The organism is Rhizobium sp. BK377 (assembly GCF_014193935.1).
Lineage (GTDB): Bacteria > Pseudomonadota > Alphaproteobacteria > Rhizobiales > Rhizobiaceae > Rhizobium.
The window spans coordinates 1-57,671 of sequence record NZ_JACIAC010000006.1 but is presented as its reverse complement, the minus strand read 5'-3'; the positions used below and the strand labels follow the sequence as shown (position 1 = coordinate 57,671).

Genomic DNA, 57,671 nt, shown 5'->3' with positions numbered 1-57,671 from the left:
CGCGTGTCGAACACGTCGTGATGTTCCCCCGCATGATGACGCTGTTTCAGGATCATGTAGCCGAGCCACGGCGTGAAATAGACCGCCACGAACCACGAGGTCACCAGCGCGATGCCGACGACATAGAAGAGCGAGCGCACATATTCGCCGGCCGTCGACGCCGCAAAGCCGACAGGGATGAAGCCGGCGGTTGTGATGAGCGTGCCGGTCAGCATCGGAAAGGCTGTCGAGGAATAGGCGAAACTTGCCGCATCGATCTTGACGAGGCCTTCCTCGAGCTTTCGCTCCATCATTTCCACGACGATCATCGCATCGTCGACGAGCAGGCCAAGAGCGATGATCAGGGCGCCGAGTGAAATGCGCTGCAGGTCGATGCCGAGTTCGTACATGATGGCGAATGTCGCAGCCAAGACCAGCGGAATGGCGATGGCAATGACAAGACCGGAACGCCAGCCGATCGACACGAACGAGACGACGAGCACGATGGCGAGAGCTTCACCGAGCGCATGCATGAATTCGCTGACAGCATCCGTGACGACGTCAGGCTGGTTGGAAATCTGGTCAACGGCGACACCATAGGGCAGCGAATCCTCGAAACGCTTGTAAGTCGCTTCCACGTCCTTGCCGACATCGGTGACCTTGAAGCCCTTGGCCATGACGACGCCGACCTGCACGCTTTCGTGACCATTGTAGCGGTACTTGCGCTGGTAGGGATCTTCGAGGCCGGAGGTGACGGTGGCGATATCGCCAAGGCGCGTCACCTGATTGCCGGAACGCAGGCGCAGTTCTCTGATGTCCTCGACCTTGTGAACATTGCCTTCGACGGAGATGCGCACCGAGCGCAGGCCGGTATCGACATTGCCTGCCGGATCGACGGCATTCTGGCCCTTGATGGCGTTCTGAAGATCAGGGATCGTCAGGCCACGCTCGGCGAGCGCCTTGGACGAGACGTCGATATAGATCTTCTCTGGCTGATCACCGATGATGACGGCCTTTTCGACGCCCGGCGTCGTCAGCAGCATGTCGCGCGCCTGGATCGCGAATGTCTTCAGCTCCGGATAGGAATAACCATCACCGCTGATCGAATGCAGCGTGATGAACGTGTCGCCGAATTCATCGTTGAAATAGGGGCCGAGCAAGCCCTGCGGCAGATCGCTGTTGATGTCGCCGACCTTCTTGCGCACCTGATAGAAGGCGTCCGCCACCTGGGCGCTGTTCGTATCGCCTTTCACCTGCACGGTAATGATCGTGCTGCCGGCACGCGTATAGGACTTCACCCAGTCGAGATGCGGGGTCTCCTGCAGCTTGCGCTCGATCTTATTGGTGACCTGGTCTTCCATGTCCTGAAGGGAGGCGCCTGGCCAGAGCGCCTGCACCACCATGACGCGGAAGGTGAAGTCGGGATCTTCCTTCTGGCCCATACGGGTCAGGCCGAGCACGCCGGTGATGAGGATCAGCCCGAACAGGAAGCGGGCGATGCTCGGATGGCCGATTGCCCAACGTGAAAGATTGAAGGGCCGCTTTTCAGTGGTGGTGCTGTCCATGATTCTGTTCCCTTTTTCTGGCCGTTCAGCGGACGGCTGCGTCCGTTTCGGCCGAAGCCGACTGCTGGCCGGGAAGCTTGACCTTCAGGTTTTCGCTCATGAATTGCGTGCCGGCAGCCACGACGAGGTCGCCGCTGCCGAGACCCTTGGCGACACGCACGCCATCGCCGGTGAAATCCGCGATCTCGATGTCCCTGACATGAACGGTTTCACTGCCGCGATCGACAGTCCAGACAACTTTCTTGCCGTCTTTTTGCGCCAGTGCGCTGAGCGGAATGGAGACGTAGGTATCGCTGTTGCCGACATCGGCCTCGATCGTCGCCGTCATGCCGAGCAGCACACGCGGATCGTTCGGCAGGCTGACACGTACTGCGAAGGTGCGTGATTGCTGGTCGGCACTGCCCGCGACCTCGCGAACGGTTCCGTCAAGCACGAGCTTGTCGTCGGACCAAAAGCTCGCCCTCACGGTCTTGCCCGGCTTGAACTGGGCAATATCGTTTTCTGGCACCGCGATCTGCACTTCTTTCTCGCCATCGACGGCAACGGCAACGACCGGCGTGCCGGAACCAACGACCTGGCCGACATCGGCATTGATGGTCGTCACGATACCATTCTGATCGGCCTTAAGCTCCGTGTAGCTCACCTGGTTCTTCGCCTGATTGAGCGCGGAAGCAGCGGCATCACGGGTCGAGATCGCCTGATCGTAGCTGAGCGAAGCCTGCTCGGCCTGCGATTTCGGCGCGACATTCTTGTCGAAGAGCTGTGCGGCGCGACGGTTGACGATATCGGCCGTTTCGACGGCCTTTTCGGCAGCAGCAAGGTTGGCTTCGGCTGTCTTCACAGCGAGTTCATAGTCGGTCGAATCCATCCGCGCGAGAATATCGCCGGGCTTCACCCGCTCGCCGATATCGACGAGACGCTCGGTGATCTTGCCGGCGACGCGGAAGCCGAGGTTCATTTCCGTGCGCGCCCGCACCGAGCCGGAATAATCAAGCGTGCGGGTATCGCCGGCCTTGGCGATCTCCACCACCTTGACCGGACGGATGACCTCCTTGATCTCTGCTTTTTCTTCCGTGCAGCCGGCGACGCCGAGCCCGACTGCGCCTACGAGCGCGAAGCTCACGACGGACGGCATGCGGTTGCTGAAAGTCTTGAGCGAAAACATCTTTCGCACTCCTGATTGTTCGGGTTTTCTCGGGCGGCGTTTGCCGCGCTTATTTTTTCAGAGCCCTGATCGCAAATTCGATCAGTTCGTCCACGGCCGCCCGGTTTGTCTTGGCAAGACATTGGGCCACCATCTGCGGATGGCAGAGATTGATGGTCGCCGCCCCAAAGCAGCGGGAGGCGACCTCGGGATCCTGTTCGGCGAATTCGCCGGCGGCGATGCCCTCGCGGATGACATCGGCAAGCAATGCGTGAATGGAATCGATGTGCCTCTCGATGACATGCCAGTCGCGTTCGATCGCGACGATCACCATCTCATGCACCTTCTGCTGATCGAGCATGGTGTCGAGCGTCAGCTGGTATTGGCTGCGCACGTATTGGCGCAGCCGGTCGGAAGCGCTGATCTTCTGATGGCAGATATTGGCTGCAAGCTGATAGGCGGCTGCCAACATCCGGCCGCAGATAGCCTGGTGGATTTCGACCTTGGAGGCGAAGAAGCGGTAGATATTGGCGGGCGACATGCCGAGTTCGCGGGCAACATCCGCAACTGTGGTTTTGGCATATCCATAGTGGCGGAAGAGCCGCTCGGCCGCATCGAGGATGCGGGTTACATTTTCCTGCCGTGTGACGTCCAGCGTGGTTTCCGCGATGTCATTCATGGTTTCAGGCCTGATGTTTACGATTGACGAATTTTGATTTTCATCATTCGTAAAATATCAGTCTTCGATTGTCAATGATTTTGCGGTGCAAACCAAAAATGCCGCAGCCTGGGCAAGCTGCGGCATCAGAACGAAAACAGATTAAAGGATCATGCCAGCTTGACGTCGAGCGTGATCGGAACGGCAGAAAGTGCCTTGGAAACCGGGCAGCCAGCTTTCGCCATGCCGGCAAGTTCTTCGAACTTCGCCTGGTCGGCGCCGGGAATGCTGCCCGAGAGCGACAGGTGGATGGCGGTGATGGCAAAGCCGCCTTCAACGCTTTCGAGCGTCACCTTGGCCGACGTTTCCATGTGGTCGGCCTTGAGGCCGGCTTCGCCGAGGATCAGTGACAGCGCCATGGTGAAGCAGCCTGCATGGGCAGCGCCGATAAGCTCTTCCGGGTTGGTGCCGGCAACGCCTTCGAAGCGGCTTGCAAAGCCGTAGGGATAATTGCTGAGCGCGCCGCTCTGGGTCGAGATCTGCCCCTTACCGTCCTTGAGACCCCCCGACCAATGGGCCGAAGCTGTACGATTGATCTGCATGCCGTCCTCCTGTTTCGATGATTTTCGAAGCGTTGCGCCGCTCCACCGCGAAGGACACTGCGCCCTTACGACCGGCAATATAGTCCTCTATCCGCGGAAGACGACACCAGATTGAAGTCCAATCATCATACAAGAGAATTGTTTATGTACGATGATTGTTTTAGGATTGGTGATGAGGACTTTTTCTATGCAGCCTGCAGCAAGCCGCGACGAAAGGAGTTCGGCGCCCGAGCGCCGGCCGCGCGTCCGCCGTAACGTCACGGCGGCGATTGCCGGAGATATCTGCGCCAGCCGCTATGCCGCCGGCGCGCTGCTGCCGCGCGAAAACGACCTCTGCGACCTCTATGGCGTCAGCCGCACCGTGATCCGCGAATCTCTGAAGGTGCTGGAATCCAAGGGGCTCATACGTGGCAAGCCGCGCATCGGCACAACAGTCTGCGACAAGGACGAGTGGAATATCCTCGATCAGGACGTGCTCGAATGGATGGGGCCGCATCTCGGCAATTTCGACCTGTTGGCAAGCATCCTTGAAGCCCGCCGCACTATCGAGCCGGCTGCCGCCGAATATGCCGCAAGCCGCGCAACTGCCCAGGAGATCGCCGATCTGGAGGAAGCCTGGCGGCGCATGCAATCGGCAACCGATGACCCCGAAGCCTTCACCGAGGCGGATCTCCTCTTTCATACGGTGCTTCTCAAGGCGAGCCATAACCAAGTATTCCGCCGCCTTTCCAGCGCCATCCATGCCGCACTAAAGTTTGCGCTTCATGCTTCGAACCTCGCCGTGCTCGATCACCGCGAGGCGATCTCCTTGCATGGCAAGGTGGTGGAGGCACTGCGCCTGCGCGACGCGTCGGAAGCGCGCGATTGCGTCAACCGGATTCTCGATCTCGCCGGACGCGACCTCACCACCGCCGGTCGGACCAAATAACCGAACTCAGAACACCATCGGCGGCTTCGTTCGCCGATGAGAACACGAAGCTAAACGAAAGCAGACGTCCATGAAGATCACCAAACTGACCACCTATATCGTCCCGCCGCGCTGGCTGTTTTTGAAGGTCGAAACCGATGAAGGCATCGTGGGTTGGGGCGAACCGGTTGTCGAAGGCCGCGCGCTGACCGTCGAGGCGGCCGTCCACGAACTCGCCGATTACCTAATCGGCAAGGACCCGTTCCTGATCGAAGACCACTGGACAGTCATGTATCGCGGCGGCTTCTATCGCGGCGGCGCGATCCACATGTCGGCGATTTCGGGCATCGACCAGGCGCTCTGGGATATCAAGGGCAAGGCACTCGGCCAGCCGATCCATTCGCTGCTCGGCGGCCAGGTGCGCGACCGCATCAAGGTCTACAGCTGGATCGGCGGCGACCGCCCTTCCGACGTCGCCCGCAACGCCAAGGACGTCGTCGCCCGCGGCTTCAAGGCCATCAAGCTCAACGGTTGCGAGGAAATGCAGATTGTCGATACCAACGAGAAGATCGACAAGGCGGTCGAAACCATCGCCACCATCCGCGAGGCGATCGGCCCGCATATCGGCATCGGCGTCGATTTCCACGGCCGTGTTCACAAGCCGATGGCCAAGGTTCTCGCCAAGGAGCTCGAGCCCTACAAGCTGATGTTCATCGAGGAGCCGGTGCTGTCCGAACACCGGGAAACCCTGAAGGAAATCGCCAACCATTGCTCGACGCCGATCGCGCTCGGCGAACGCCTCTTTTCCCGCTGGGACTTCAAGTCGGTCCTGTCGGACGGCTATGTCGATATCATCCAGCCGGATCTGTCACACGCCGGCGGCATCACTGAATGCCGCAAGATCGCTGCCATGGCCGAAGCCTATGATGTGGCGCTCGCGCCGCATTGCCCGCTTGGGCCGATCGCGCTTGCCGCCTGCCTGCAGGTCGATGCCGTCTCCTACAATGCCTTCATCCAGGAGCAGAGCCTCGGCATCCACTACAACAAGGGCAACGACATCCTCGATTACATCTCCAACAAGGAAGTCTTCCAGTACGCCGACGGCTTCGTCTCCATTCCGCAAGGACCCGGCCTCGGCGTGGAAGTGGACGAAGCCTATGTCATCGAGCGTGCTAAGGAAGGTCACCGCTGGCGCAACCCGATCTGGCGTCACGGAGATGGAAGTTTTGCCGAATGGTAAGTCCAAGGGCTGCGAAAGCGGCCCTTTTTTCACTCGCCTGTAGGATAGCGGATATCTCGTCCGTCATAATGGAAGCTCAAAGAGGAGATTTCACATGGCCAGAGCAAGCGCAATCATCATTGCCCGCATCATCTTCAGCTTCGTCTTCTTCATGGCTGCCGGCTTCAAGTTTGCCGATATCGCCGCGACCGCCGGCTACATCACCTCGGCCGGATTTCCGGCGGCTACATTCCTTGCCTGGGTCGCCGCCTTCTTCGAGATCGCCCTGGCACTCGCCTTCATCACAGGCGCCTTCTTCAGTGAAGCGAGCCTGCTCGCCGGCATCTATGTGATCTTCCTTGCCTTCTCCTTCCACGGCCCATCGCTCTGGCAGCAGAATCAGGCCGAGTTTGGCTTCTTCGTCGATCACTTCACCTTCCTCGCCGGCCTTCTCTTTGCCGCCGTCCACGGACCGGAAAAGTGGGCGCTCCGCCATAGCCTCCCGAAATAACGTCTCGCCACGCCCGATCCGGAACCAAGAGCCGCCCCGATCATTGCCTTTACCGGCAACCGCAAAGAGGAGCGGCTCATGGAATTGCAGGGAAAGATCGCATTGGTGACCGGCGCAGGCTCCGGCATCGGCAAGGCGACTGCATTGAAGCTCGCAGCCGAAGGCGCCAAAGTCGCGGTGCTGAGCCGCACGGAAAGCGAGGTGGCGCAGACCTGCGGGGAGATTGTCGCCGCAGGCGGCCAGTCGATCGAACTGACTGCCGATACCAGCGACGAAACGCAGATGCGCGCCGCCATCGATAAGATGACCGAAAGCTTCGGCGGTATCGACATCGTCGTCGCCAATGCCGGCATCAACGGCGTCTGGGCACCGATCGACGACCTGAAACCCGACGAATGGGATCAGACCATGGCCGTGAACCTGCGCGGCACATACATGACGCTACATCTCACCGTACCCTATCTGAAGATGAACGGCGGATCGATCATCGTCGTCTCCTCCATCAACGGCACGCGCACCTTCACCACCCCCGGCGCCACAGCCTATACCGCGACCAAGGCCGGTCAGGTTGCGATGGTCCAGCAACTCGCACTCGAACTCGGCAGACACGGCATCCGCGTCAATGCCGTTTGCCCTGGCGCGATCGAAACCAGCATTTCCGCCAACACCACCACGCGCCATCGCGAGCAAACCGAAGTGCCCGTCATCTGGCCGGAGGGCGAAATCCCGATCACCGGCGGCAAGGCGGGATCGAGCGACGATGTCGCTGAAACGATCCTCTTCCTGGCCTCCGAACGCGCCCGCCATATTACCGGAACGCCGGTCTGGATCGACGGCGGACAGGGATTGCTGCGTTAGAGCGCTTCCAATCAGTCGGTACTCCCATGTGCATAGGCTGCAGGGGCGGCATAGGGAAGCCTGTGGGCGAAAACGCGAAGCGATCCTCAATGGATCCGGTTCATTGCTCAGACAGTGAATTCGAGTCGCTTTACATCCCTCCGGTCAACCGGATCATCAGCAGAGTGCATAGGATGCATAGCTTGCATAGGTTTTTCCTTACCTACGCGAAGAAATGTCAGATATTCGTATCACATATAACGAATCTGACATTTCCTGGAAGGCGCAGGAAACTGCCTATGCATCCTATGCATCCTATGCAGGTCCTGAACGTGGAGGATCTTGCTGGTCAGCCGTTCAGCCGCGCGCTTTCCAGCGTGTAAAGCAGTTGCGGGCGCTTGACGCCGCGCAGTGCATAACGACCGATGCAGGCGAGAACATCCCGCTGCTCCCTCGGGATCCCGGCGGCAAAATCCGACGACATCAGCACGTTGAGATCGACCGAACGGCAGATGGATGCGATGCGGCTCACCTCATTGACCGCCGGCCCGATAACCGTAAAGTCCAGCCGGTCCTGGCTGCCGATATTGCCGTAGAAGACATCGCCGATATGCAGGCCGATGTAGACATCCGTCGTCGGTCGCCGGTCCACTTCGCGTGCCGCGTTCAGCGCCGCAAGTTTCTGCCGCAACAGGCGCTCTGCCTCCAGCGCCGCAGAACAGCTTTGAGCCGGATCCTCGCCCTTGAAGATGGCGAGGACGCCATCGCCAATCAGCTTCAGCACATTGCCGCCGGCCTCATGGATCGCGGTGATCACCACCTCGCTATATTCATTGAGTAGCGGAATGATTTCTTCCGGCGCCGAATTGTCGGAAATCTTCGTGTAGTTCAGCAGATCGGAAAACCAGAGTGCTGCCGATATCCGCTCGGATTTGCCGCGGGAGATCTTGCCGTCCATCACCTGGCGCGCGGCATCCTCGCCGAGATAGACCTCGGCGATCGTGCGGGCAATACGGGCAAGCGCCACGCATTTGATCGCCAGCCCCAGCACCGGCACCAGTTTGCGCAGGATCGCAAGATCCTGGTCGGAAAACCCTTCCGGGTGCTTGGTCGAGAAATGCGAGAAGAAGCAGTCCATCTCGCCGATCGTGCCGGCCTGGGCAAAACGATGCGCCATGGCGATGTAATCGGTATGGCCGAGCGCATGGATCTGGTCCAGCATGATGAAATCGGTCGGATCGCCGAAGCCGATCCTGCGCCGTACCTCTCTGTCACCGCTTGTCCAGAGATGGTAGAAAGCCGAGCGGCGCCAGGTTTCCAGCCCCTGACCTTCGCCCGAAGGACCGTATTCGAATTCGCCTCCGAAGTTCGCTTCACTTTCGCTGTCCCAGCGGAAAGCTCGCCCCTCGTGAACCGGATGCAGCGTGTCCATCAGCGCCATGGCGCGATCGAGCCGCATGCCCGCATTCCGGCAGGCCTCGCAGAAGCCGGCCAGCAGTTCCGCTTCGGTCGCGCCCTTCAAGCCCTGTTCCGTCACCCATGCCGCGATTGTGCCGACGTCGCTATAGTCCATGCGCTCTCCTCACTACCGGTAAGCTGTAGCGTGAATCTGCCGCAGATGGAAAGACAATCAACACCGGATTGGTGCCTGAGAGATCATTGTATAGCCGGCATATTACAGGGCGCGATGATTTCCGCGGCTGAAAATATGGCGGCGATGGATTCCTGATTTATACCGTACGACCGCGACCTGACGCTCGGCGGTCTCGCGCCGAAAACCCAGGCGCAGCCGAGGCGTGAAGCGCTACGGGAAACTGGCCGGACAAAATCTTCAGGGCCTCTGCAGCGAGGCTCTGGCACGTTCACCCATTTGCGGCTACGAAGATGCAATATCGATCTGGGAGGAATCGGGCATGGCTGGAAGCGAATTTTATGACGTCAAAGACGAGCGTTTCCGAGCGCTGATCGCCGGCAGCGCAGTGCTGGAGGAGCTTTACACAGGCTGCCGCTGGGCCGAGGGGCCGGTCTGGTTTTCCGATCTGAACTGCCTGATCTGGAGCGACATTCCGAACGAACGCATGATGCGCTGGGTGCCGGATGGCTCGGTCTCCGTTTTCCGCTCGCCTTCCAACTATGTCAACGGCAATACTCGCGACCGGCAGGGCCGCCTCGTTTCCTGCGAGCATGGCGGCCGCCGCGTGACCCGCACCGAGCCAGACGGCCGCATCACCGTGCTGGCCGACAGTTACAACGGCAAACGGCTGAATTCTCCGAACGACGTCGTGGTCAAGTCCGACGGCTCGATCTGGTTCACCGACCCAAGCTACGGCATCATGTCCGACTATGAAGGCCACAAGTCTCCGGAAGAACAGGAGACGCGGAACGTCTATCGCATTGACGCAGCGACCGGTGATATCGAAGCCGTCGTGACGGACTTCATCCAGCCGAATGGACTGGCCTTCTCCCCAGATGAGCGCCAGCTTTTCATCGCCGATTCCGGCTCCTCCAATCATGACGTACCGCGCCATATCCGCGTATTCGATGTCGTGGATGGCCGCAAGCTGGCAAACAGCCGCTACTTCTGCTCGATCGACACCGGCACGCCCGATGGTTTCCGTTTCGACATCTCCGGCAATCTCTGGACGAGCGCGGCTGACGGCGTGCACTGCTTTGCCCCTGACGGAACGCTGCTCGGCAAGATTAAGGTGCCGCAAACCGTCTCCAACATCACCTTCGGAGGCCCGAAGAAGAACCGCCTCTTCATCACGGCGACGCAATCGCTCTATTCGATCTATACGACGACGAATGGTGCGCAGTACCCGTAAAGTCTGACTGACGATCGCTGCGCCGCAGCCCATAAGCCCTCAGAGGAACTATTTAAGCTTTCACCTTGTCCGGCCGGCCATGCAGCGGCTCCCTGCGGTGCCAGTTTTCGAGGATGCGTCCGTCCGTATGCTTCTGCTGCGCCCAGCAGATGCCGTTCGAGATGACCTTGTGCACCGTCTTGTCGTGATAGATCGGATAGGTCTCATGGCCGGGGCTGAAGAAGAAGATGCGCCCGCGCCCGCGCTGGAAGGTGCAGCCGCTGCGAAACACCTCGCCACCGGAATACCAGGAGATGAAGACCAGCTCATCCGGCTGCGGAATATCGAAGGGCTCTCCATACATTTCCGAGGCATTGACCTCGAAATAGGGCGGCAAACCCTCGGCGATCGGATGCGAGGGATTGACCACCCAGACGCGCTCCAGATCGCCCTCGGGCGTCTCACGCCAGGAGAGATTGGCATTGGTGCCCATCAGCCGGCGGAAAAGCTTGGAGTGATGGCCGGAATGCAGGACCAGCAGCCCCATGCCCTTCAGCACCCGCTGCTGCACGCGGTCGATCAGCCCGTCGCTGACCTCTTCATGCGCCATATGCCCCCACCAGAGCAGCACGTCGGTATCATTGAGCACGGAATCCGGCAGGCCTTCATCCGGATCGTCGAGCGTGCCGCGGCGGATCTCGAAATCGGGATGGGCGATACCGGCGGCAATCGCACCGTCGATACGGTCGGGATAGATATCCTGGACCTCCTTGTGGACCTGCTCGTGGCGTCCTTCGTTCCAGATCGTGACTTTGATTGTCATGTCATTCCTCGATGTTTCAAGCTTGGGCCGAACGGACGACCCGGCCGGCGGAATCGAACAGATGGCAGGCGGCGCGCTCGGCTGTAAGCGAAACGCGGTCGCCGGGACGGATGGTCATGTCGCCTTCCGTGCGCACGACGATCGGCTGCTGCTGCGAGCCGACCGTCAGATAGGTCTCGACGCCGAGCCGCTCGACGATCACGACCTCCGCCGAAAAATCACCCTGCCCTTGCGGCGCGAGCTTCAGATGTTCCGGGCGGATGCCGAGCTTCGCCTCTCCCTGCGGCACGGAACCGTTTGCATCCGAGAGATCGATCGCAAGACCGAGCGGGCTTTCCAGATGCACCTTGCCGGCATCCCGGCGCGTCGCCGTCATTGGCAGCACGTTCATTTTCGGCGAACCGATAAAAGTTGCGACAAACTCGTTTTCCGGCTGGTGATAGAGCTCCATCGGCGCGCCCTGCTGGGCGACGACGCCCTTGTTCAGAACGACGATGCGGTCGGCCATCGTCATCGCTTCGACCTGGTCATGCGTGACATAGACGACAGTCGCCTTCAGTTCCCGATGCAGGCGCTGCAACTCGGCGCGCATCTGCACGCGCAGCGCCGAATCGAGGTTCGACAAAGGCTCGTCGAACAGGATCAGCGACGGCTTCTTGATGATCGCACGGCCGATCGCCACACGCTGACGCTGGCCGCCGGATAGCGCGCCCGGCTTGCGGCTGAGATAGTCGGTCAGCTGCAGGATCTCGGCGACGCCTTCCACCTGCTTTTTGATTTGGGCTTCCGGCACCTTCTTGAGGCTCAGCGAAAAGCCGATATTCTCCGCGACCGTCATATGCGGATAAAGCGCATAGGACTGGAACACCATGGCGATGCCGCGCTTGTCCGGCGGCACGTCGTTGATGCGCTGGCCGTTCAGCACCAGATCGCCCTCGTCGATGCCTTCAAGGCCGGCGATCATGCGCAGAAGCGTGGATTTGCCGCAACCCGAAGGGCCGACGAACACGGCGAACTCGCCGTCCTCCACTGTGATATCGACGCCCTTGATGACTTCGAGCGCGCCATAGAATTTGCGAACGTTTCTGAGATTGATCATTCGTTTCTCTTTCTTGATCTCAGCCCTTCACACCGCCCGAAAAAGTCTGGACGAGGAAGCGCCGCGCAAAGCCGAAGGCGACGACGGCAGGCAGCAGGTAAATGAAGGCGAGCGCTGTCAGCAGGCCGTAATCGATCTCGTTGATGCGGAGGAAGGCGCGGAAGAGGCCGAGCGGCAGCGTCTGCAGCTCCGGCGACGACAGGAAGATCAGCGGCAGCAGGAAATCGCCCCAGGCCGACATGAAGGCGAAGAGACCGGCCGCCGCGAGCCCGGGCATCGCAAGCGGGATCAGCACCCGGCGGATGCGCTGCATCATCGTCGCCCCGTCCATGACGGCCGCTTCCTCATAGTCGCGCGGCAACCCGTCGAAGAAAGTCTTCATGATCCAGAGCGCCAGCGGCAGCTGCATGGTGGCGAGCACCAGCATGATGCCGAGATAGCCGTCGATGAACCCGGTCCACCGCATGATGTCGCGGGCATAACTGCCGAAGATTGGCCTGAGAAGCGCGCCTTCCGCATTGTTCAGCGTCAGCAGGAACTTGTAGAGCGGCACGACGAGCGCCGTCGGCGGCAGCACGCGGATCAGCAGGATCGCGTAGAGGAAGGGCAGCTTCCACCAGGCGCGTGTGCGAGACAGCGCATAGCCGCCGAGCCCCGCCAGCACCATGACGATAAGCGTCGCTCCGCCGACCACGAAGAGCGAGTTGAACAGCCACTTCGCCCCATCCTCCTTGGTGAAGACGCGCACATAGTTTGCAAGCGTCCATTGCTCCGGCCAGCGCAGGAAGAGCAGCGCATTGCCGTCGAAGGAGGCGAGCAGCACCCAGAAGAAGGGCACGGCGCAGAAGATCGAGATGATCGACAGCGTTGCATAGGCGATGAGGTCGGAGCGGGTCTTGTTGGCACCTTCGCTCGGGGAAATAGCGGTCATGTCAAACCTCCACTTTCATGGCTCGGACATAGCCGATGCCGAGGATCAGCGAGATGATGAGCGCGACGACCGCGACCGCAGCACCGTAGCCGAGCTGGAAGGCCGTGAAGGACTGGTTGTAGATATAGATGCTGACGACCTCTGTCGCCCCGCCGGGGCCGCCGCGCGTCAGCGCATAGACGAGGCCGAAGACGGCGATGGTGGAGACAGCCGAGATCAGCATGTACAGCAGGATCGTCGGCATCATCAGCGGCAGGGTGATGCGGCGGAACATCTGCGACGATGTCGCGCCATCCATGCGCGCCGCCTCGTAGATCTCGGAGGGAATGGTGCTGAGACCGGCCGTCAGCAGGATCATCGCGGTCGCGATACCGCGCCAGGTGTTGACGATGATAATCATCGACAGCGGGAAGGCGTTCAGCCAGTCAGCGGGATCAATGCCGAAGAAGGCAACGATGCGCGACAGCGTCGCATGTTCGCCGCCGGCCAGCATCGAGATCCACATGAAGCCGGCAACGACTTCCGGGGCGGCATTCGGCAGAAGAATAATCGAAGAGAAGAACTGGCGGAAACGGATCGGCCGGCGCAACGCCATCGCCGAAATAAGCCCGAGCACGAACTGCCCGATGACGGCAGAGCCCATGACGAAGACGAAGGTGACGAACAGCGAATTCCAGAACTTCGCATCGTTGAAAAGGCGCACATAGTTGCGGATGCCGACGAAGCGCGGCCGCAGGGCCGCAGCTCCCGTCAGCGCCTCATTGGTGAAGCTCAGATAGACGGAATAGAGGGCGGGATAGATCACAAAGGCCAGAAGCAGGACCAGCGACGGCAGCAGAACCAGCAGGAGTTGGCGCTCGGTTCGCTTTTCATGAGAGTTTCGGGCCATTGAAGCTCACAACCTTATCGAATGAAACCGGGAAGACGCGGCGAGAATGCCGCGTCCCCGTCTTGGCGGGAGGAAGATATCAGTGGCTTACTTGACCATGTCGTCGCCGAGCGTTTCCTTGACGTAGTCGACAAGGATCTTCTGGGCGCCGGCTGCATCGGTTTCCTTGCGCAGCAGCGCTTCGGTGGCGCGCGCCACACCTTCGGCAACCGTGCCGAAGCCGGAAGCCTGCTTCAGGAAGACGCCGTTTCCGGCAGCAGCATGGATCGGAACGAGTTCCGTCAGCTTCTGGAATTCCGGATCCTTGGCAGCATCCTTGCTGGCCGGAATGTTGCCGATGCGGGCAGCATAGGAAACCTGTGTTTCGACCGAGCCGATTTCCATCAACGCCTTCTTGGCCAGTTCCACATTGGCGGACTTGGAGTTGACGGCCCACGGAGCAGCGAGGTTGGCAAGCACGTACTGGCCGCCGCTCTGACCCGGAACGGTCCAAGTGCCGACGATCTTGGTCACGTCAGGGATCGGGTTCTTGCTCTCGCGACCCCAGTCGAAGATGTAGCACCAGGAGCCGCAGCTGGTGGCGGCAAGCTTGCCGGCCGGAAACATCTCATATTTCGGCACCACCCAGGGTTCCGGTCCGAGGAGCGGCTGCACCGGCATCAGGTCCTTGTCGATCAGCGTCTTGTAGACGTTGAAGACATCCTTCACGCCTTCGCCGTTCAGATCGAGCTTGCCGTCGGCATCGACGAGCTGCGGCGTCTTGGAACCGACGATCAGGTGCTGGAAGCCTTCGTCGAAGGCACCGCTGCCCCAGGACACACCTGCCGGGAAGAGGAGGCCGTAGGAGCCGGTCTTCTGTTTGACCTCGGCGGCGCGGTCGAGAAGCTCCTGCCACGTCTTCGGCTGTTCGGTGGAGATGCCAGCCTTTTCGAGAACGTCCTTGCGGTAGTAGATTTCCTGAATGCCGAGCATGAACGGCATCACATAGGTTTCTCCGTCAGGGCTGACGGCAAGCTGCTTGGCGACGTCATAGAGGTTGGCATAGCCGTCCCAGGCCTTGAACTCGGTGGAAACGGGCGCGAGGTAGCCGGCTTCCACCATGTCAGCAACGGCAGCCGTCGTCGGGATGGAGAAGAGGTCGGGTGCGTTGCCGGCGCCGAGTTCGGTCAGGAGCTTGGTGAGATAGTCCTTGTCCGGCGCCGGATATTCGACGACCTCGACGGTCACGCCGTATTTTTTCTCGATCCGCTCGACGGTCGACTTCATCGCGTCGATGCCGGCCTGGCCGTGATTGGCGATACGAATTGTTTCAGCATGAGCCAGCGTCGAAACCGCGCTAAGCAAGATGGCGCATAGGCCACCGATAACCGTCTTCTTCAACGGAAGTCCTCCCTTTTTTAGAGCCACGGCGCCCTCCAGCACCGGCGAGGAAAATGTACACGCATTCTTAATGCTGACAAGATGATTTTTAAAGCCGCAACCAACTCAAATACATAATATTGATTTTATTGAGTTATTTATAACTTGCACCAATGGTGACGTTTGTGTAATCGTTTGCACAACGATATCAGGGAGGATTTCGATGTCTCAGAAATTGCGCCTCGGCGTCATCGGCGCCGGCTTGAAGGCGGCTGAATACGCTCAGAGCTGGGCGAAGATGCCGGAAATCGAATTCGTGGCGCTCGCCGACACGACGGAAGCCTCCAGAAAGCGCCTCATCGACGTCTGCACCGCAGCCGGAGCACCGGAGCCGAAAAGCTTCGAGGACTACCGCGACATGCTCGCAAAATGCCGCGATGAACTCGACATCATCTACGTCTCCACCCCGCACGCTTTCCATGCCGAGCAGGCGACTGCCGTTGCCGAAGCCGGCCTCGATCTTTTCCTCGAAAAGCCGATGGTCACGACCGTAGCAGAGGCCGAAACGCTGATCGCGGCGCAGAGGAAAAGCGGCGTCACCGTCGTCACCGCCTTCCAGGGCGGGCTGTCTCCGCTCGTGCTCGATACCCGCAAACGGGCTCTCTCAGGCGAATTCGGCGAACTCATCGCCATTTCCGGCATGATCTGGGAAAGCTGGTCTTCCAACTATGATGGCCACTGGAAGCAGCAGCCGGAAATCTCCGGCGGCGGCTTCATGTTCGATACCGGCGCGCACATGATGAACACCGTCTGCCTGCTTGCCAATTCCGATTTCGATAGCGTTTCCGCCTACATGAACAATCACGGAAAGAAGGTGGATATCGCCACCGCCGTCTCCGCCCGCCTGAAGAATGGCGCGCTCGTGACGCTGACGGCCGCCGGCGAGGGCCCTCCCGGCTGCGCTTCCTACATCACCTTCTTCTATTCCAAGGCGATCGTACGCATCGATGCCTGGGGCGGCTGGCGGGAAATCAGCGTCGGACGCACCAGCGAGCCGCGCGAAGAGGCCGAGATTCTCGGCAATCCGATGAAGAATTTCCTCGCCATCCGCGCCGGAACGATGGAAAACTCCGGCTCCGTTGAAATGGGTCTCAGATTCGCTAGGCTCTGGGATGCAATCAAGGAATCGGCAGCAGCCGACGGCACCCCCGTCAGGATTGCCGGATAGGCGCAAAATAATGAGCGGAACGAACAGACGGCGGATCACCTCGAAGGAACTGGCGAAACTCGCCGGTGTGTCCTCCGCGACGATTTCGAGGGCTTTCTCGCCGGATTCGCGGATCGGAAGCGCCACGCGCGACCGCATCCTCGCCGTTGCTCGCGAATATGGCTACCAGCCGAATGCGATTGCCCGCTCGCTGAACAACCAGCGCTCGCGCCTCGTCGCACTCGTGGTCAACGCCATCGGCAACCCTTGCGAGGCCGAGGAGCAGCAGCTCCTCGTCCACCGCCTGCAGGCCCGCCAGCTCCTGCCGATCCTGCTCTGTTGCGCCGATCACTCCGATCGCCTGCAACTGATGCGGCTCGCCTCCACCTATCAGGTCGATCATGTCGTCATCTTCTCCGACATGGTCTCGATGCAGGATGCGGTCGATATTTTCCACACGACCAAGCCGATCATAGTTTCCTTTGAACCGCTGGAAAACGAGGATGTCTCCAACATCCGCATCGATGGCGCTGCCGGCGCAGGCGAGATCATCGACAAGATTGTCGGCGACGGAAAGAAGCGCTTCGCCTATCTCTCCGGCACCAAGTCGAGCTGGATCGACAAGCTGCGCCGCAGGTGGTTTGCCGACGCTCTGGCGCGTCATGGCCTTGCCTTCGAAGCGGAAGCCTTCGGCGACTATTCCTATGATTCCGGCTTCAAGGAAGCCGTCCTGCTGCTGCACCGCTCCAAGGTCGACGCTATCATCTGCGGCAATGACGTGATGGCGATCGGCGCGCGTGATGCCGCCCGCCGTGTGCTCGGGAAGAATACGCCTGAGGATATCGCCATCGTCGGTCAGGACGGCATCGCGATGGCCGCCTGGGACTGCAACGACCTGACGACGCTGAGCCTCGACCACGTGGCCTTCATGGACGCGGTCGTCGAGGTGATCGAACGCCATGAGGCCGGCGACGAAGGCCCGCACGGCATTACGCTTGCCTGCACACCCCGCTGGGGCTCGACCGCCTGAGGGCGGCTCCAGTCATTCGCATCAAGGAGGAATATCGATGATCACTGTTTCCCGCGCCGCTGTCAGGCGCCGCCCCTCCCCTGCCGCCTGCCGGGGAGCCTGAGATGCGTTCCGTCGTTTCCCTAAACGAATCCTGGAGCTTCCATGAAGGCTTTGGTCATCGCCTGACCGAGGCTTTCGACGGCACCCACATGGTCAGCCTGCCACATACGGCGGTCGAGCTGCCCTTCAACTATTTCGACGAGAAGCGCTACCAGCGCGCCTTCACTTATCAGAGGGTGCTGCGCTGGCTGCCGGAATTCGAAGGCCGCGAAGTCTCCATCCTCTTCGACGGCGCCATGGCCGACAGTGTCGTCTATGTGAACGGCGAAGAGATCATTGCCCATAAGGACGGCTATACACCTTTCGAAGCCCGCCTGACCGGCAAGCTCATCAAGGGCGACAACCTGATCACCGTCAAGATCGACGGCAGCGAGAACCCCGCCATCCCGCCCTTCGGCGGCCGCATCGACTATCTCACCTATGCCGGCATCTATCGCGACGTCTGGCTGAAGGTCACCGACAAGGTTTCGATCCGCAACATCAAGATCGAAACGCACGACATCCTCTCCGACAGAAAATCGGCGACAGTGCGTGTCGATATCGCCAACCCGCAGGGCCTCACCTATGCGGCAACGGTCACCGGATCACTGCGGGACGCGCATGGCAACATTCTGGCAAGTGCTGCCGGCGAGACGATCGGTACCAGCACCACGCTTTCCTTCGGCGGCCTGACCGATATTGAACTCTGGGATCTGTCGAACCCGGCGCTCTATGAAATCTCCGTCGAACTGAAGACGGAACATGGCGCCGACAGGACCACCGGCCATTTCGGCTTCCGTACGGCCAAATTCACGCCGGAAGGCTTCCTGCTGAACGGCCGCCCGGTAAAACTGCAGGGCCTCAACCGCCATCAGGCCTATCCCTATGTCGGTTATGCGGCCGGCCGTTCCGCGCAGGAGCGCGACGCCGACATAATGAAGAAGGTGCTGAAGTGCAATATCGTGCGCACCTCGCATTATCCGCAGTCGAAATGGTTCCTCGACCAGTGCGATCGCATCGGCCTGCTGGTCTTCGAAGAAATCCCCGGCTGGCAGCATATCGGCGATCTCGACTGGCAGCAGGAATCGATCGAGAACGTGCGCCGCATGATCGAGCGCGACTGGAATCATCCCTCGATCATCATCTGGGGCGTGCGCATCAACGAGTCGCTCGACAGCCACGACTTCTATACCGCCACCAACCGGCTGGCCCATGAGCTCGATTCCACCCGTCAGACCGGCGGCGTTCGCTATCTGACCGAAAGCGAGCTTCTGGAAGACGTCTACACGATGAACGACTTCATCCTCGGCAATGAGGAACTGCCGGGCGCCAATCGCCCGCGCACGGCCCTTCGCAGCCAGCAGGAAAATACCGGCCTCTCTTACAAGGTCCCCTACATCATCACCGAGTTCAACGGCCACATGCATCCGACCAAGATGTATGATGCCGAGCAGCGCCAAGCCGAGCATGTGCGCCGCCATCTGGAAGTGCTGAACGCGGCCTATGGCGATCCGGATATTTCTGGCGCGATCGGCTGGTGCATGTTCGACTATAACACCCACAAGGACTTCGGTTCCGGCGACCGTATCTGCTATCACGGCGTCATGGACATGTTCCGCGAACCGAAATTTGCGGCCTATGTCTATGCCAGCCAGTGCGACCCTTCGGATGAGATCATCATGAAACCGGTCACGTTCTGGGCGCGCGGCGAACGCAGCATCGGCGGCGTGCTGCCGCTGATCATCCTGACCAATTGCGACGAAGTGGAACTGACATACGGCTCGCTGACAAAACGTATCGGCCCGGACCGTGAAAACTATCCGCACCTGCCGCACCCGCCAGTCGTGCTCGACCACCGCCATTTTACCCAGGACGAACTCGGCCGCTGGGGCCTGGAATGGATCGACGGCGAATTCACCGGCTTCATCAATGGCGAGCCCGTGGCCAGACTGACACTCGCCGCCGATCCGCTGCCGACCGCACTCGAAGTCGCGCCCGACAGTACCATGCTGAAGGCGCGCGAGCGCGATACGACCCGTGTCATCATCCGCGCACTCGACCAGCGCGGTCAGCGCCTGCCCTTCCTGAACGATGCGGTAACGCTGACGGTCAAAGGCCCTGCCAAGATTGTCGGCCCGACGACCGTACCGCTGCAGGGCGGGACGACGGGCTTTTGGCTGGAAGCGACGGGCCTGACCGGCGAAATCGCCGTCGAAGCGACCTCAAGCCACTTCGCACCGGTCACGATCTCGGTGGCGGCGGTCTGACTGCGGCCAGAGAATATTTTGCTGGCTAAGCGATCCTCAACTGGCTGGCCGGATCGAAGAACACCGCCTTGTCGAGATTGAAGGCAAGGCGGGTATTCTGGCCGGGCAGGATGCCGGCATCGGCGCCAAGGCGCGCAACCACCGACTTGCCGCCGAGTTTGGTGACGGCGAACGTATCGGAACCGGCAGGCTCCACGACCTCGATGGCACAATCGCCGTGGACGACGGACTTCGCCTTCCGATCGGCTCCGTCGATATCGGTCAGCGCTTCCGGGCGAATGCCGAAGATCACCTGCTTGCCGGCATAGCCGGTCAAGTTGTTGGTCCCGCCATTGACCGGCAGCTTCAGCGGTTTGCCATTCGGCCGTTCCAGCGACACCTGCAGCCCGCCGGCACCGTTTTCAACGGTGGCGTTCAGCAGATTCATTGCCGGCGATCCCATGAAATCGGCCACGAAGACATTGGCGGGGCTGTTATATATCTCGGCGGGCGTGCCGAACTGCTGCAGCACACCGTCCTTCAGCACGGCGATCTTCGTTGCCAGCGTCATCGCCTCGATCTGGTCATGGGTGACGTAAACGATCGTCGTTCCCATGCGCTGGTGGAGGCGTTTGATTTCCGTGCGCATGTCGACGCGCAGCTTCGCATCGAGGTTGGAAAGCGGCTCGTCGAAGAGGAAGACCTGCGGGTTGCGCACCAGAGCGCGGCCCATCGCCACACGCTGGCGCTGGCCGCCTGAGAGCTGCGAGGGCTTGCGATCGAGCAGATGGCCGATCTGCAGCATGTCGGAGACCTGCTTGATCGCCTTCTCGCGCTCGTCCTTCGGCACGCCGCGGATTTCCATGCCGAAGGCGATATTGCCGGCAACGGTCATGTTCGGATAGAGCGCGTAGCTCTGGAAGACCATGGCGATATCACGCTTGGATGGGTGCAAACCGTTGATGGAGCGGCCGTCGATGCGGATTTCGCCCGAAGTGATCGCCTCCAGCCCGGCGATGGTGTTAAGCAGCGTGGACTTGCCACAACCTGACGGGCCGACCAGCACCAGGAAGCCACCCTTCTCGAGTTCCAGGTCGATCCCCTTGAGAATGTCGACGGCGCCGAAGCGCTTCTTGAGACCGGAAATTTCAAGGAAAGCCATGGATCACCCTTTGACGGCGCCCGCCATCAGACCGCGCACGAAATAGCGGCCGGCGAGGATGTAGACGATGAGCGTAGGAACGGCTGCGATCATCGCCGCAGCCATGTTGACATTATATTCGACCACGCCGGTCGAGGTATTGACGACGTTGTTCAGCGCCACCGTCATCGGCATGGAGTCGCCCGTACCGGCATAGGCCGAGGCGAAGAGGAAGTCGTTCCAGATATTGGTGAACTGATAGATGACCGTCACCACGATGATCGGCAGCGAATTCGGCAGCATGATGCGGCGGAAGATCTGAAAGAAGCTCGCCCCATCGACCTGCGCCGCCTTTACCAACTCCGTCGGAAAGGCCTCGTAGAAATTGCGGAAGAACAGCGTCGTGAAGCCGAGACCGTAGACGACATGCACGAAGACGAGGTTCACGGTCGAATTGCCGAAGCCGAAGCTCAGGCCCGTGAGATTCTGCAGCGTGGTACCAAAGCGGCCGAGCGCGCCGAGAATGGTCGCCATCGGCAGCAGCACCGATTGGAACGGGATGAAGCAGGCAAAGAGCATCAGACCGAAGACCAGCGTATGGCCGGGGAAGCGCCACTTGGTCAACACATAGCCGTTGAGCGCACCGAGAATGGTCGAGATGGCAACTGCCGGCACGACCATCTTGGTCGAGTTCCAGAAGTAACCCTTGATACCGGCGCAGGTGAGGCCGACACAGGCCTCGCCCCAGGCCTTGAACCAGGGATCGAGCGTCGGCGCCTGCGGCAGCGCAAGCATATTGCCGTTCTGGATCTCGTCCATCGTCTTGAACGAGGTCGTCAGCATGACAAAGAGCGGCATCAGATAGAGAATGGCGAAGATCAAGAGCAGGCCGTAGATGATGATGCGGCCGACCCAGCGGCCGCTATTGCCGCCGTGCGAACTCGCGATATCAGAAGAGGTAACGCTGCTCATCGCGCCTTCTCCCTCAGTTCGGAATAGAGATATGGAACGATGATCGCCGAGATGGTCATCAGCATGATGATGGCGCTCGCGGAACCGACAGCCATTTCATTCCGCTTGAACGTGTATTCGTACATGAAGTTGGACGGCAGCCATGCCGAACCGCCGGGGCCACCCGATGTCAGCGCCACGACGAGGTCGTAGGATTTGATTGCCATATGCGCAAGCACGATGAAGGCTGACAGGAAGATCGGCCGCAGCATCGGAATGACGATCCGCCGGTACATCTGGAAGGGCGACGCGCCGTCAATCTGCGCCGCCTTCATGATTTCACCGTCGATGCCGCGCAGGCCCGCAAGAAACATCGCCATGACGAAGCCCGAAGCCTGCCAGACACCGGCGATGACGACGGTGTAGATGACGAAATCCTTGTTCTTGATCCAGTCGAAGTGAAAGCTCGTCCAGCCGAAATGATGCAGCGTCTGCTCGAGTCCGAGGCCCGGATCGAGGAACCATTTCCAGGCAACGCCCGTCACGATGAAGGACAGCGCCATCGGATAGAGGAAAATCGGCCGCAATATGCCTTCGCCGCGAATCTTCTGGTCGAGAAGGATTGCCAGCAGCAGGCCGAGCCCAAGGCAGATGAAGATATAGAGGAAGCCGAAGATCCCCATATTGGTGATCGACGTGTACCAGGAGGACGGCGGGTCGCTCTCGAAGGTCCAGCGCCAGAGCCGTTGATAGGCGCGCGAGCCGGTCAGCGCATAGGACGGAAAGGTCTTGGAATTGGTGAAGGAAAGGTAGGCCGTCCAGACGATGAAGCCGTAAACGAAGATCACCGTGATGAGGAAACTCGGCGCCAATACGATTTTCGGCAATGCATCCTGCAGTCGGCCGCGAATGGACGTGCGGGTTGAGGGCTTCGACGTCAGGACCGGATCCGTGGTCGCAACTGTGCTCATGTGATCATCTCCTCCCCGCGCAGCAGGGGCCGTGGCTTCCCCGCAAGCGCGCGGGAAAGCCTTTGTCGTTAGAATTAGCGAGCGTCGTCGATAGCCTGGACGAGCTGGGTAACAGCTTCGTCGGAGGTCTTGATCTGACCATGGACGAACTTCGAGACGACATCCTTATAGGCGTTGGCGATCGCCGGAGGAGCACCATAGCCCTGAGCGAGCGAGCCGAACAGCGTGCCGCCTTCGTTGGCAGCCTTCAGGTCGGCAATGCCCTTCTTGCCGCAAGCGTCGAAATCCGTATCCGGTACGTCGGTACGGGCCGGAACCGAACCCTTGACGACGTTGAAGGCGGACTGGAAGCTCTTGGAAAGCGTTGCTGTGGCGAGCGCCACCTGAGCGGCCTTGCGGTCGTCAGGAACGTTGAACATGCCGAACATGTCGGAGTTGTAGACCACGCTGCCGTCGGTGCCCGGGAAACGGTAGCACAGGAAGTCGGTATCAGGGGTCTTCTTGGCGGCAACGAATTCGCCCTTCGCCCAGTCACCCATGACCTGCACAAGAGCATCGCCCTTGATGACCATGGCGGTCGCCAGGTTCCAGTCGCGGCCCGAGAAGTTCGGATCGACGTACTGGATGATCTTGGCGAGGTTATCGAAGGACTTCTTCATCGTGTCGGACTTCAGCGATTCCTCATCGAGGTCGTTGAAAGCCTTCTTGTAGAATTCCGGGCCACCGGTCGACAGCACGATGGAATCGAACATCGTGGCTTCCTGCCAGTTCTGACCGCCGAGCGCGAGCGGGATGACGCCAGCTGCCTTTGCCTTGTCGAGCAGCGCGATCAGGTCGTCGAAGGTCTTCGGCTGCGTGCCGCCGATCTTGTCCATGACCGACTTGTTGATCCACAGCCAGTTGACGGAGTGGACGTTGACAGGTGCGGCGACCCACTTGCCGTCATAGACGGAGAACTTCTGCAGTGCTGCCGGAACGGACTTGTCCCAGCCTTCCTTCTTCGCCGTCTCGGTCAGATCGCCCATGACGCCAGCCTGAGCATAATCGAGCACGGTATAGCCGAGCATCTGAGAAGCGGTCGGATAGGTGCCTGCGGCAACCATCGCCTTCAGCGCGGTCATGGCTGCGTCGCCGCCACCGCCTGCGACCGGTACGTCCTTCCAGGCAAAACCTTCCTTGGAAAGGTCCTGCTTCAGCACGTTGAGCGCCGCGGCTTCGCCGCCCGACGTCCACCAGTGCAGCATCTGAACTTCCTTGACGTCAGCCGCGTGAGCGCTGCCGAAACCAGCCATCGTCACGACAGCAAGAGCTGCCGAGCTCAAAAACTTGCGCATGAATATCCTCCCGTTCGTAAGTGGCGGCGAGACCCACCTCGCCTGCCGGATGTCTTCCGCCGTGAGGGCGGCCAGGCACCACATACACCGCACCTCCCAGTGCGGATAACAATTTAAAACGTTATAAACGCGGCCACGTCAAGCCCTTCCTCGACTCCCGAGAAAAATATGATTAGTCCGATAAATATTGATTTTATTTACATTTTTTCTGTTCGGTTAAGATGCCATAAAAATTTAAATCGTTTGCATTGATTGATTGCGTGCCGTTTTCATCGTGTTATTGTAGCCGCGGCCCAGCATGGAATGTCCCCAGTGACCGAATCGTCCCAACTGCAACGCGGTGAAAATCCGGATGGTGCGCAAAAACGCAGCAAGCCGACCTTGCGTACCATCGCGACATTGACCGGCCTTGCAGTGACGACGGTTTCGCGCGCACTCAGCGACGCGCCGCAAATATCGGTTGAGACGCGCGAGCGCGTCCATCGCATTGCCCGCGAGATCGGCTACCTGCCCGACCGGGCTGCTCAGCGCCTGAAGACAGGCCGCACCAATGTCATCAGCATCCTTCTCGATCCGCATCAGGAAGTGGTCGGCTTCGGCACCGCGATCATGTACGGCATTGCCAAGGCGTTGAAAGAGACATCCTACCACCTCGTCGTCGCCCCGAACTTCCTGTCGACGACGGACCTCGAAGCAGCGGAATATATCGTCCGCAACAATTTCGCCGACGGCCTGATCTTCACGCGGACAGAACCCTTCGATGCGCGGGTGCGGATGCTGCAGGAAGTCAGCTTCCCCTTCGTGTCTCACGGGCGCACCGAATTTTCGACACCGCATGCTTATGTCGATTACGACAATTATGCCTTCGCCTACGAAGCCACCCGGCGTCTGATCGTCAAGGGCAGGAAGAAGGTCACCGTTGTCATGCCGCCGAAGCGGCTGACCTTCAGCCAGCACATTCTGCATGGTTTCATGACCGCCGTGCGCGAGGCCGGCGTCGCCTATGAGATATCGGAAGCGGTCACGCTCGATTCACCGGCCAATGAAATCAGAGATTTCTTTCGGGCGCGTGCCGCGGCGGCCGATGTTCCAGACGGATTCGTCTGTCCAGGCGAAGTTTCGGCGCTGGCGCTCGTCACCGCCATGAATGATGTGGGACGCGTTCTCGCTGATGACTACGATATCGTCGCCAAGGAGACCTCGCATCTCCTGACGCATCTGCAGCCGAAAATCGAGACTATCTATGAGGACCTGGTCGAGGCGGGCGAACATCTCGGCCAGATGCTTCTTCAGCGGATCGGCAATCCGGCAGCGGAGAGCCAGAGCCTGCTCCTGCCGCCGCAGATCAATTTTCCGGTGGCCTAAGCTGCGTCACGACCGGCTGTCGGCTTTTCGCGGAAAGCGAAGACTTCGACCGGCTCCCCAAGCCCGCGCAGAGGAAAAGTGCCGAGATTGTCCATCTCTTCCGTGCAGGTCGCCATCTCAACGAAAGCGCGAGACAAAAGTACCGGCCGCTTGACCTCCTTAGTCAAGGTTTCAAGCCGCGAGGCGACGTTGACTGCCGGGCCGATGACCGTGAAATCCAGCCGTCGACGCGAACCGATGTTGCCGTACATGACGTCACCGACGTGGACGCCGACACCATAGCGCAGCGGATCACGTCCCAAACGCTGATGTTGCTCATTTAGTTTCGCCATCGCCTCCTGCCCTTCACGGATCGCCGTCAAGAGATCCTCGCAGGCCGAAGGCTTCGACAGCGGGAAGATGGCAAGCAATCCATCGCCCATGAATTTCAGGATTTCACCGCCGTGCCGTTCGATCGGATCGGACATGGCATCGAAATAGTCATTGAGCAGCTGGATGACGTCGTCGCGCGGCCAGAGATCGGAGATCGCCGTGAAATCGCGCAGATCGCAGATCATAATCGCCGCGCCGACGGTCGTGCCGCTGCCACGGGTGATGACGCCGGAGAGAATCTGTTCGCTCGCATGCGGCCCGACATAGGTCTGCAGCAGCGTGCGCGCCATGATGTTCTTGAGCCTGATCTCGCTGACGAGAGTGAGAGCCGGCAGCAGATCGCGCAGGAAATCCACGTGTTCGCCGGTAAAACCGCCTGGCCTATTGGTGGAGAAGGTAACGACGTGGCGCTTGTCGAACGTATGATCGATCGGCCAGGCAACATATTCCGTATAGCCGTCGTCTCGCAATTCCTGGTAGAAGGGATAGTCGTCGCCCTCCCATAAATCCTCAAGGTTCTTCCGCACCTCGTTGGTGCCGCTGTGGATCTCGTTGACCGGGCTGTTGAGGAATTGCGGCGTGGTTTCCACCCCGTAGGCAAAGGTGTTGATCTTTGCCTCTTCCATGCCTTCCACCCATAGGATACGGGCGCCGATCCATTGCGGATGGTTGGTGCGGAAATGCAGGCTGGACCGCGTCACCGGCACGCCGACTGCCAGCAGCCGCTTGCACATCTCTACCAGGATATTGTCGATGAAACGCTCGCTGCGGGTCTCGTTGATCAGCCAGTCGAGAATTCGGCGCCTGCGGATTGGCCAGACGCCTTCGGCAGCTTCGCTTGCCGGATCAGTCGCTTCGAAAGAGGGCCTCATAAAAAAACTCCCGCTACGCCACATTCAACGAATACATCGCGCTGAATGTGGGCGATAGCGGGCCGAATGATAAGAGGCTTCGTAAAGTTAAACCTCAGAAATCCCAGTCTTCGTCTTCGGTCGCCACCGCCTTGCCGATGACATAGGAGGAGCCGGAACCCGAGAAGAAGTCGTGGTTCTCGTCGGCATTCGGCGAAAGCGCAGACAGGATCGCCGGATTCACCTTGCAGGCTTCGGCCGGGAACAGCGCCTCATAGCCAAGGTTCATCAGCGCCTTATTGGCATTGTAATGCAGGAACTTCTTGACGTCCTCGGTCAGCCCGACGCCATCGTAGAGCGCTTCAGTATATTTCGCTTCGTTGTCGTAGAGCTCGAGCAGCAGGTCAAAGGCAAAGTCCTTGATCTCCTGGCGGCGCTCTTCGGAGAGCTTTTCAAGTCCGCGCTGGAACTTGTAGCCAATGTAATAGCCATGCACGGCCTCGTCGCGGATGATGAGGCGGATCATGTCGGCCGTGTTGGTCAGCTTTGCGCGGCTCGACCAGTACATCGGCAGATAGAAGCCGGAATAGAAGAGAAAGCTTTCGAGGAAGACGCTGGCAACCTTCTTCTTCAGCGCATCGCCGGAAGCGTAGTGTCCCATGATCAGGGCCGCTTTACGCTGCAGGAACTCGTTCTCCTCGGACCAGCGATAAGCATCGTCGACATCGGGCGTCAGGCAGAGCGTCGAGAAAATCGACGAATAGGAGCGCGCATGCACTGCCTCCATGAAGGAGATGTTGGATAGCACCGCCTCCTCATGCGGCGTGACCACATCTGCCATCAGCTTGACGGAACCGACACCGTTCTGGATCGTGTCGAGCAGCGTCAGCCCTGTGAAGACGCGGATCGTCAGCTGCTGCTCGACCGGTGTCAGCGTTCCCCACGATGGAATGTCGTTAGACAGTGGCACCTTTTCCGGCAGCCAGAAATTGCCGGTCAGCCGGTTCCAGACTTCGAGATCCTTGTCGTCTTCGATACGGTTCCAGTTGATGGCGCGCACGCGGCTGACCGGCTTGATGGATATGTTCATTGGGTGGTCTTTCTTCCACAAATTCTAACGGAATGCGGAGCCCCCTCACCCTGCCCTCTCCCCGCTGAGCAGAGGGGAGCGCCGTGCACCCGGCTTGTCTCTTCTCCCCATCGGGGAGAAGGTGCCGGCAGGCGGATGAGGGGGTTACAAGCTCGAAACTCTCGGCCAGCAGCCCAAAATCAAAGCGTACAAGACACGCAGCCCTGCACCTCGGTGCCGGACAGCGCCATCTGGCGAAGGCGGATGTAGTAGATGGTCTTGATACCCTTCTTCCAGGCATAGATCTGGGCGCGGTTGATGTCGCGCGTCGTTGCCGTATCGCGGAAGAACAGCGTCAGCGACAGGCCCTGGTCGACATGCTGGGTGGCAGCCGCATAGGTGTCGATGATCTTTTCCGCGCCGATCTCGTAGGCGTCCTCATAATAATCGAGGTTGTCGTTGGTCATGAACGGCGCCGGATAGTAGACGCGGCCGATCTTGCCTTCCTTGCGGATCTCGATCTTAGAGACGATCGGATGGATCGAGGAGGTCGAGTGGTTGATGTAGGAGATCGAGCCCGTCGGCGGCACTGCCTGAAGGTTCTGGTTATAGAGGCCCGAAGCCATCACGGCCTTCTTCAGCTCCAGCCAGTCTTCCTGCGTCGGAATATGAATGCCGGCATCGGTAAAGAGCGTCTGAACCTTCTCGGTGGCAGGTTTCCATTCCTGCTCCGTATATTTGTCGAAATACTCGCCAGAGGCATATTTCGAGTTTGCAAAGCCCTTGAAGCTCGTACCGCGCTCGACCGCCAGACGGTTCGAGGCACGCAGCGCGTGGTAGGTCACCGTGTAGAAATAAATATTGGTGAAATCGACGCCCTCTTCAGAACCGTAGTGAATGCGCTCGCGGGCGAGGTATCCATGCAGGTTCATCTGGCCGAGACCGATCGCGTGGCTGTCGTCATTGCCCTTCTCGATCGAGGGCACCGACGAGATATGGCTCATGTCGGAAACGGCGGTCAGTGCACGGATCGCGGTCTCAATCGTCTTGCCGAAATCGGATGAATCCATCGCCATGGCGATGTTCAAAGAACCGAGATTGCAGGAGATATCCTTGCCGAGATGCTTGTAGGAAAGATCGTCGTTGAATTCGCTGGCCTCGCTCACCTGCAGGATTTCCGAGCAGAGGTTGCTCATGCTGATGCGGCCGGCAATCGGATTTGCCCGGTTCACCGTGTCTTCGAACATGATGTAGGGGTAACCACTCTCGAACTGGATCTCGGCGATCACCTGGAAGAATTCGCGTGCCTTAATTTTCTTCTTGGTGATGCGGGCATCCGCCACCATCTCGCGATACTTTTCCGTCACCGATATCTCGGTGAAGGGCACGCCGTAGACCCGCTCCACATCATAAGGCGAGAAGAGATACATATCCTCGTTGTTCTTGGCGAGTTCGAAAGTGATATCAGGCACGACGACGCCGAGCGACAGCGTCTTGATGCGGATCTTCTCGTCGGCATTTTCGCGCTTCGTATCGAGGAAGCGCATGATGTCGGGGTGATGGGCGTTGAGATAGACGGCACCCGCCCCCTGCCGCGCGCCGAGCTGGTTGGCATAGGAGAACGAGTCTTCCAGCAACTTCATCACGGGGATGATGCCGGAAGACTGGTTCTCGATCTGCTTGATCGGCGCACCGGCCTCGCGGATGTTCGTCAAGGAAAGCGCAACGCCACCGCCACGCTTGGACAGCTGCAGCGCCGAATTGATGGAGCGGCCTATCGATTCCATATTGTCTTCGACACGCAGCAGGAAGCAGGAGACGAGTTCGCCACGCTGCTTCTTGCCGGCATTGAGGAAGGTCGGCGTTGCCGGCTGAAAACGGCCGGCAATGATCTCTTCCATCAGATCGCGTGCCAGCTGTTCATTGCCTTCGGCCAGCGCCAGCGCCACCATGCAGATACGGTCTTCGTAGCGCTCCAGGTAGCGCTTTCCGTCGAAGGTCTTCAGCGTATAGCTGGTATAATATTTGAAGGCGCCGAGGAAGGTCGGGAAACGAAACTTCTTGGCATAGGCTTCGTCGAACAGGTCGCGGACGAAATTGAACGAATACTGGTCGAGGACTTCCTGCTCGTAATAGCCTTCGGTGACCAGATAATCGAGCTTCTCCCGGAGATTATGGAAGAACACCGTGTTCTGGTTCACATGCTGCAGGAAATACTGCTTGGCCGCCATGCGGTCCTTGTCGAGCTGGATCTTGCCCTCATCGTCATAGAGGTTCAGCATCGCGTTCAGCGCGTGATAATCGAGCGCTTCCAAGGCCTTCAGCGGCTTGGCGACCGCATCCCGCGTCAGGTTTGTCCCAGTGTCCAAAATCGTCCCATCCCGTCTTTGACATTGGCGACATCCTCGGCAGTCCCCAGGAGCTCGAACCGGTAGAGGTAAGGCACCTGGCACTTCTGCGAGATTACGTCGCCGGCAAGCCCGTAGGTCTCGCCGAAATTGCTGTTGCCCGCAGCAATGACGCCGCGGATGTTGGAGCGGTTTTCCGCATTGTTGAGGAAACGGATCACCTGTTTGGGCACGGCTCCTTTTCCGCCGTCCCCGCAATAAGTGGGCGAGATCAGCACAAAGGGTTCGCGAATGTGGATGTCTTCAGCGCCTACGGGAATGCGCGCCGCGCGCAGTCCCAGCTTCTCGACGAAACGATGGGTATTCTCCGACCGGCTGGAATAATAGACGATCAGGCCCACCGCTCTTCTCCGATCAGGAGAGCGCGCTGATCATATCGGGGCGGAAGCCCGCCCAGTGGTTCTCGCCGGCAACGACGACCGGAACCTGCATGTAGCCCATGCCGCGCACGCGATCGAGCGCGTCGGCATCCTCGGAGATATCGATGATCTGATAGTCGACGCCCAGACGGTCGAGGGCGCGGTAGGTGGCGGTGCACTGAACGCAGGCAGGCTTGCTGTAAACGGTAACGCTCATCATGTTCCTCGTGATGTCAATGGATTCCGGACGCAGAACTAGGATCGGGCGCCTTGCGGCGTCCGGGGCAACGCTTGAGAATGATCTAACAAAGTCGGCGCTTTACACGCCAGGCATTATCCTCTGCGGGATCTGCGCGGGCGGCGGTTTTGATGCTCTCGACATGACTTCAACCCCGAAGTGCTCATGCGGAAGTTCGGGGCAGCGTAACAGGCACGGATAGATCCGCATTCATGCACGCGACCTTCCGGACACCCCGCCCGTGGACAACCAGTTCAAGGCAGGTCTCCTGGCTCGCGGGTCGAAGCACCCTGCCCCCAGCCTTCCCAAAGCCTCATGCCTCAGTGACCTGAAATCGGACAGTTGCTCGCCGCTTACAGTTGCGGGGGCAGCTGCGGACTTGTCGCGCCTTCATGGCGAAACGCACCGTATTCCCGTCTTAGCCCGCGACCCTCACGAATCGAAGGAACCTTGAACACTAGATATAGTACGCGAATCCCAGTTTGCGTCAACGGATGGTTTGCGCGTCGCGTTACGGCATGTTTGAAATCACTGCATTCGTGTGAAGAACGTGGTTAACAGATGATTAAAGAAAGCAGGCTGTGGAGAAGGCCCCAAGGAAGAGAGCCAGCCTTTGGCCGGCTCTGCGATTTTCGATTCCCGAATCACGCCCGAATCGCCGATGGGGTATCGCGCAACAGGCCGACTTTGCATTCGGGCCAGCCTCGGTTTCGGCAGATCCCGGGAACCATGATGCCACGGGCGTGCACCTTCCGCACGCTGCTAAAATGACAAACTTTACGTCTTTATCTGGAGAAGACGAAGCGCGTTCATCGTCACCAATACGGTCGCGCCGGTATCGGCAAGGATCGCCGGCCACAGGCCGGTAATGCCGGCAATAGTAGTGACGAGGAACACCGCCTTCAGCCCGAGAGCAATGGTGATGTTCTGCATGATGTTGCGCATCGTCCGCTTCGAGAGCTCGATCATGCGGGCAACGTCGCCGACACGCCCATGCAGCACGGCCGCATCCGCCGTTTCCAGCGCAACGTCGGTGCCGCCGCCCATGGCGATGCCGACATCGGCGGCGGCAAGTGCCGGTGCATCATTGATGCCGTCACCGACCTTGGCAACGAACAATCCTTCCTTCTTCAGTTCGCCAACAATGCGCTGCTTGTCCTGCGGCAGCAACTCGCCGCGCCAGTCGATGCCGAGGTCACCGGCAACGGCTGCTGCAGTGCGCTTGTTGTCGCCGGTCAGCATGATGGCGCGCACGCCTGCCGCCTTCAGCGTCGCAAGCCCGCTCGTGGCGTCGTCGCGCGGCTCGTCGCGCATGGCGATGAGACCGGCCGCGACACCATTGACGAGCAATACCGAGACGCTCTTGCCCGCACCATTAAGTGCCGCGACCCGCTCGTCCTGTTCGACATTCAGCGCCCCGCGCTCGCGCGCGGCCGGCGGTGACAGGAGATCGAGCGTCTCGCCGCCAACCTTGCCGGTCATGCCCTTGCCGGGCAGCGCTTCCACTTCGAAGGCCGGCGGCACGGGCACGGCATCGGCCTTGGCACGGTTGAGGATCGCCAGCGCCAGCGGATGGCTGGAGCCCTGTTCGAGAACGGCAGCACGCGAAAGCACCTCTGCCTCCGAGCGCCCATAGGCGATGATATCCGTGACCTGCGGCTTGCCTTCGGTCAGCGTGCCTGTCTTGTCGAAGGCAACGGCCGTCACCTTGCCAAGCGATTCAAGGACTGCCCCACCCTTCATCAGCAGACCGCGGCGCGCACCCGCCGAGAGCGAGGCAGCTATTGCTGCCGGCGTCGAAATGACCAGCGCGCAGGGGCAGCCGATCAAAAGGATCGCGAGTCCCTTGTAGATCCATTCGCCCCATGCTCCGCCCCCCAACAGCGGCGGCAGAACGGCGACCAGGGCCGCCACGACGACGACACCAGGCGTATAGTAGCGGGAGAAACGGTCGATGAAGCGTTCCGTAGGTGCCTTCGATTCCTGAGCCTCCTCTACAAGCTTGACGACGCGGGCGATCGTATTGTCCTCGGCAGCGGCCGTGACACGGACGCGCAATGCAGCGTCGCCATTCACCGTGCCGGCGAACACCGTTTCGCCTGTGCCCTTGCGCACCGGCGTGCTTTCGCCCGTCACCGGCGCCTCGTCGATTGCGCTTTCTCCGAACAGAATGGTGCCGTCGGCGGAAATCCGGTCTCCCGGCCGCACAAGAATAACGGAACCGACCGCAAGCGTCTCGGCCGGCACTTCCTTTACTTCGCCATCCGCCTCGAGTAGTGCGTTCTTCGGCACCAGCGTCGTCAGCGACTGGATGCTGGCGCGCGCCTTGCCGGCGGCAACCCCTTCCAGCAATTCGCCAACGAGGAACAGGAACACGACCGTCGCTGCCTCTTCACCGGCATTGATGATGACCGCGCCAACAGCGGCAATCGTCATCAGCATTTCGATGGAAAACGGCGTGCCGGAAAGTGCGGCCACGACCGCGCGGCGTGCGATCGGTACCAGCCCCACCAGCATGGCGATGATGAAAGCATACGGAGCAATCGAAGGCACCAGGTGGCCCACGACATAGGCAACGACGAGTGCAAGTCCCGAAAGGATCGTCAATCGGCCCTTCTTGCTCAGCCACCAGGGACCGGTCATCGGCCCATGATCATGGCCGTGCAACCCCTCGACCTCCTCGGTGCCATGCGAATGCCCATGATCGGCGTGATCATGACCAGCATGATCGTGGTCATGACCGTCGTGGTCGTGATCATCATGCTTATGATCATGCGCGTGGTCGTGATGCGCATGATCATGATCGGTCTTGCTTTCTCGGACAGGAGCCTTGCCCGTGAGCGGAGCAACCGAATAACCGAGGCCGATCACCTTTTTTTCGATCGCCTTTAGATCGCTGCTGCCATCATGGCGCACCGTCATCGTACCCGCCGTCACCGATACGGAGACGTCTTCGACGCCGGGCACGCGCCTGACGGCCGTATCGATTTTCGTTGCGCAGGCGGCGCAATCCATACCGCCAACCCGGTACCGTGCCTGTGCTGCTTCGTTCATGATTTCGATCCTTGCTTGTAGGCGGCATCCTTCCTACATCCTCTAGCGACTAGAGGTGCAAGAGGAAAATCATGAAAAAGATCACCATCGGTGAAGCCGCTCGTCAGAGCGGCGTCAAGGTGCCGACGATCCGCTATTATGAAGGTATTGGCCTGCTGTCCGCTCCAAGTCGCAGCGAGGGCAACCAGCGCTCCTACGAACCATCGGACCTCAATCGCCTCGCCTTCATCCGCCATGCCCGCGAGCTCGGCTTCGAGATCGAGGCGATCCGCACTCTCTTGCAGCTTCAGGACGACCCGCATCAGCCCTGCGCCTCCGCCGATGCCATCGCAAAGGCTCGTCTCATTGAAGTGGAGCAGCGTATCCGCAGCCTGAACGCCCTGAAGGCCGAACTGGAACTGATGGTCGAAGGCTGCGGCCATGGCCGCGTCGATCAATGCCGTGTCATCGAGGTGCTCGCCGATCACGGCAAGTGCGCTCACCCGCATCACTGACACTTGCGCTCGTTCCCCGCCCGCGCCAAGAAGGCGCAATGAAACAGAAGAAAATCGCGATCATCGGCGGCGGCCCCTCCGGCCTTTCGGCAGCCGAAGTGCTGTCGGCAAGCGGCCATGCCGTTTCCGTCTATGATGCGATGCCGACCTTTGCCCGCAAGTTCCTGCTCGCCGGCAAATCCGGACTCAACATCACCCATTCCGAAGACTACGAACGCTTCGCCACCCGCTTCGGCGATGCCAGTCCCCTGCTGCGCGCGGCTCTCGATGCCTTCACACCGGCAGATATCCGCGTCTGGGCAGCCGGGCTCGGCACCGAAACCTTCGTCGGCTCCTCCGGCCGCGTCTTCCCCAATATCATGAAGGCTTCGCCCCTTCTGCGTGCCTGGCTTGCCCGGCTGGAAGGCCGAGGCGTCAGCTTCTTTCCCCGCCATCGCTGGATCGGCTTTACCGACGACGGGCATGCATTCGAAACGCCTGATGGCGGCAAGACCATCTCCTGCGATGCGACACTGTTCGCACTCGGGGGTGCCAGCTATCCGCGTCTCGGCTCGGACGCCGCCTGGGTGCCGTTGCTTGTCGAACGCGGCATAACGATCGCCCCATTTCAGCCCGCCAATTGCGGCTTCGATGTCGCCTGGAGCGATCTCTTCCAAGACCACTTCGCCGGACAGCCGCTGAAATCCGTCACGGCAACGTCGCGCGCTGGCACATTTCCCGGCGAGTTTGTCATCACCCGACACGGCATCGAAGGCAGCCTCATCTATGCGCATTCGGCCGTCCTGCGTGATGACCTGCGGGAACATGGTCAGGCAGCGCTTTCAATCGACCTCGCCCCCGGTCGCACGCTGGAGCGTCTGTCTCGCGATCTCGCCCGGCAGGGGGCTAAGTCGAGCTTCTCCAATCGCCTGCGCAAAGGGGCCGGCATCGATGGCGCAAAAGCGGCACTCTTGCGAGAGCTAGCGCCGGAAACAAATCGCAACGACCCGCAAGAACTCGCCACCGCCATCAAGGCCCTGCCTGTCCCACTGCTGCGCCCACGCCCAATCGCCGAGGCCATCTCGTCGGCCGGCGGCATCGCCTTCGGTGAAATTGACGAGACCTACATGCTGAAACACCTCCCTGGCGTCTTCGCAGCCGGAGAGATGCTGGATTGGGAGGCGCCGACAGGGGGCTACCTGCTCACCGCCTGTTTCGCCACGGGCCGCGCCGCTGCAAAAGGCATCGAGGCCTGGCTCGGCCGAAGGTGACGGCAAAGGCTGCACGCCGACATGCGAACCGACGGGCACACAACTGTCTCAGAAATGCGACACGGACCAGCCGGAAAATTCCATCCCTAGAATCTGCCGTCATGCCGGCCTGATTGCAAAGCTGCCGCATTTACATCAGAATATGCGCAAGTTCCGTGGGAGGAGCCTCAATGCACGAACAATCCGCGCATGCGGAGCATGTCTATACGTGCGCCCAGCAGAATTCCGCTGCGGCCAGCTCTCCAATCGTGGCTTCCTGGCGCCGCTGCATGACCATGTATCAGCTGGCGCCGGAAGATAAGCGCGCGCCCCTGCGCCTCACCGAGCAGGAATTTGGCCTGGCGCGGGAGCAATCTGAACAGCTGATCGCCGATGCTCGCGAGGAACTCGACCGCCTCTTTGCGACTGTCGGCAAAGCCGGCTGCTGCCTGTTGCTGACGGATCGCAACGGCATTGCGCTGGAGCGTCGCGGGGCCACCGGCAATGACAAGGATTTTTATGATCTCGGTCTATGGACCGGTTCCGTCTGGACCGAAGCCAGCATCGGTACCAACGGCATCGGCACCGCCCTTGCCGATGATCGAGCCGTTGCCGTTTTCCGGGATCAGCATTTCTACTGCTCCAACATCAAGCTGAGCTGCACCACAGCACCGATCCGCGATCATCGTGGCCTGCTGGCAGCCGCCCTTGACATCTCGACCTGCCGTGACGACGTCAATGAAATTACGCTCAGCATCCTGTCGCAGGCCGTGCGGGATGCGGCGATGCGCATCGAGCTCAATCTGTTCCGCTCTGCCTTCGCCGGTGCCCGCTTCGTCATGGTGCCGGCCGGAGTCAATTCCGCTAATGCACTCCTCGCCGTCGATCGGCACGACCTTGTTCTCGGCGCCACGCGGGCCGCCCGCCTCGCTCTCAAGCTGGACGACGTGCGCATCGCTGCCGGCCTTCCCGCCTCCGATGCGCTGCATGAAGGCCGCGTCTCGCAGGAAAAGGAGATAGCAGAGGCCGAAAAGGCCGCGCTTCGGCGAGCCCTGTCTCGCACCCATGGCAACGTTTCCCAGGCCGCCGCAGCCCTCGGCATCAGCCGTGCGACACTGCATCGGAAGATGAAGAAGCTCGACCTGCACTGACATCATGCCAAAGGCTTGATCACAATGTCGTGGCGACACCGGAACCTGTCGCAACTCTGCGACACTGTGCGCTGCGGTATTGGCAAGCTGCCCTGTTCCCTCAGGCAAAAGCGGCACAGATTTCCTCCCACTGGTTCGTTCCGGAACCTGTTCATCAAGGGAGGATGACATGCTTCATCAGAAAATCGTCGAGTCGCCATATAAGCTGAGATACGGCAACTATATCGGCGGCGAATGGCGCGAGCCGATCGGCGGCAAATATTTCGACAACGTCACGCCAGTGACCGGCGGCAAGCTCTGCGAAATCCCGCGCTCCGACGAAAAGGACATCAATGCCGCGCTCGATGCCGCCCATGCCGCCAAGGAAAAATGGGGCCGCACCTCCACCACCGAGCGCTCCAACATCCTCATGAAGATCGCCCAGCGCATGGAAGACAAGCTGGAGCTTCTGGCCCAGGCCGAAACCTGGGACAACGGCAAGCCGATCCGCGAAACCATGGCGGCCGACATTCCGCTCGCCATCGACCACTTCCGCTATTTCGCTTCCTGCATCCGCGCCCAGGAAGGCACGATCGGCGAAATCGATCATGATACGGTTGCCTATCATTTCCATGAGCCGCTCGGCGTCGTCGGCCAGATCATTCCCTGGAATTTTCCGATCCTGATGGCCGCCTGGAAGCTGGCACCGGCCCTCGCCGCCGGCAACTGCGTCGTTATCAAGCCGGCCGAACAGACGCCCGCCTCTCTGCTTCTCTGGGCAGAAATCGTTGGCGATCTCCTGCCGCCCGGTGTGCTCAATATCGTCAACGGTTTTGGCCTCGAAGCCGGCAAACCGCTCGCATCCAGCCCGCGCATCGCCAAGATCGCCTTTACCGGCGAGACGACGACAGGTCGCCTCATCATGCAATATGCCAGCCAGAACCTCATTCCGGTCACGCTGGAACTCGGCGGCAAGTCGCCCAACATCTTCTTTGCCGATGTGGCAGCCGAAGACGACGATTTCTTCGACAAGGCGCTCGAAGGTTTCGCCATGTTCGCGCTAAACCAGGGGGAAGTCTGCACTTGCCCAAGCCGCGCTCTCGTCCAGGAATCGATCTACGACCGCTTTATGGAACGGGCCGTCAAGCGCGTCGAAGCCATTAAACAGGGCAACCCCCTCGACCCGGAAACGATGATCGGCGCTCAGGCGTCTACCGAGCAGATGGAAAAGATCCTCGCTTACCTCGATATCGGCAAGCAGGAAGGCGCACAGGTGCTGGCCGGTGGTTCGCGCAACGATCTCGGCGGCGAACTTTCCGAGGGCTATTACATCAAGCCAACCATCTTCAAGGGCCACAACAAGATGCGTGTGTTCCAGGAAGAAATCTTCGGCCCGGTCGTCTCCGTCACCACCTTCAAGGATGACAAGGAAGCGCTCGAGATCGCCAATGACACGCTCTACGGCCTCGGTGCCGGTATCTGGACGCGTGACGCCAATCGCGCCTATCGCTTCGGTCGGGAAATCCAGGCCGGCCGTGTGTGGACCAATTGCTACCACGCCTATCCGGCCCATGCCGCCTTTGGTGGCTACAAGCAGTCCGGCATCGGCCGTGAAACGCACAAGATGATGCTCGACCACTACCAGCAGACCAAGAACATGCTGGTCAGCTACAGCCCGAAGAAGCTTGGCTTCTTCTGAGAAGCAGTCGCTTGTGCTAATGTCGCGCCTCCTCCCTTCACGGGGAGGAGGCATTGTCTTGGAGGAGGCAATCATGGAACAGTTGGTCAATGGCGAACCGCGCGTGCTCGCAACCGATGCAGCACTCGATCTCATCGAGGAAATCCAGAGGGATTATCCTGATATCCTCTTCCATCAGTCCGGCGGCTGCTGCGATGGTTCTTCGCCCATGTGTTACCCGACGGATGATTTCATCGTTGGCGACCAGGATGTGAAACTCGGCGAGATTGGCGGCGTGCCCGTTTACATCAGCGCCAGCCAGTTCGAGGCCTGGAAACATACGCAGCTCGTCATCGACGTCGTACCCGGCCGCGGCGGGATGTTTTCGCTCGATAATGGTCGCGAGAAGCGCTTCCTGACCCGCTCGCGCGTGTTCGGCGGCGGCGAGGCCTGCACCATTCCCGACGTCTGGGCACGTGAGACGAGCTGATCGGCGGCTGCTGTAGTATTCCCATATTACCCGCGGTCCGCGATCCTTTGTTAAAGTCCATCTGTTGGTTTTTACGGGAGGAAAAAATGCCAGCTAGCAAGATCCTGATGATCACAGGCGATTTCACTGAAGATTACGAAACCATGGTGCCGTTCCAGACGCTGCTTGCCTGCGGCTACACGGTCCATGCCGTCTGCCCCGGCAAGACCGCCGGCCAGACGGTCGCCACCGCCATCCATGATTTCGAAGGCGACCAGACCTATTCGGAAAAGCGCGGCCATAACTTCGCACTGAACGCGACCTTCGAGAGCGTGCATGCCGAAGATTATGATGCACTCGTCATTCCAGGCGGCCGTGCGCCGGAATATCTCCGTCTCAACCCAGAGGTCATCAAGGCCGTCAGGCATTTTTTCGATGCCAATAAGCCGGTCGCTGCCATCTGCCACGGCGCCCAGCTTCTGGCGGCTGCCGGTGTCCTAGAAGGTCGTACCTGCTCGGCCTATCCCGCCTGCCGCCCGGAAGTCGAGCTCGCCGGCGGGACCTATGCCGATATAGCCATCACTGACGCGGTTTCCGATGGCAATCTCGTCACCGCACCGGCTTGGCCGGCTCATCCCTCGTGGCTGCGCCAGTTCATGACGGTGCTCGATGCGACAACAGTCCTGGAGACCAACGCCGCCTAAAGCATGTCGCGCAAAAGTGCGCAGCGATTTTGCAATAACGACATACAAAATCAAAGCCTTAAAGCGTTCCGAGCGAATCCTAAGGATCGCGACACGCTTTAAATGGACGGGCGCGAGGAACGCGATGTGCGAACTATTCATCAAAGCTGATGCCAGGCTCTGGGAAAGTACAACCCGGTCGCTGCGCATCGATGGCATGGTCACGAGCGTGCGGCTGGAGAATTTCTTCTGGTCGAAGCTGGAGGAAATTGCCGCCCGCGACGGCATGAACGTGGTTCAGCTGATCACCAGGCTGCATCACGAGTCGATCGACGCCGGCCATGACCTCGGCAACTTCACCTCGTTCCTCCGCGTCTGCTGCGCACGCTACCTGGACCTCCAGCTTGCCGGCGATATCCCCACAGATCTCTCGCGGCCGATCGCCGGCCTCAATGCGCCGGAAATTCTGGGGCGGGAGAAGCGGAAGTATCATTGAATTCCCCCTAAGCCGGGGCGGTGATTTTTAGATAGGCGGATTGCCCCTCTGCATGAGACAATCGCCTCGACCGCCATCAACCGCATTGCTCGGTTTGAACAGGCGGAGCGGAGCGGAGGGGAAGATGGCGGCGGTCGTAGCGCGACGGTACTTCATGGCCGGCGATGGTGCCGATGACTGACGGCTCCACATCGTACACCACCAGCATGGCGAGCCTGGCCCGTGAGGAATGGTTCCTTGGCGTCAGCATCGCGACCAGCCTGATTTTCCTCGCCTTCCGCGATCCGATCTTCGACCGGCTTTCCGAGCCGATCTGGTTCGTCATCATTCTTCTCTGGCTTTTTGCCGTCGTGCTGGGCTCTGCTCTTTCGGTCGTTCGCCATGCGGATCATCTGGCAGAGCAGCTCGAGGAGCCATACGGAACCCTCATCCTGACGCTTGCCATTACCTCGATCGAAGTGATGGCGATCTCAGCCGTCATGCTTCACGGGGAAAACAATCCGACGCTCGCCCGCGACACGCTGTTTGCCGTCGTGATGATCATCCTGAACGGCATGGTCGGGTTGTCGCTGCTCTTAGGCGCATGGCGGCGGGAAGACCAACAGCACAATCTGCACGGCGCCAATGCCTATCTCGGCGTTATCGTGCCCTTGGCGACCCTCAGCCTCGTCATGCCGACGTTTCTCGCCGGCCCGGATGGCCCGCATCCCTCGGCTCCGAGACAGATGTTTCTTGGCATCATCTCGATCGGCCTCTACAGCATATTTCTCCTGTTGCAGTCCGGCCGCCATCAGCGCTACTTCGCCGATGACGGCGACGATCATGAGCGGCACGCAGTCGGCATACGGCACCACCGGTCGGTATGGCATCATGCAGTGCTGCTGCTCGCCTATATGGGGCCGGTCGTCTTCCTGGTCGAACAGCTTGCCCTGCCGATCGACTATGTGATCGAAACCCTGCATGCACCGGCGGCATTTGGCGGTGTGATCATGGCGGTGCTTGTCGCGACACCCGAAGCCATCAGCGCCGTGCGTGCATCCGTAGCCAACCATCTGCAACGCGCCATCAACATCTTCCTCGGCTCGGTCCTGTCGACGATCGGCCTGACCGTGCCGGCCATGCTGGCAATCAGCCATTTTTACGGGCACCCCGTCACATTAGGGCTTCAGGGTCCGGATCTCGTCATGTTCGTGCTGACGCTCGCCGTCAGCATCATTACCTTTTCAAGTGGCCGCACCAACCTCATGCAGGGCGCGGTTCACCTGGTGCTATTTTTGGCTTACATACTGCTCATTACCCAGCAGTGAGTAGAAAAATGTCCAGGCTAGCCGCCGTCCGGGCTATGCAGCCGTCAATCATTTAGACAAAGCTAAATTGCATGCCGCAAGCTATTGCAATTTCGGGCAATCCCGCGACATAGTACCGCATGCCTGAAACATCCGGCGGCTATAGGGATCGCCGCCAAGGCACGCATCAAGACCGGGGCAAATAGATCATCGGGGCAGCAAGCATGCATGAGGGATTGCATCGGGGCCTGCAGATTTCTGTGACACTCATCGGTATGGCAGCGCTCGCTGCCTGCGATGGAAGCAGCAATGCCTACGTCCCGCCTCCGCCGCCGGCCGTCCGTGTTGCGCAACCAGTCCAGGAGCCCGTCACCCTCTATTTCGAACTCACGGGCAATACTGCGCCGCTGAACTCGGTCGATATCGAAGCGCGCGTCCAAGGTTACCTTCAATCGATCGATTATCAGGACGGCACGACGGTAACGAAAGGAACCAAGCTCTTCGGGATCGAGCGCGACACCTATCAGGCCCAGCTTGATCAGGCCAAGGCATCCCTCGCATCGCAACAGGCATCCCAGGTCGGCGCCAAGCAGGAGTACGATCGTCAGCTCAATCTGATGAAGCAGCAGGTCACGACGCAGACGGCCGTCGACAGCGCCAAGGCGACGCTCGATGAAGCCAATGCGCAAATCCTCAATGCGCAGGCCAATGTCGAACTTGCAACGATCAATCTTGGCTATACCGAAGTCATTGCACCGTTCGATGGCACGGTGACCGACCACCTTGTCGATATCGGCACGCTCGTCGGTGTCTCAGGCCCAACCAAGCTCGCCAGCATTGTCCAGACGGACCCGATCTATGCCTATTTCAACGTCAGCGAAACCCAGGTGCTGCTGATCAAGGATATGTTGAGAAAGCAGGGGCGCACCTTCAAGCAGACGGATCTGCCGAGCATCCCAACTGAACTCGGCCTGCAATCCGAAGAAGGCTACCCGCATAAGGGACACCTGGACTACGTCTCGCCGCAACTCGATGCATCGACCGGCACGCTTCAGGTGCGGGCTCTGTTCGACAACAAGGACAAGGCCCTGTTGCCCGGCTTCTTCGTGCGCGTTCGCGTACCGATCCGCCAGAATGAGAAGGCATTGCTTGTGCGCGACGATGCGATCGCAACCAGCCAGCTCGGCAGCTATCTGCTCGTGCTCGGCAAGGATGACACCGTCGAACAGAAACAGGTCAAGACTGGCCAGCGCGAAGGCGCCCTCCGCGTCATCGAATCCGGCCTCGGTCCGGCTGACTGGGTCGTCATCCAGGGCATCCAGCAGGCAATCCCCGGCGGCAAGGTCGCACCGGAGAAAATCGATATGAAAACGCAGCCGGCAGAAGCCGGCGCCGATGCAAAGGCCACAACGACGACGCAGTAAAATCCGCCACCCGCTTCATCTGAAGGTCCAAGGACAACAGCATGATCTCGCGCTTCTTCATCGAACGGCCGGTGCTCGCCAATGTTCTGGCATTGGTCTTTGTTCTCATCGGCGCGGTGGCTCTTTTCCAACTGCCGGTGGCGCAATATCCTGATGTCGTTCCGCCGACAGTACAGGTTACGACCCGCTTTCCGGGCGCCAGCGCCAAGACACTTGTCGATACGGTCGCCCTGCCGATCGAGCAGCAGGTCAACGGCGTACAGGACATGCTCTACATGCAGTCCACCAGCGCAAGCGACGGAACCTACTCGCTGACCGTGACCTTCGCCATCGGCACCGATCCCGACCAGGCACAGGTCCTGGTGCAAAACCGTGTTGCGATCGCCATGTCGTCGCTTCCGCAGTCTGTGCAGGTTCAAGGCGTCAGCACTCAGAAGAAATCGACCGCGATCCTCGGCTTCGTCAGCCTGACTTCGCCTGATAGCCGCTATGACAGCCTGTTCCTCTCCAATTATGCGGTCATCAACCTGCAGAACGAGCTTGCCCGCTTGCCCGGCGTCGGCAACGTCACGGTCTTCGGCGCCGGCCAATATGCCATGCGCATCTGGATGGATCCAAACCTGCTGCAGGCCCGCGGGCTCACGCCGCAGGATATCGTCAATGTCGTGCAGCAGCAGAGCCAGGAGGTCACGGCCGGCCAGATCGGCATTCCGCCGGTTCCCCAGGGGCAGACATTCCAATACACACTGAACATCAATGGCCGGCTGAACGATGCTGTCGACTACGAAAACATCATCGTCAAAGTGGATAGCGCGGACGGCGGCCGGGTAACGCGCATCCGCGATATCGGCCGGGTCGAACTGGGTGCGCAGACCTATAGCCAGACCTTCACGCAGAATGGCAGACCAGCTGCGGGCATCGGTATCTCCCAATTGCCGGAAGCAAACGCCATTGCTGTGGCCCAGGCAGTCGATGCAAAGATGGCGGAACTGGCGAAGGCCTTCCCGCCGGGCCTCGAATATCATCTCCCCTTCGACACGACGAAATTCGTCAAGGCGTCGATCAACGAAGTCTATGTCACGCTGATCGAGGCAGGCGTTCTCGTTCTCATCGTCATTCTGCTGTTTCTGCAGGACTGGCGAGCCATGCTCGTGCCGGCGACAACAGTTCCCGTCACCATCATCGGCGCCTTTGCCGCGATGGCCGCCATGGGCTTTACCGTCAACCTCTCCACTCTGTTCGCAATCGTCCTAGCCATCGGCATCGTCGTCGATGACGCCATTGTCATTGTCGAGGGTGTCGCGAGACATATCGAGGCGGGCATGTCCGGCAGGCAGGCGGCCGAAAAGGCGATGGACGAACTGCTCGGCCCCGTTATCGGCATTACGCTGGTACTGATGGCCGTCTTCATTCCGGCCGCCTTCCTGCCGGGGCTGACAGGCCAGCTTTACCGGCAGTTCGCTCTGGTCATTGCCGCAACGGCGCTGATCAGCGCCATCAATGCTGTGACGCTGAAACCGACGCAATGCGCCCTCTGGCTGCGCACGCCGGTGCCTCCCGAGAAGCGGAACTTCGTCTATCGCGGCTTCAACCGAATTTACGACTGGGGCGAACGCGGATACGTCCGGCTGATCGGTTCGATGACGCGCCACGCCACGGTCATGGTTATTCTGGCGCTGGCGCTGATGGGCGTCGCTGTCTGGGGCCTCACGCGCGTGCCGACTGCATTCCTGCCGATCGAGGATCAGGGCTACGTGCTGATCGGCGCTCAACTGCCTGATGGCGCTTCCAAGGAGCGCACTGACGCTGTCATGGCGGAGGTCGGCAAGATCGCCCAGGCGACACCGGGCGTCGATCAGGTCCTGACGATCAGTGGCATATCCGTTCTCGACAACAATGCCAGCCTGCAGAATGCCGGCGTTGCTTATGTCGTGCTGAAAGACTGGGACGAAAGGCTTAAGGAAAAAGGTCAGGATCTCCTGTCCATCTACCAGCACCTTAATGGCGCGCTGCAAAGCGTACTGGTTGCGAAAACCTTGGTGATCGTACCGCCGCCGATCCAGGGCGTCGGCAATGCCAGCGGCTTTACGATGCAGGTGGAACTCAAAAACGGCGTATCCGACTACGCACTGTTGCAGTCTCTTACCGATACGATTGTGAAAAATGGCGAAGTCCAGTCATCCCTGCAAAGGCTGAGCACGTCGTTCCGCTCGAATGTGCCGCAGCTCGAAATCGTAGTCGACCGCATCAAGGCCGAGACGCTGGGCGTCACGGTCGGACAGGTTTTCTCTGCGCTGTCGGGCTATGTCGGATCGAGTTACGTGACACAGTTCAACAAGTTTGGCCGCACGTTCCAGGTCTACGCCCAGGCATCTCCGGAATTCCGCGTCAGCCCCGGCGATATCCGCAATCTGGAGGTCAAGGCCGGCGATGGCACCATGGTGCCGCTCGGAACCGTTGTCGATATCAAACCGATGCAAGGCCCTTCACTGATCAGCCTCTACAACCTCTACCCGTCAGCAACCATCGTCGGCGGACCTGCCGCCGGCTTCAGCTCCGGCCAGGCACTCGACGTCATGGAGCAGATCGCCGACCAGACCTTGCCAACAGGAACCGGCTATGAGTGGACGGCGCTCTCCTATCAGGAAAAGGCGGTCGGCGGACAGATCTACTATATCTTCGCGCTCGGCATGCTGCTCGTCTATTTCGTGCTTGCGGGTCAATATGAAAGCTGGATCCTGCCGCTTGCCGTGCTGCTGGCCGTCCCGCTTGCTCTGCTCGGCACCGTCGGCGCGTTGATGGCGGCGGGCGTCGCCAACAATCTCTACACCCAGATCGGCCTGATCCTTTTGATCGCGCTGGCATCGAAGAACGCCATCCTGATCGTCGAATATGCGCGTGAAAAGCGTGAGGAAGGCATGGAAATACTGGACGCTGCGGTCGAAGCGGCCCGCCTGCGTTTCCGCCCGATCCTCATGACATCCTTCGCCTTCATTCTCGGCGTCCTGCCGCTTGTCCTCGCGACGGGAGCCGGCGCATCTGCCCGCAAGTCGATCGGCATCTCGGTCTTCAGCGGCATGATCGCATCGACCTGCCTTGCCGTTTTGTTCGTTCCTTCATTCTACGTCGTGCTGCAGCGCCTTGAGGAATTCAGAAGGCGCCGCAGCAAAACCCCTGCGGTCGCAGAAGCAGAGATGAGGGTGCAATAGGCAATTCCAGCAAAGCGTGCAGCGGTTTGTGTCCGGAATTGCGTAAAAAACAAAGAGATAGAGCAGTTCTGGGATTCGAAGGAAAACGGAAATGCTCTCGCCTCGCATGCGAACTTATTGCACGATCACCTGAATATAAACGCCGCCGCTCTTGGCGTAATACAAGCCGCCGCAGCGGTAGTAATAACCACCATAATAAGCACCGTAGACGCAACCGGCGGGCAGCACCGCAATGGTGGTCGCCGTTCGGCGGACAACCCGGCGCGTCGTGCGACGGGCAACGCCGGCGTAGGACAGCGGCGTCAGGGGCCGACCGATGACAGCGCCCGCCGGTGTGGCGAAGCCGATCGACACCGGCAGCGGACCTTGCCCTTCCATGCGAAAATCCGTGAAGGTCATCGCGCCGGCAAGGCAGAGGGCGAAAAAGAGCGTGCTGCGGGTCATTGCATCTCTCCTGTGACAGCAGGCGCCGGAAGCTCGTCGATCGATTGAAGTTCGCTCAGATCCACGGTCTTGGCATTGGCAGGAACGTCGATGTCGTAGGACGTGGCGCCAACGGCCGCTCCGCTTTTGAAGTCACTGATCTCAAGCGTATATTGCGGCGCCTGGACGACTTGTTTACTCGTGATCACATAACGCCGAGGTATCGGCTGCGGTCCCGTCTGTATCCAGATCTGCCAGTCGATTTCCGGCGTTCGAAAGGCCAGATATTCGCATTCCACACCGTCGACGAAGGCGCTGGAAATGTGCTTCGCCTCGGTTACATCGGTCATTAGCGTATCGAAGACATGCGACGAGAGAAGATCGGCGCCAGGCGCTTCCACGCCCGCATTGGCGAGCCGGTCGATCAGGTCATCGAGCGAACCCTTGCCGTCAATCTTCGCATAGGCATCGAGGTTCTTCCCATACACCGTCAGTTTCGAACCATCGAAGCTGACATCGATATCGGCAAAACCACCGGTTCTCGTAACACGCAGTTTGTCAGGCCGAGTGATATTGGCCGTACCCGAACTGACGAATTGCAGCTTCTCGAAGTCCGGCGTCACTGCCTCGAGCGATGACTGGTAGTTGAAGGATATTGTCTTCTGTGCCACCAGGAAATCAGACATGGCCTTCAGAAGATCTTTTGCATCATCTGCCCATGCACGGGTTGGCAGAACGAGACCGGCGGCAACAGCGGAATAGGCCAGTATTCGTTTCAATCGCGATAGATGAGAAGTCGATGACATGGCAACTGCCTTTCATTTGTGTCGTCATTGAATTCATCGAATGCGGAGATTTCGGATGTCCCGCGGCAACAGCGGAACGGCTGTCTGGAGCCGTCAGAAGAATGCCTGACGGCTCAGGCATTCTTGGCGGAAGTGGATAGGATTTGGAAAGTCGCTAGAGCCCCGAGGTCAGCACCCTATGGCAAGCCGGCGACACGCGCTGCAGATTGTCCCGCAGGCACGAGATGACCCGACCGCCACCGATTGGCACCATCCGGCAGAAAGCCCGGAAATCAGGCCCGCAGGTCTCACGCACGATCATCACTTCCTCACGCGGAGAGAAGACAGGCATGGCGGCCGGTCGAGTTACCGGCGGTACGGCAGCTGTTGCAGCACCCGCACCGGCAGCGGGCGCGCCTGGTGCACCGATGGCCGCAATGGCCTGCTGACAGGGCGCCGACAGGCGGGCATTATGCTGCTGCAGGCAGGAGAGTGCCGCAGCACCTCCCGGGGCCACGCCGGAGCATTGCGCCATGAAATCGGAGCGGCAGGCTGACTTGACGGCATCACGCTGCGCCTCGGTCGGTTGAGCCGCCGCCTGAGCGCCAGTTGCCGGTGCCGGCGTCGCCGCACCTGTCGTGACAGGCGCCGCTTGAGATGGCTCTGCAGCTGTCGATTTCGGCTTGGCGGTGATCGCTGATACCGCTTTGCGGCAGGCAGCGGAGAGAGTGGACTCGTGTTGCTGCAGGCAATTCAGCGCCTCGATGCCTCCCGGCTGCACACCGGTGCATTGTGCGATGAAATCGGAGCGGCATGCTGCCCGGACCTCGCTGCGCTGCTCTTCGGTGGGTGCCTGCGCGACAGCAATCCCTGCAAAAAGACTGGCTGCGCAGAAGAGACTCGATACCGACAGCCCCAACGGAAGCCAACGCCTCTTGCGCCGTGTTGCCGATTGAGAAGATGCATATTTTCGCATTGTTCCCTCCCTGGAAAGTTTATCGATTTACGGCATGAATACTCCGGCTGAACGAGACAGCAGACCTGGAAAGACCAATAGAAATGCGTGCGCGGAAGCCTAAAGCACCACACGGAATTACTTTAGCACATTCGAAATTTAGAAAGTAGACGCGGATATCAAGATAATGGTTAGCCCGCTATGCTTACACCGTGCCTGCCGGATTTCGAGATGTCATGGCACCGCGACAGGATTTACATCTCAGTCGTCAATGATGAACGCAATGCGGTGAACCCGCGGAAGTTCCGATTGGCGGTGCTCAGGTCATCCGGAGCGAAGGCACGCTTACCGGCGCGTCCGAACAGGAATTTGCACATATCGACCCTGCGCTTGACCGAAAGCGACTTAAAATGTCGAAGGAGTGTTGATCCAGATCAGTGTCGTCTGACCATCGAAATTATTGCGCCACGAGTGCCACCGGCTGCTGTCGAAATAGAAGCTGTCGCCGGGACGCAACTCGTGAAATTGATCGCCATCGAGGATGATTTCCAGGCCACCTGTCAGCACATGGATGAATTCTTCGCCCTCATGCTGATAAGCACCTTCGCTGGATGCACCGGGCGCCAGATCGAAGCGGTGGCATTCCATCTGGTTGTTACCTTCGGCAAGAACCTGAATTGTTACGCCGGAAGCGGTGGTTGGCCAGGTCGTCCACTGGCCATCCCGCACCAATGATGCGCCCTGCCGAGATTTCCCCTGGCCGCTGAGGGTCGCGATCGTCGTACCCAGATACTGGGCCACATTATGGAGCGCCGTTAGAGAGATGCCTTGTGATGTTCGCTCGAAAGTGGAGAGAACAGATACCGTCGTGCCGGTCGATCGTGCCACCGTTTCCAAGGTTAGGCCGGCCTTCTTCCGCAGATGACGTACTTTCATACCGATGGGCAGGTCCGAGGCTTCGCGATCCTCTACTATTGGCATGATGGACTGGCGGTCCGCCGTGTTATCCAATGTGAGCGCCTGCTTGATCGCAGCTGGATTGAGGCCCTTTTCGCTTCGCAACCAACTGATGGTCTTCAACCGCTCTAAAAGGGCTCCATCATAAAGGCGCTGCCCCGAACGTGTACGGATGGGCTCGATCAACCCCTGTTGCTCCCACAGCCGTAGCGTGGAAGCCGATACCCCGGCCATGCGGGCGGCTTCGGCAATTTTGAGGTGGATGATGTCCATAAACCGGCGCTTCTGGTGATGCCTCTGGTCAACCTTCATAATTGCAAAAAGGTACGTTGAAAACCTACAGAAAAAATGTAGATAATATTTATAAGGCGATTACGCTCGTAAATGCGATAACTCAGGGGACCACACCATCATGCAGAATCTTGAAATTGCTTCGCGCCGCACGGACGCGATATCTCGCGGCGTCGGCGTCACCACACAGATTTACGCCGATAAGGCGCAAAATGCTGAGCTCTGGGATGTTGAAGGTCGCCGTTATATCGATTTTGCAGCGGGCATCGCCGTGGTCAACACCGGCCACCGGCATCCCAAAGTGATCGCTGCCGTCAAAGATCAGCTCGATCATTTCACCCACACCTGCCATCAGGTCGTACCCTACGAAAACTATGTGCGTCTGGCCGAGCGCCTGAACCATCTCGTCCCCGGGGATTTCAAGAAGAAGACCATCTTCGTCACAACAGGCGCGGAAGCCGTCGAGAATGCCGTCAAGATCGCCCGCGCGGCCACCAATCGCTCTGCAGTCATCGCCTTCACCGGCGGTTTCCACGGACGTACCTTCATGGGCATGTCGCTGACAGGAAAAGTCGTGCCTTACAAGAACGGCTTCGGCCCCATGGTGCCCGACGTCTTCCACGTTCCATTCCCGGTCGAACTGCACGGTCAGACCATCGAGGATTCCCTCGCCATTCTGGACAAGATGTTCAAGGCCGATGTCGATCCGAGCCGTGTCGCTGCCTTCATCGTCGAGCCGGTGCAGGGTGAAGGGGGCTTCTACGAAGTTCCGCGCACGTTCATGCAGAAGCTGCGGGAGATTGCCGATAAGCATGGGATTCTGCTGATTGCGGACGAAGTCCAGACCGGTTTTGCCCGCACGGGAAAACTGTTTGCCATGGAGCATTTCGGCGTCGTGGCCGACATCACCACAATGGCCAAGGGTCTTGGCGGCGGCTTCCCTATCGCAGCCGTTACGGGCCGCGCAGAGATCATGGACGCACCAGGCCCCGGTGGTCTCGGAGGCACCTATGGCGGCAACCCGATCGGCATTGCCGCAGGCAATGCCGTCCTGGACGTCATTGAGGAGGAAAACCTCAACGAACGGGCGACCTCGCTCGGCAATCGCCTGAAGCAGAAGCTTCAATCGCTGCGAGACGGCGTTCCGCAGATTGCCGATATTCGCGGGCCGGGTTTCATGAATGCCATCGAGTTCAACCTGCCCGGAACGAAAATGCCAAATGCGGATTTCACCAATAAGGTGCGTGAGCGCGCTTTGCAGAAGGGGCTGATTTTGCTGACCTGCGGTGTATACGGGAATGTGATCCGCTTCCTCGCGCCTATTACCATTGAAGACGATGTTTTCAACGAAGCGCTTTCCATTCTCGAAACGACGCTGCGTGAATGTGCTTCGGAGGCTTGATCCCATGACGATTTCGCAAAAACTCGTATCGATGCTCAAGGACCCGTCCCTTGCGACCGACAAGGCGCTGATTGCCGGCAAGTGGGTGGCTGTGAGCGATAGCGGCAAGACCTTCGACGTAATCAACCCCTCTACGGGTGAGTTGGTCGCGACCCTTCCCGACATGGGTCGCAAGGAGGCCGCGCGCTGCATCGAAGCGGCCTACAGGGCGCAGAAGCTCTGGGCCGCGAAGACCGGCAAGGAACGCGCGGCTGTTCTTCGCAAATTGTTCGACCTTCTGGTAGCAAATGCTGACGACCTCGCAGCCATTCTGACCATGGAAATGGGCAAGCCATTGGCCGAAGCGAAAGGCGAGATCCTCTACGGCGCTTCTTATGTGGAATGGTTCGGTGAAGAGGCCAAGCGCGTCTATGGCGACACCATCCCCGGCCATCAACAGGACAAGCGCATCATCATTCTTAAGCAACCGGTCGGCGTCGTGGCCTCTATCACGCCTTGGAACTTTCCCAATGCGATGCTGGCCCGCAAATTCGCTCCGGCCGTTGCCGCGGGATGTGCGATGGTGTCCAAACCGGCTGCGGAAACGCCGCTTTCTGCCTTAGCTCTCGCTGTTCTGGCAGAACGCGCTGGGTTGCCCGCCGGTATATTTAATATTGTTCTCTCGACGGATTCCTCGTCTGTCGGCAAGGAGTTCACGGAAAACGACAAGGTCCGCAAGCTGACATTCACCGGCTCCACCAATGTCGGCAAAATCCTCATGCGCCAGGGCGCGGACCAGATCATGAAGCTCGGTCTGGAACTGGGCGGCAACGCGCCCTTCATCGTGTTCGACGATGCGGATCTGGACGCCGCAGTAGAAGGCGCGATGGTTTCGAAATACCGCAACAACGGACAGACCTGTGTATGCGCCAACCGTTTCTACGTCCAGTCCGGCGTTTATGATGCTTTTGCGAAAAGACTCTCGGAAAAGGTTGCATCCATGAAGGTGGGCGACGGCTTCGAGGCAGGCGTCAACGCCGGACCGCTAATTACGCAAAAGGCTCTGGAAAAGGTCGAGGAGCACGTTTCCGACGCCGTATCGAAGGGTGCGGAAGTGGCACTTGGCGGCAAAAGGGACGCGCGCGGAGGGCTGTTCTTCCAGCCAACGGTGTTGACAGGCGTAACCACGAACATGAAGGTCGCCCGTGAGGAAACCTTCGGTCCTGTGGCGCCGCTCTTCGAGTTCGAAACAGAAGAAGACGTTATCGAAATGGCCAATAATACCGAATTTGGTCTGGCGTCTTATTTCTACTCGAAAGATATGTCGAAAATCTTCCGGGTAGCCGAAGCGCTGGAATACGGCATGGTAGGCATCAATACCGGCCTCATCTCCACGGAGGTCGCCCCCTTTGGCGGCATAAAGCAATCCGGCCAAGGTCGCGAGGGATCGAAATACGGCATCGAGGACTATCTCGAGATTAAGTATCTGTGCCTGAGCATTTAAGACTGTTGTTGATCACTTCACGCGTGAATGCTTGGCTCTGGTCGCCGACACATCCCTCTCAAGTTACCAACAAAAAAGCCCGCTTGTGGCGGGCTATTTTTGTTGCCTAGCGGCAAGCCTGATACACTGGTCTCATCCACCGAACTAGTCCTGGTTGGCAACCGCCGGCAATTTGCCTTCGTCCGAAGCACGAGCTTCGGTCTGCCGGGCGGCAGAAATGAGGCGGCGATGTGCGCGGATCGCATTCCATTGTTGGTCGACCAGCACGCCGATGAGGATTACGCCACCCATGACGGCGAAATTCAGCGACGAGGGGATACCAAGCAGATTCACGAGGTTCTGCAACTCCTGGAGCAGGACCGTTCCGAGCACGACGCCAACGATCGATCCCTCGCCGCCGCGGAGCGAAAAGCCGCCGAGTACGGCAGCGGCAATCGCGTAGAGTTCATAGAACTGGCCATGGCTGGCCGGGGAGATCGAGCGTGTATACATGGCAAAATAGATTGCCGCGAGCGCCGTAAGCAGTCCGCAGATGACATAGGCCGACATCACCATTCGGCCGGTGCGGATACCGGAATAGCGGGCCGCCTCCTCGTTCTTGCCGATTGCGTAAAGATAACGCCCGAAGACGGAGCGATGCAGCACCACCCACATGACCACGGAAATGATGACGAGCGCTATGAAGGTGTTGGGAACGCCGTAGAACCGTCCGGCGGTCATGAACTCGAGGTCCGGGAAATTTTGGCCGAACGCAAAACCCGCCGTTCCGTCGGCCGTATAGAAGCGCGCCGCCCCGCGATAGATAAGGAGGCCGCAGAGAGTGACGACGAAGGGTTGCAGGTTCAGCCGGGTGATCAGCCAGCCGTGAATGGCGCCTATGGCCGCGCCGAGCACTAAAATGAGTGGTAGCGCCAGCATCCATGGCATATCCTGGACCGCGATGAAATCGACAAACAGAACACCAAGAAGCGCGACGAGCGAACCCACGGAAAGTTCGATACCGCCTGTAATAATGATGTAGGCCTGGCCAATCGACAGGATGCCGAACAGACCGATCAGGTTGGCGGTATTCGCCAGATTGATCGGCAGCAGGAAGCGCGGATTGATGATGGCGACGACGATGCCGACGACGACGATCAAAAGCAGCAGTCCAAGATCTTTTTTGATCATTCGAGACCCATTCCCCGATACCTGATTATAGTGCCGCGGCGGCTATTTTACGCGTTTGCCGACAGCAAGCAAAAGGACGCTTTCCTGACTGAATTCGTCCTCATCGAGAATGCCGGCGATCTGGCCCTCATGCATGACGGCAATGCGGTCAGAAACGCCGATCACCTCTTCCATGTCGCTGGAGATCATCAGGATCGCGACACCGGCATCGGCAAGCGCCCGCATCAGGCCGTAGATCTCGTTCTTCGCGCCGATATCGATGCCGCGTGTCGGCTCGTCGAAGATCATCACCTTCGGACTCATCGACAGCCATTTGGCAAGCACCACTTTCTGCTGGTTGCCGCCGGACAGAGTGCCGGTTCGGCTCGAAACAGAGGGCGCCTTGATGCCGAGGCGAACGCGCTGCTTTTCGGCCGCCGCCGTCTCCCGCTCGGCGGAAAGCATGAAGCGGCTGGCGAGCGTGGGGAGATCGGCAAGGGTTATGTTCTGGGCGATAGGGAAATCAAGAAGAATGCCGTTACGCTTTCGATCCTCCGGCACCAAGAAAATGCCGCGAGCAACGGCCTCCCGCGCGGAACGGACTGCGATTTTCTGCCCGTCCTGCAGGATGACTCCGCCGTAACTGCGATCAATGCCAAAGAGCACTCTGGCAAGCTCGGTACGGCCGGACCCCACGAGACCGGCGAGCCCCAGGATTTCTCCATACCTGATTTCCAAATCAACCGGGCGGCTGGGATAGGCCTCGGTGCGCACGGCACTTATCTTCAGCGCAACTGAGCCGGGTGAGCGCTGCGGCTTTGCGGTACGGGCCGCAAGCATCCGGCCAATCATCAGCTTGACCATCTGGTCGTGGCCGATGTCCTTCTTGGCGAGCGTGCCCACAAGCGCGCCGTCACGAAGTACGATGACCCGGTCGGCTACGCGCTCAACCTCGTGGAGCCGATGCGAGATGAAAATAACGCTGATGCCATCCGCCTTCAGCAATTTAATGATGTTGAGCAGCCGCTCGGTTTCAGCCAGCGGCAGGCTGGAAGTGGGTTCGTCGAAGATGACGAGCCTCGCGTTGATGGACAGCGCCTTGGCGATTTCCACCATCTGCTGCTCGGCCAGCGAAAGCGACGCCACGGGTGTGTCGGCGGAAAAATGCGCGCCCACGCGCCTCAAGAGCGGCTTCACCATGTCCCTTAGTCGATCGCGATCGACGAGCTTAAGAGGTCCCGCCTTCAGCGGTTCGCGCCCTAGGAAGATATTGGCAGCGACGTCGAGATTCTCAAAGAGATTGAGTTCCTGATGTACGAAGGCGATGCCGGACGAGATGCTCGATTCCACAGTGAGGGAACGAAGTTCTGCCCCGTCGAGCAGGATCGTGCCCCGATCCGGTGCGACCACACCGCCGAGAATCTTCATCAGCGTCGATTTCCCAGCCCCGTTTTCGCCGACAAGGCCGATGACCTCGCCTGGCATGATGTCCATTGATAGGCCCTCGAGCGCAACGACACCTGGATAGGTCTTGCCAACACCGGAAAGCGAAAGGAATGGCGTTCCGGGCACGCCCTGCGGAGGGATATCGAAACTATGGTTCATCGGCTGTCCATGGCTACTGATGCTGTCGGCACGAATGCCTTTCGCGGCGGCGGTGAGTGCCGCCGCGAAAGAGGTTATTTTCCAGCCATGGCCTTCAAGTTGGCAGCATACTTGTCGACGTCATCCTTACCGATGATCACCGTCGGGATGATGATCAAGCCGTCGGCGGGAATGCCGGACTTGTCGCCCTTGAGGTAGGCGGCCATCAACTTCATGCCTTGATAGGCCCATTCGAACGGCTGCTGCACGACGGTTGCCGCGATCGTGCCTTCCTTGACGCCGCCGAGCGTGATCGGATCGTCATCAAAGCCGACGACGGTGATCTGGCCGAGTTTGCCGGCGTCGCGCAACGCCTCATAGATGCGCGGTGTGTTGTAGGAGTAGAAGCCGACCATGCAGGTCAAGTCGGGGCTGGCCACCAACGCATCCTCTACGTTCTTCTTGGCGCGCGTCTGGTCTATGTCGTCACCGCGAACATCGACCAGCTCGATCTTGGTACCCTTGAGCCCCTCCTTCATCCCTTCGATGCGCTCGCGGGCGTTATCGGCGCCCAGCAGACCAACGAAGCCCATGCACTTACCACCGTCCGGCATTGCCTTCTTGGCGATTTCGGCGGCCTGTTTGCCGGCGTCGACGTTCGAAGAACCGATATAGGCCACGCGGTTGGTCTTCGGCGCATCGCTGTCGGTGGTGAAGAGAGCAGTCTGGGAGCCAATCTTGTTGAGGCCGTCCGTCTGGGTCTTGGGATCGACAGCGGAGACCATGATCCCCTTGACGCCGGCGCTGACGAGATCTTCCATGAGACGCTGCTGAATGGCGACGGCCGCCTGCTCAGGATATTTCAGTTCCATGTTGTAGTCTGGCATCTCGCCCTGCGCCTTCTTCACCCCCGCCTCGGCTGCTTTCCAGAAATCGGATGCTCCATTGACGACGAATGCGAGTGTCGGCTTGTCGGCGGCATGAGATGTAGCCATCGGTGCTGCACTCAGCATCAACGCGGCGAAAAACAAGGCTGCACTTTTCCGTTTCAGCTGTTTCATAATACTCCTCCCAAGGGCCGCTGTTGCGAGGGCCCGTTCGCGACTACGGCCGGCCGAATGCGCGCCCCTCCAAGGTCCGTCGCGAAGCGACGTGTGGCACGTGTGCCGATCGCAACACGACGGTATACCAGAATCTAAATTAGTAAATAGTAATATTAATGCCGATCGAAACATGTCGATGCTGGGTCAAGTCCGCCCGCGGCGGCACTACTGCAAAAGCTTCGCATGTGGGAGGCTTTCAGCTGGATTTAGTTGTCGGGGGCCTGATCACACGTAGGCTGTTGGCTGCAAGCCTTGGACCGAAAGGAGATAATTTCCGCTTTGCGCCAGTGGGCGGGCACAGGCATTGTGCTCCAGTCAATACTGTTCGACGATCTTAGATCGCTTTCGCCTTTGCTGATGACGTTAGCGATCCGTCTTCATAAGACTATGCTGCAGGCGCGCCTCAGCCTCAGGCGACGGACCATCCACCGTCCACCAGCAGGTTCGCGCCGGTGATTAGGCCCGCGGCCGGTGATGCAAGGAAGACTACGGCACCCACCACATCGTCGGTTTCACCGATCCGGCCGAGCGGGATGTGACCGAGCGTCGCTTTGCGATTGTCGGCATCGGATAGGAAAGGTGCCGTACCATCGGTGTGGATGAACGTCGGCGATACGGTATTTACGGTGACATTGTAGCGTGCCCATTCGGCTGCGAGGCAGCGCGTAAGATGATTAATTGCCGCCTTGCTCATGCAATAGATTGCCTCGCCACGCAGTGCCACGGTACCGGCCTGTGAGCTGATGCTGATGATCCGGCCCCCATTGCGCTTGATCATCTGACGACCAACTGCCTGCGTCATCAGAAAGGTGCCCTTGATGTTGACATTGAGTATCTCGTCAAGGTCCTTCTCCTCAACGAGTTCCGCGAGATTGCCGGGAGCCACGCCGACGTTGTTGACGAGGATGTCGATCCGACCGAACGTGGCAAGCGCCGCATCGACGGCTTGGGCGATATGGGCCTTATTGGGAATGTCCAGTTCAACAGGAAGAACTTTTCGTCCCGCGCCTTCGAGTTCGGCAACCAGGCCCGCCGAGGCTGCGACATCACGGACTCCCAGAATAATATCGGAGCCCGCTGCGGCACAGGCAACTGCGCAAGCTCGACCGATGCCACGGCTCGCTCCCGTCACCAAAGTCACCTTGCCCGCAAGGCTGAAGTCCGGTGCGTTCTTCTGCATCATGATGCCTCCCTCAATGAAGCTCATTTATGCCAGCGTCGGCTTGCGGATGCCAGACGGGAATCGGCGCCGCTTATGGAGAAGCGGTTCGCGGCGTTGCGGCGGCACGACTATCTGGAGAAGCGTCGCGCTGGCGAACTTGAGACGGAGGCCCAAAAACAAAAGCTCCTCGAGGCTTACGCGGAGGAGCTTTTGTTGAAGCGACTTGAATGGCAAAATATTCAGGTGTCGGTGGTTGCGGGGTCAGGATTTGAACC

49 protein-coding genes, 1 pseudogene and 1 riboswitch (1 of these 51 running past the window's edge) are annotated in these 57,671 nt (G+C 59.6%); of the genes and pseudogenes, 22 read left to right on the top strand and 28 right to left on the bottom strand.

Features of this window, described 5'->3' with window-relative positions; genetic code table 11:
• The 4 genes from FHT92_RS22075 to FHT92_RS22060 form a co-directional block, all read right to left on the bottom strand.
• On the bottom strand, positions 1 to 1,544 hold the beginning of the coding sequence (locus tag FHT92_RS22075; RefSeq protein WP_183829328.1) for an efflux RND transporter permease subunit. The gene continues 1,603 nt to the left of window position 1, outside the view; the window shows 1,544 of its 3,147 coding nt (coding positions 1-1,544); it begins with the start codon at positions 1,542 to 1,544; the stop codon falls past the left edge of the window.
• Positions 1,545 to 1,569: 25 nt separating this feature from the next.
• Positions 1,570 to 2,709: an efflux RND transporter periplasmic adaptor subunit gene (locus tag FHT92_RS22070; RefSeq protein ID WP_183829325.1), complete on the bottom strand. Its 1,140-nt coding sequence runs from the start codon at positions 2,707 to 2,709 to the stop codon at positions 1,570 to 1,572.
• Positions 2,710 to 2,758: 49 nt separating this feature from the next.
• Positions 2,759 to 3,367: a TetR family transcriptional regulator gene (locus tag FHT92_RS22065; RefSeq protein WP_183748472.1), complete on the bottom strand. Its 609-nt coding sequence runs from the start codon at positions 3,365 to 3,367 to the stop codon at positions 2,759 to 2,761.
• 149 nt (positions 3,368 to 3,516) lie between these two features.
• Positions 3,517 to 3,948, bottom strand: coding sequence for an OsmC family protein (locus FHT92_RS22060; RefSeq protein WP_183748470.1), 432 nt, complete (start codon positions 3,946 to 3,948; stop codon positions 3,517 to 3,519).
• Between the two features lie 172 nt (positions 3,949 to 4,120).
• Between FHT92_RS22060 and FHT92_RS22055 the strand changes: the two genes are divergently transcribed.
• From FHT92_RS22055 to FHT92_RS22040, 4 genes are all read left to right on the top strand, one after another.
• Positions 4,121 to 4,876 carry a FadR/GntR family transcriptional regulator gene (locus FHT92_RS22055; RefSeq protein ID WP_409527165.1) on the top strand — a complete coding sequence of 252 codons (756 nt, stop codon included), beginning with the start codon at positions 4,121 to 4,123 and terminating at the stop codon, positions 4,874 to 4,876.
• A gap of 70 nt (positions 4,877 to 4,946) precedes the next feature.
• Positions 4,947 to 6,095, top strand: a complete 1,149-nt coding sequence (gene dgoD / locus FHT92_RS22050; protein ID WP_183829319.1) for a galactonate dehydratase — start codon at positions 4,947 to 4,949, stop codon at positions 6,093 to 6,095.
• A gap of 94 nt (positions 6,096 to 6,189) precedes the next feature.
• Positions 6,190 to 6,585, top strand: a complete 396-nt coding sequence (locus FHT92_RS22045) for a DoxX family protein (protein ID WP_183829316.1) — start codon at positions 6,190 to 6,192, stop codon at positions 6,583 to 6,585.
• 78 nt (positions 6,586 to 6,663) lie between these two features.
• Positions 6,664 to 7,443, top strand: coding sequence for an SDR family NAD(P)-dependent oxidoreductase (locus tag FHT92_RS22040; RefSeq protein ID WP_183829314.1), 780 nt, complete (start codon positions 6,664 to 6,666; stop codon positions 7,441 to 7,443).
• 328 nt (positions 7,444 to 7,771) lie between these two features.
• Here the strand turns inward: FHT92_RS22040 and FHT92_RS22035 are convergent, their stop codons facing one another.
• Complete coding sequence (locus FHT92_RS22035; protein WP_183748460.1) at positions 7,772 to 8,995, bottom strand: adenylate/guanylate cyclase domain-containing protein; 1,224 nt, start codon at positions 8,993 to 8,995, stop codon at positions 7,772 to 7,774.
• A gap of 340 nt (positions 8,996 to 9,335) precedes the next feature.
• On the opposite strand from FHT92_RS22035, the gene FHT92_RS22030 reads away from it, so the two are divergent.
• On the top strand, positions 9,336 to 10,247 hold the full coding sequence (locus tag FHT92_RS22030) for an SMP-30/gluconolactonase/LRE family protein (protein WP_183829311.1): 912 nt from the start codon (positions 9,336 to 9,338) through the stop codon (positions 10,245 to 10,247).
• 52 nt (positions 10,248 to 10,299) lie between these two features.
• Here the strand turns inward: FHT92_RS22030 and FHT92_RS22025 are convergent, their stop codons facing one another.
• The 5 genes from FHT92_RS22025 to FHT92_RS22005 all read right to left on the bottom strand — a co-directional run bounded on the left by FHT92_RS22025 (position 10,300) and on the right by FHT92_RS22005 (position 15,348).
• Positions 10,300 to 11,049 carry a ThuA domain-containing protein gene (locus FHT92_RS22025; RefSeq protein WP_183829308.1) on the bottom strand — a complete coding sequence of 250 codons (750 nt, stop codon included), beginning with the start codon at positions 11,047 to 11,049 and terminating at the stop codon, positions 10,300 to 10,302.
• 16 nt (positions 11,050 to 11,065) lie between these two features.
• Positions 11,066 to 12,148 carry an ABC transporter ATP-binding protein gene (locus FHT92_RS22020; protein WP_183829305.1) on the bottom strand — a complete coding sequence of 361 codons (1,083 nt, stop codon included), beginning with the start codon at positions 12,146 to 12,148 and terminating at the stop codon, positions 11,066 to 11,068.
• Between the two features lie 19 nt (positions 12,149 to 12,167).
• The gene (locus FHT92_RS22015; protein WP_183829302.1) at positions 12,168 to 13,079 is read right to left on the bottom strand and encodes a carbohydrate ABC transporter permease; all 912 of its coding nucleotides are present in this window, start codon (positions 13,077 to 13,079) and stop codon (positions 12,168 to 12,170) included.
• Between the two features lies 1 nt (position 13,080).
• Entirely contained in the window at positions 13,081 to 13,968 is an 888-nt protein-coding gene (locus FHT92_RS22010; protein WP_183829299.1) for a carbohydrate ABC transporter permease, read from the bottom strand.
• 87 nt (positions 13,969 to 14,055) lie between these two features.
• Positions 14,056 to 15,348, bottom strand: a complete 1,293-nt coding sequence (locus FHT92_RS22005; protein ID WP_183829296.1) for an ABC transporter substrate-binding protein — start codon at positions 15,346 to 15,348, stop codon at positions 14,056 to 14,058.
• 202 nt (positions 15,349 to 15,550) lie between these two features.
• Between FHT92_RS22005 and FHT92_RS22000 the strand changes: the two genes are divergently transcribed.
• From FHT92_RS22000 to FHT92_RS21990, 3 genes are all read left to right on the top strand, one after another.
• A complete protein-coding gene (locus FHT92_RS22000) occupies positions 15,551 to 16,555 on the top strand; it encodes a Gfo/Idh/MocA family protein (RefSeq protein ID WP_183829293.1) in 1,005 nt (334 codons plus the stop codon).
• 10 nt (positions 16,556 to 16,565) lie between these two features.
• Positions 16,566 to 17,564 (top strand): LacI family DNA-binding transcriptional regulator, encoded by a 999-nt coding sequence (locus tag FHT92_RS21995; protein WP_183829290.1) that lies wholly within the window; start codon positions 16,566 to 16,568, stop codon positions 17,562 to 17,564.
• Positions 17,565 to 17,668: 104 nt separating this feature from the next.
• On the top strand, positions 17,669 to 19,912 hold the full coding sequence (locus FHT92_RS21990; protein ID WP_183829287.1) for a glycoside hydrolase family 2 protein: 2,244 nt from the start codon (positions 17,669 to 17,671) through the stop codon (positions 19,910 to 19,912).
• 25 nt (positions 19,913 to 19,937) lie between these two features.
• Here FHT92_RS21990 and FHT92_RS21985 read toward each other — a convergent pair whose 3' ends face one another.
• The 4 genes from FHT92_RS21985 to FHT92_RS21970 form a co-directional block, all read right to left on the bottom strand.
• Positions 19,938 to 21,053 carry an ABC transporter ATP-binding protein gene (locus tag FHT92_RS21985; RefSeq protein WP_183829284.1) on the bottom strand — a complete coding sequence of 372 codons (1,116 nt, stop codon included), beginning with the start codon at positions 21,051 to 21,053 and terminating at the stop codon, positions 19,938 to 19,940.
• Between the two features lie 3 nt (positions 21,054 to 21,056).
• Positions 21,057 to 22,004 carry a carbohydrate ABC transporter permease gene (locus FHT92_RS21980; protein WP_183829280.1) on the bottom strand — a complete coding sequence of 316 codons (948 nt, stop codon included), beginning with the start codon at positions 22,002 to 22,004 and terminating at the stop codon, positions 21,057 to 21,059.
• On the bottom strand, positions 22,001 to 22,954 hold the full coding sequence (locus FHT92_RS21975) for a carbohydrate ABC transporter permease (protein WP_183735432.1): 954 nt from the start codon (positions 22,952 to 22,954) through the stop codon (positions 22,001 to 22,003). The genes FHT92_RS21980 and FHT92_RS21975 overlap by 4 nt, the downstream gene beginning before the upstream one ends.
• Positions 22,955 to 23,028: 74 nt before the next feature.
• Positions 23,029 to 24,288 (bottom strand): ABC transporter substrate-binding protein, encoded by a 1,260-nt coding sequence (locus FHT92_RS21970; protein WP_183735433.1) that lies wholly within the window; start codon positions 24,286 to 24,288, stop codon positions 23,029 to 23,031.
• Between the two features lie 312 nt (positions 24,289 to 24,600).
• Between FHT92_RS21970 and FHT92_RS21965 the strand changes: the two genes are divergently transcribed.
• Entirely contained in the window at positions 24,601 to 25,653 is a 1,053-nt protein-coding gene (locus FHT92_RS21965) for a substrate-binding domain-containing protein (protein ID WP_183735434.1), read from the top strand.
• On the opposite strand, the gene FHT92_RS21960 is transcribed toward FHT92_RS21965, so the two are convergent.
• The 6 genes from FHT92_RS21960 to FHT92_RS21935 all read right to left on the bottom strand — a co-directional run bounded on the left by FHT92_RS21960 (position 25,650) and on the right by FHT92_RS21935 (position 34,004).
• Positions 25,650 to 26,897 carry an adenylate/guanylate cyclase domain-containing protein gene (locus tag FHT92_RS21960; protein WP_183735435.1) on the bottom strand — a complete coding sequence of 416 codons (1,248 nt, stop codon included), beginning with the start codon at positions 26,895 to 26,897 and terminating at the stop codon, positions 25,650 to 25,652. The two genes, FHT92_RS21965 and FHT92_RS21960, sit on opposite strands and share 4 nt — an antisense overlap.
• Before the next feature lie 94 nt (positions 26,898 to 26,991).
• Entirely contained in the window at positions 26,992 to 27,966 is a 975-nt protein-coding gene (gene nrdF / locus FHT92_RS21955; protein WP_183829277.1) for a class 1b ribonucleoside-diphosphate reductase subunit beta, read from the bottom strand.
• 179 nt (positions 27,967 to 28,145) lie between these two features.
• Entirely contained in the window at positions 28,146 to 30,314 is a 2,169-nt protein-coding gene (gene nrdE, locus FHT92_RS21950) for a class 1b ribonucleoside-diphosphate reductase subunit alpha (protein WP_183829274.1), read from the bottom strand.
• Positions 30,293 to 30,694 (bottom strand): class Ib ribonucleoside-diphosphate reductase assembly flavoprotein NrdI, encoded by a 402-nt coding sequence (nrdI, locus tag FHT92_RS21945; protein WP_183829272.1) that lies wholly within the window; start codon positions 30,692 to 30,694, stop codon positions 30,293 to 30,295. The genes nrdE and nrdI overlap by 22 nt, the downstream gene beginning before the upstream one ends.
• Before the next feature lie 13 nt (positions 30,695 to 30,707).
• Entirely contained in the window at positions 30,708 to 30,929 is a 222-nt protein-coding gene (nrdH, locus tag FHT92_RS21940; RefSeq protein ID WP_007820342.1) for a glutaredoxin-like protein NrdH, read from the bottom strand.
• 261 nt (positions 30,930 to 31,190) lie between these two features.
• Positions 31,191 to 31,418, bottom strand: a riboswitch (cobalamin riboswitch).
• 309 nt (positions 31,419 to 31,727) lie between these two features.
• Complete coding sequence (locus FHT92_RS21935) at positions 31,728 to 34,004, bottom strand: heavy metal translocating P-type ATPase (RefSeq protein WP_183829269.1); 2,277 nt, start codon at positions 34,002 to 34,004, stop codon at positions 31,728 to 31,730.
• 71 nt (positions 34,005 to 34,075) lie between these two features.
• Between FHT92_RS21935 and FHT92_RS21930 the strand changes: the two genes are divergently transcribed.
• The 10 genes from FHT92_RS21930 to FHT92_RS21885 all read left to right on the top strand — a co-directional run bounded on the left by FHT92_RS21930 (position 34,076) and on the right by FHT92_RS21885 (position 46,102).
• On the top strand, positions 34,076 to 34,498 hold the full coding sequence (locus FHT92_RS21930) for a helix-turn-helix domain-containing protein (RefSeq protein WP_183748422.1): 423 nt from the start codon (positions 34,076 to 34,078) through the stop codon (positions 34,496 to 34,498).
• Between the two features lie 38 nt (positions 34,499 to 34,536).
• The gene (locus FHT92_RS21925; RefSeq protein ID WP_183829265.1) at positions 34,537 to 35,748 is read left to right on the top strand and encodes a TIGR03862 family flavoprotein; all 1,212 of its coding nucleotides are present in this window, start codon (positions 34,537 to 34,539) and stop codon (positions 35,746 to 35,748) included.
• Between the two features lie 170 nt (positions 35,749 to 35,918).
• Entirely contained in the window at positions 35,919 to 36,878 is a 960-nt protein-coding gene (locus FHT92_RS21920; RefSeq protein ID WP_183829262.1) for a helix-turn-helix domain-containing protein, read from the top strand.
• Positions 36,879 to 37,047: 169 nt separating this feature from the next.
• Positions 37,048 to 38,556, top strand: coding sequence for an aldehyde dehydrogenase (gene adh / locus FHT92_RS21915; RefSeq protein WP_183829259.1), 1,509 nt, complete (start codon positions 37,048 to 37,050; stop codon positions 38,554 to 38,556).
• A gap of 73 nt (positions 38,557 to 38,629) precedes the next feature.
• The gene (locus FHT92_RS21910) at positions 38,630 to 39,025 is read left to right on the top strand and encodes a DUF779 domain-containing protein (RefSeq protein ID WP_183829256.1); all 396 of its coding nucleotides are present in this window, start codon (positions 38,630 to 38,632) and stop codon (positions 39,023 to 39,025) included.
• Positions 39,026 to 39,111: 86 nt separating this feature from the next.
• Positions 39,112 to 39,708: a DJ-1/PfpI family protein gene (locus FHT92_RS21905; protein WP_183829254.1), complete on the top strand. Its 597-nt coding sequence runs from the start codon at positions 39,112 to 39,114 to the stop codon at positions 39,706 to 39,708.
• Between the two features lie 124 nt (positions 39,709 to 39,832).
• Positions 39,833 to 40,183: a ribbon-helix-helix domain-containing protein gene (locus FHT92_RS21900; protein WP_183829251.1), complete on the top strand. Its 351-nt coding sequence runs from the start codon at positions 39,833 to 39,835 to the stop codon at positions 40,181 to 40,183.
• A gap of 173 nt (positions 40,184 to 40,356) precedes the next feature.
• A complete protein-coding gene (locus FHT92_RS21895; RefSeq protein ID WP_246735531.1) occupies positions 40,357 to 41,490 on the top strand; it encodes a calcium:proton antiporter in 1,134 nt (377 codons plus the stop codon).
• Between the two features lie 203 nt (positions 41,491 to 41,693).
• Positions 41,694 to 42,893 carry an efflux RND transporter periplasmic adaptor subunit gene (locus FHT92_RS21890; protein WP_183829248.1) on the top strand — a complete coding sequence of 400 codons (1,200 nt, stop codon included), beginning with the start codon at positions 41,694 to 41,696 and terminating at the stop codon, positions 42,891 to 42,893.
• A gap of 41 nt (positions 42,894 to 42,934) precedes the next feature.
• Positions 42,935 to 46,102 (top strand): efflux RND transporter permease subunit, encoded by a 3,168-nt coding sequence (locus FHT92_RS21885; RefSeq protein WP_183829245.1) that lies wholly within the window; start codon positions 42,935 to 42,937, stop codon positions 46,100 to 46,102.
• 114 nt (positions 46,103 to 46,216) lie between these two features.
• On the opposite strand, the gene FHT92_RS21880 is transcribed toward FHT92_RS21885, so the two are convergent.
• The 4 genes from FHT92_RS21880 to FHT92_RS21865 form a co-directional block, all read right to left on the bottom strand.
• The gene (locus tag FHT92_RS21880) at positions 46,217 to 46,546 is read right to left on the bottom strand and encodes a hypothetical protein (protein WP_183748405.1); all 330 of its coding nucleotides are present in this window, start codon (positions 46,544 to 46,546) and stop codon (positions 46,217 to 46,219) included.
• Positions 46,543 to 47,331: a DUF2092 domain-containing protein gene (locus FHT92_RS21875; RefSeq protein ID WP_183829242.1), complete on the bottom strand. Its 789-nt coding sequence runs from the start codon at positions 47,329 to 47,331 to the stop codon at positions 46,543 to 46,545. The genes FHT92_RS21880 and FHT92_RS21875 overlap by 4 nt, the downstream gene beginning before the upstream one ends.
• Positions 47,332 to 47,485: 154 nt before the next feature.
• A complete protein-coding gene (locus tag FHT92_RS21870) occupies positions 47,486 to 48,286 on the bottom strand; it encodes a hypothetical protein (protein ID WP_183829239.1) in 801 nt (266 codons plus the stop codon).
• A 384-nt stretch (positions 48,287 to 48,670) separates the two neighbouring features.
• Positions 48,671 to 49,495: a MerR family transcriptional regulator gene (locus tag FHT92_RS21865; protein WP_183829236.1), complete on the bottom strand. Its 825-nt coding sequence runs from the start codon at positions 49,493 to 49,495 to the stop codon at positions 48,671 to 48,673.
• Positions 49,496 to 49,634: 139 nt separating this feature from the next.
• On the opposite strand from FHT92_RS21865, the gene FHT92_RS21860 reads away from it, so the two are divergent.
• Complete coding sequence (locus FHT92_RS21860) at positions 49,635 to 50,915, top strand: 4-aminobutyrate--2-oxoglutarate transaminase (RefSeq protein WP_183748397.1); 1,281 nt, start codon at positions 49,635 to 49,637, stop codon at positions 50,913 to 50,915.
• 4 nt (positions 50,916 to 50,919) lie between these two features.
• Entirely contained in the window at positions 50,920 to 52,398 is a 1,479-nt protein-coding gene (locus FHT92_RS21855; RefSeq protein WP_183829233.1) for an NAD-dependent succinate-semialdehyde dehydrogenase, read from the top strand.
• 144 nt (positions 52,399 to 52,542) lie between these two features.
• Here FHT92_RS21855 and FHT92_RS21850 read toward each other — a convergent pair whose 3' ends face one another.
• The 4 genes from FHT92_RS21850 to FHT92_RS21835 all read right to left on the bottom strand — a co-directional run bounded on the left by FHT92_RS21850 (position 52,543) and on the right by FHT92_RS21835 (position 57,414).
• Complete coding sequence (locus tag FHT92_RS21850; protein ID WP_183829230.1) at positions 52,543 to 53,568, bottom strand: ABC transporter permease; 1,026 nt, start codon at positions 53,566 to 53,568, stop codon at positions 52,543 to 52,545.
• 42 nt (positions 53,569 to 53,610) lie between these two features.
• On the bottom strand, positions 53,611 to 55,152 hold the full coding sequence (locus tag FHT92_RS21845; protein ID WP_183829227.1) for a sugar ABC transporter ATP-binding protein: 1,542 nt from the start codon (positions 55,150 to 55,152) through the stop codon (positions 53,611 to 53,613).
• Between the two features lie 74 nt (positions 55,153 to 55,226).
• Positions 55,227 to 56,192: a sugar-binding protein gene (locus FHT92_RS21840; protein ID WP_183829224.1), complete on the bottom strand. Its 966-nt coding sequence runs from the start codon at positions 56,190 to 56,192 to the stop codon at positions 55,227 to 55,229.
• A 451-nt stretch (positions 56,193 to 56,643) separates the two neighbouring features.
• Complete coding sequence (locus tag FHT92_RS21835; RefSeq protein ID WP_183829872.1) at positions 56,644 to 57,414, bottom strand: SDR family NAD(P)-dependent oxidoreductase; 771 nt, start codon at positions 57,412 to 57,414, stop codon at positions 56,644 to 56,646.
• Between the two features lie 75 nt (positions 57,415 to 57,489).
• Here FHT92_RS21835 and FHT92_RS29100 point away from each other — a divergent pair.
• Positions 57,490 to 57,671 (top strand): annotated as a pseudogene (locus FHT92_RS29100) (recombinase family protein); the annotation flags it as partial.

Bases quoted from the DNA above. Each gene is read 5' to 3' on its own strand.
- FHT92_RS21980 (WP_183829280.1), bottom strand. From the start codon at position 22,004: ATGAGCAGCGTTACCTCTTCTGATATCGCGAGTTCGCACGGCGGCAAT.
- FHT92_RS22065 (WP_183748472.1), bottom strand. From the start codon at position 3,367: ATGAATGACATCGCGGAAACCACGCTGGACGTCACACGGCAGGAAAAT.
- FHT92_RS22025 (WP_183829308.1), bottom strand. From the start codon at position 11,049: ATGACAATCAAAGTCACGATCTGGAACGAAGGACGCCACGAGCAGGTC.
- FHT92_RS22015 (WP_183829302.1), bottom strand. From the start codon at position 13,079: ATGACCGCTATTTCCCCGAGCGAAGGTGCCAACAAGACCCGCTCCGAC.
- FHT92_RS21875 (WP_183829242.1), bottom strand. From the start codon at position 47,331: ATGTCATCGACTTCTCATCTATCGCGATTGAAACGAATACTGGCCTAT.
- FHT92_RS22040 (WP_183829314.1), top strand. From the start codon at position 6,664: ATGGAATTGCAGGGAAAGATCGCATTGGTGACCGGCGCAGGCTCCGGC.
- FHT92_RS21935 (WP_183829269.1), bottom strand. From the start codon at position 34,004: ATGAACGAAGCAGCACAGGCACGGTACCGGGTTGGCGGTATGGATTGC.
- FHT92_RS21845 (WP_183829227.1), bottom strand. From the start codon at position 55,152: ATGAACCATAGTTTCGATATCCCTCCGCAGGGCGTGCCCGGAACGCCA.
- FHT92_RS21880 (WP_183748405.1), bottom strand. From the start codon at position 46,546: ATGACCCGCAGCACGCTCTTTTTCGCCCTCTGCCTTGCCGGCGCGATG.
- FHT92_RS21890 (WP_183829248.1), top strand. From the start codon at position 41,694: ATGCATGAGGGATTGCATCGGGGCCTGCAGATTTCTGTGACACTCATC.
- FHT92_RS21895 (WP_246735531.1), top strand. From the start codon at position 40,357: ATGACTGACGGCTCCACATCGTACACCACCAGCATGGCGAGCCTGGCC.
- FHT92_RS21970 (WP_183735433.1), bottom strand. From the start codon at position 24,288: ATGCGCAAGTTTTTGAGCTCGGCAGCTCTTGCTGTCGTGACGATGGCT.
- FHT92_RS21920 (WP_183829262.1), top strand. From the start codon at position 35,919: ATGCACGAACAATCCGCGCATGCGGAGCATGTCTATACGTGCGCCCAG.
- FHT92_RS22045 (WP_183829316.1), top strand. From the start codon at position 6,190: ATGGCCAGAGCAAGCGCAATCATCATTGCCCGCATCATCTTCAGCTTC.
- FHT92_RS21850 (WP_183829230.1), bottom strand. From the start codon at position 53,568: ATGATCAAAAAAGATCTTGGACTGCTGCTTTTGATCGTCGTCGTCGGC.
- FHT92_RS22010 (WP_183829299.1), bottom strand. From the start codon at position 13,968: ATGGCCCGAAACTCTCATGAAAAGCGAACCGAGCGCCAACTCCTGCTG.
- FHT92_RS21975 (WP_183735432.1), bottom strand. From the start codon at position 22,954: ATGAGCACAGTTGCGACCACGGATCCGGTCCTGACGTCGAAGCCCTCA.
- nrdF (WP_183829277.1), bottom strand. From the start codon at position 27,966: ATGAACATATCCATCAAGCCGGTCAGCCGCGTGCGCGCCATCAACTGG.
- FHT92_RS21900 (WP_183829251.1), top strand. From the start codon at position 39,833: ATGTGCGAACTATTCATCAAAGCTGATGCCAGGCTCTGGGAAAGTACA.
- FHT92_RS21960 (WP_183735435.1), bottom strand. From the start codon at position 26,897: ATGAGGCCCTCTTTCGAAGCGACTGATCCGGCAAGCGAAGCTGCCGAA.
- FHT92_RS22060 (WP_183748470.1), bottom strand. From the start codon at position 3,948: ATGCAGATCAATCGTACAGCTTCGGCCCATTGGTCGGGGGGTCTCAAG.
- FHT92_RS21870 (WP_183829239.1), bottom strand. From the start codon at position 48,286: ATGCGAAAATATGCATCTTCTCAATCGGCAACACGGCGCAAGAGGCGT.
- adh (WP_183829259.1), top strand. From the start codon at position 37,048: ATGCTTCATCAGAAAATCGTCGAGTCGCCATATAAGCTGAGATACGGC.
- FHT92_RS21990 (WP_183829287.1), top strand. From the start codon at position 17,669: ATGCGTTCCGTCGTTTCCCTAAACGAATCCTGGAGCTTCCATGAAGGC.
- FHT92_RS22030 (WP_183829311.1), top strand. From the start codon at position 9,336: ATGGCTGGAAGCGAATTTTATGACGTCAAAGACGAGCGTTTCCGAGCG.
- FHT92_RS22000 (WP_183829293.1), top strand. From the start codon at position 15,551: ATGTCTCAGAAATTGCGCCTCGGCGTCATCGGCGCCGGCTTGAAGGCG.
- FHT92_RS21925 (WP_183829265.1), top strand. From the start codon at position 34,537: ATGAAACAGAAGAAAATCGCGATCATCGGCGGCGGCCCCTCCGGCCTT.
- FHT92_RS21840 (WP_183829224.1), bottom strand. From the start codon at position 56,192: ATGAAACAGCTGAAACGGAAAAGTGCAGCCTTGTTTTTCGCCGCGTTG.
- FHT92_RS21905 (WP_183829254.1), top strand. From the start codon at position 39,112: ATGCCAGCTAGCAAGATCCTGATGATCACAGGCGATTTCACTGAAGAT.
- FHT92_RS22070 (WP_183829325.1), bottom strand. From the start codon at position 2,709: ATGTTTTCGCTCAAGACTTTCAGCAACCGCATGCCGTCCGTCGTGAGC.
- FHT92_RS21910 (WP_183829256.1), top strand. From the start codon at position 38,630: ATGGAACAGTTGGTCAATGGCGAACCGCGCGTGCTCGCAACCGATGCA.
- FHT92_RS22055 (WP_409527165.1), top strand. From the start codon at position 4,121: ATGAGGACTTTTTCTATGCAGCCTGCAGCAAGCCGCGACGAAAGGAGT.
- nrdH (WP_007820342.1), bottom strand. From the start codon at position 30,929: ATGAGCGTTACCGTTTACAGCAAGCCTGCCTGCGTTCAGTGCACCGCC.
- FHT92_RS21985 (WP_183829284.1), bottom strand. From the start codon at position 21,053: ATGGCTTTCCTTGAAATTTCCGGTCTCAAGAAGCGCTTCGGCGCCGTC.
- FHT92_RS21995 (WP_183829290.1), top strand. From the start codon at position 16,566: ATGAGCGGAACGAACAGACGGCGGATCACCTCGAAGGAACTGGCGAAA.
- dgoD (WP_183829319.1), top strand. From the start codon at position 4,947: ATGAAGATCACCAAACTGACCACCTATATCGTCCCGCCGCGCTGGCTG.
- FHT92_RS21860 (WP_183748397.1), top strand. From the start codon at position 49,635: ATGCAGAATCTTGAAATTGCTTCGCGCCGCACGGACGCGATATCTCGC.
- FHT92_RS21835 (WP_183829872.1), bottom strand. From the start codon at position 57,414: ATGCAGAAGAACGCACCGGACTTCAGCCTTGCGGGCAAGGTGACTTTG.
- FHT92_RS22020 (WP_183829305.1), bottom strand. From the start codon at position 12,148: ATGATCAATCTCAGAAACGTTCGCAAATTCTATGGCGCGCTCGAAGTC.
- FHT92_RS22035 (WP_183748460.1), bottom strand. From the start codon at position 8,995: ATGGACTATAGCGACGTCGGCACAATCGCGGCATGGGTGACGGAACAG.
- FHT92_RS21885 (WP_183829245.1), top strand. From the start codon at position 42,935: ATGATCTCGCGCTTCTTCATCGAACGGCCGGTGCTCGCCAATGTTCTG.
- FHT92_RS21865 (WP_183829236.1), bottom strand. From the start codon at position 49,495: ATGGACATCATCCACCTCAAAATTGCCGAAGCCGCCCGCATGGCCGGG.
- FHT92_RS21855 (WP_183829233.1), top strand. From the start codon at position 50,920: ATGACGATTTCGCAAAAACTCGTATCGATGCTCAAGGACCCGTCCCTT.
- FHT92_RS21930 (WP_183748422.1), top strand. From the start codon at position 34,076: ATGAAAAAGATCACCATCGGTGAAGCCGCTCGTCAGAGCGGCGTCAAG.